This window comes from Corynebacterium sp. ED61 (genome assembly GCF_015233855.1).
Classification (GTDB): Bacteria; Actinomycetota; Actinomycetes; order Mycobacteriales; family Mycobacteriaceae; genus Corynebacterium; species Corynebacterium dentalis.
The window spans coordinates 1-57,671 of the sequence record NZ_JADGIT010000009.1 but is presented as its reverse complement, the minus strand read 5'-3'; the positions used below and the strand labels follow the sequence as shown (position 1 = coordinate 57,671).

General features: G+C 59.6%; 50 protein-coding genes, 1 tRNA gene and 1 pseudogene (1 of these 52 running past the window's edge). 30 read left to right on the top strand and 22 right to left on the bottom strand.

Features of this window, described 5'->3' with window-relative positions; translation table 11 throughout:
- A protein-coding gene (locus IM764_RS09410) for an ATP-dependent RNA helicase (RefSeq protein ID WP_194187649.1) crosses the window boundary here: on the top strand, nt 1-2,169 show its 3' portion. It extends 465 nt beyond the left edge of the window; 2,169 of the gene's 2,634 nt are visible here — the last part of the coding sequence; its start codon lies off the left edge, out of view; it ends in the stop codon at nt 2,167-2,169.
- Between the two features lie 43 nt (nt 2,170-2,212).
- Here the strand turns inward: IM764_RS09410 and IM764_RS09405 are convergent, their stop codons facing one another.
- A complete protein-coding gene (locus tag IM764_RS09405) occupies nt 2,213-3,457 on the bottom strand; it encodes a PspC domain-containing protein (RefSeq protein WP_194187648.1) in 1,245 nt (414 codons plus the stop codon).
- A gap of 114 nt (nt 3,458-3,571) precedes the next feature.
- On the opposite strand from IM764_RS09405, the gene IM764_RS09400 reads away from it, so the two are divergent.
- Together IM764_RS09400 and IM764_RS09395 are read left to right on the top strand one after the other, a co-directional pair.
- Nucleotides 3,572-4,960: an ATP-binding protein gene (locus IM764_RS09400; RefSeq protein WP_194187647.1), complete on the top strand. Its 1,389-nt coding sequence runs from the start codon at nt 3,572-3,574 to the stop codon at nt 4,958-4,960.
- A gap of 57 nt (nt 4,961-5,017) precedes the next feature.
- Nucleotides 5,018-5,764: a response regulator transcription factor gene (locus IM764_RS09395; RefSeq protein ID WP_194187664.1), complete on the top strand. Its 747-nt coding sequence runs from the start codon at nt 5,018-5,020 to the stop codon at nt 5,762-5,764.
- A 117-nt stretch (nt 5,765-5,881) separates the two neighbouring features.
- Here the strand turns inward: IM764_RS09395 and IM764_RS09390 are convergent, their stop codons facing one another.
- On the bottom strand, nt 5,882-6,178 hold the full coding sequence (locus IM764_RS09390) for a GlsB/YeaQ/YmgE family stress response membrane protein (protein WP_194187646.1): 297 nt from the start codon (nt 6,176-6,178) through the stop codon (nt 5,882-5,884).
- Between the two features lie 160 nt (nt 6,179-6,338).
- Entirely contained in the window at nt 6,339-7,472 is a 1,134-nt protein-coding gene (locus IM764_RS09385; RefSeq protein WP_370551582.1) for an NAD(P)H-dependent flavin oxidoreductase, read from the bottom strand.
- A 170-nt stretch (nt 7,473-7,642) separates the two neighbouring features.
- On the opposite strand from IM764_RS09385, the gene IM764_RS09380 reads away from it, so the two are divergent.
- Nucleotides 7,643-7,972: a hypothetical protein gene (locus IM764_RS09380; RefSeq protein ID WP_194187645.1), complete on the top strand. Its 330-nt coding sequence runs from the start codon at nt 7,643-7,645 to the stop codon at nt 7,970-7,972.
- A 55-nt stretch (nt 7,973-8,027) separates the two neighbouring features.
- On the opposite strand, the gene IM764_RS09375 is transcribed toward IM764_RS09380, so the two are convergent.
- Nucleotides 8,028-8,504: a flavodoxin family protein gene (locus IM764_RS09375; protein WP_228073716.1), complete on the bottom strand. Its 477-nt coding sequence runs from the start codon at nt 8,502-8,504 to the stop codon at nt 8,028-8,030.
- A gap of 125 nt (nt 8,505-8,629) precedes the next feature.
- Here IM764_RS09375 and IM764_RS09370 point away from each other — a divergent pair, with 125 nt between their 5' ends.
- The 3 genes from IM764_RS09370 (at nt 8,630) to IM764_RS09360 (ending at nt 13,620) form a co-directional block, all read left to right on the top strand.
- Nucleotides 8,630-11,320 (top strand): acyltransferase family protein, encoded by a 2,691-nt coding sequence (locus IM764_RS09370; protein WP_194187644.1) that lies wholly within the window; start codon nt 8,630-8,632, stop codon nt 11,318-11,320.
- Between the two features lie 121 nt (nt 11,321-11,441).
- On the top strand, nt 11,442-12,977 hold the full coding sequence (locus IM764_RS09365; RefSeq protein ID WP_099299297.1) for an RNA-binding domain-containing protein: 1,536 nt from the start codon (nt 11,442-11,444) through the stop codon (nt 12,975-12,977).
- Nucleotides 12,931-13,620: an MOSC domain-containing protein gene (locus tag IM764_RS09360; RefSeq protein WP_194187643.1), complete on the top strand. Its 690-nt coding sequence runs from the start codon at nt 12,931-12,933 to the stop codon at nt 13,618-13,620. Before IM764_RS09365 ends, IM764_RS09360 begins: the two co-directional genes overlap by 47 nt.
- 37 nt (nt 13,621-13,657) lie before the next feature.
- On the opposite strand, the gene IM764_RS09355 is transcribed toward IM764_RS09360, so the two are convergent.
- Nucleotides 13,658-14,491, bottom strand: a complete 834-nt coding sequence (locus tag IM764_RS09355) for an NAD-dependent deacylase (RefSeq protein ID WP_194187642.1) — start codon at nt 14,489-14,491, stop codon at nt 13,658-13,660.
- 136 nt (nt 14,492-14,627) lie between these two features.
- Here IM764_RS09355 and IM764_RS09350 point away from each other — a divergent pair, with 136 nt between their 5' ends.
- Genes IM764_RS09350 through IM764_RS09340 form a run of 3 tightly spaced genes read left to right on the top strand, consistent with a single transcriptional unit; the run spans nt 14,628 to nt 18,380 of the window.
- Nucleotides 14,628-15,023 carry a (deoxy)nucleoside triphosphate pyrophosphohydrolase gene (locus tag IM764_RS09350; protein WP_194187641.1) on the top strand — a complete coding sequence of 132 codons (396 nt, stop codon included), beginning with the start codon at nt 14,628-14,630 and terminating at the stop codon, nt 15,021-15,023.
- Between the two features lie 29 nt (nt 15,024-15,052).
- Nucleotides 15,053-18,013 (top strand): DUF3427 domain-containing protein, encoded by a 2,961-nt coding sequence (locus IM764_RS09345; RefSeq protein ID WP_194187640.1) that lies wholly within the window; start codon nt 15,053-15,055, stop codon nt 18,011-18,013.
- A gap of 49 nt (nt 18,014-18,062) precedes the next feature.
- Nucleotides 18,063-18,380, top strand: a complete 318-nt coding sequence (locus IM764_RS09340) for a YbjQ family protein (protein WP_099299292.1) — start codon at nt 18,063-18,065, stop codon at nt 18,378-18,380.
- 6 nt (nt 18,381-18,386) lie between these two features.
- Here the strand turns inward: IM764_RS09340 and IM764_RS09335 are convergent, their stop codons facing one another.
- Nucleotides 18,387-19,160 carry an SDR family oxidoreductase gene (locus IM764_RS09335; RefSeq protein WP_194187639.1) on the bottom strand — a complete coding sequence of 258 codons (774 nt, stop codon included), beginning with the start codon at nt 19,158-19,160 and terminating at the stop codon, nt 18,387-18,389.
- A gap of 243 nt (nt 19,161-19,403) precedes the next feature.
- Here IM764_RS09335 and IM764_RS09330 point away from each other — a divergent pair, with 243 nt between their 5' ends.
- Together IM764_RS09330 and IM764_RS09325 are read left to right on the top strand one after the other, a co-directional pair.
- Entirely contained in the window at nt 19,404-20,504 is a 1,101-nt protein-coding gene (locus IM764_RS09330; protein ID WP_194187638.1) for a hypothetical protein, read from the top strand.
- A 91-nt stretch (nt 20,505-20,595) separates the two neighbouring features.
- Entirely contained in the window at nt 20,596-21,303 is a 708-nt protein-coding gene (locus IM764_RS09325) for a hypothetical protein (protein ID WP_194187637.1), read from the top strand.
- A gap of 3 nt (nt 21,304-21,306) precedes the next feature.
- Here the strand turns inward: IM764_RS09325 and IM764_RS09320 are convergent, their stop codons facing one another.
- Nucleotides 21,307-21,876 carry a GNAT family N-acetyltransferase gene (locus IM764_RS09320; protein ID WP_194187636.1) on the bottom strand — a complete coding sequence of 190 codons (570 nt, stop codon included), beginning with the start codon at nt 21,874-21,876 and terminating at the stop codon, nt 21,307-21,309.
- A gap of 24 nt (nt 21,877-21,900) precedes the next feature.
- The gene (locus IM764_RS09315) at nt 21,901-23,073 is read right to left on the bottom strand and encodes a cystathionine gamma-synthase (RefSeq protein WP_194187635.1); all 1,173 of its coding nucleotides are present in this window, start codon (nt 23,071-23,073) and stop codon (nt 21,901-21,903) included.
- 178 nt (nt 23,074-23,251) lie between these two features.
- Here IM764_RS09315 and IM764_RS09310 point away from each other — a divergent pair, with 178 nt between their 5' ends.
- Nucleotides 23,252-24,265 (top strand): DMT family transporter, encoded by a 1,014-nt coding sequence (locus tag IM764_RS09310; protein ID WP_194187634.1) that lies wholly within the window; start codon nt 23,252-23,254, stop codon nt 24,263-24,265.
- Between the two features lie 3 nt (nt 24,266-24,268).
- Nucleotides 24,269-24,862, top strand: a complete 594-nt coding sequence (locus IM764_RS09305) for a DNA-3-methyladenine glycosylase (RefSeq protein WP_194187633.1) — start codon at nt 24,269-24,271, stop codon at nt 24,860-24,862.
- Between the two features lie 128 nt (nt 24,863-24,990).
- Here the strand turns inward: IM764_RS09305 and IM764_RS09300 are convergent, their stop codons facing one another.
- Genes IM764_RS09300 through IM764_RS09290 form a run of 3 tightly spaced genes read right to left on the bottom strand, consistent with a single transcriptional unit; the run spans nt 24,991 to nt 28,102 of the window.
- Nucleotides 24,991-25,839: an HNH endonuclease family protein gene (locus tag IM764_RS09300; RefSeq protein ID WP_228073714.1), complete on the bottom strand. Its 849-nt coding sequence runs from the start codon at nt 25,837-25,839 to the stop codon at nt 24,991-24,993.
- Between the two features lie 29 nt (nt 25,840-25,868).
- The gene (locus tag IM764_RS09295) at nt 25,869-27,221 is read right to left on the bottom strand and encodes a glycosyltransferase 87 family protein (RefSeq protein WP_099299283.1); all 1,353 of its coding nucleotides are present in this window, start codon (nt 27,219-27,221) and stop codon (nt 25,869-25,871) included.
- Between the two features lie 11 nt (nt 27,222-27,232).
- Nucleotides 27,233-28,102, bottom strand: coding sequence for an alpha/beta fold hydrolase (locus IM764_RS09290; RefSeq protein ID WP_099299282.1), 870 nt, complete (start codon nt 28,100-28,102; stop codon nt 27,233-27,235).
- 145 nt (nt 28,103-28,247) lie between these two features.
- Between IM764_RS09290 and IM764_RS09285 the strand changes: the two genes are divergently transcribed.
- Nucleotides 28,248-28,946 (top strand): DUF4442 domain-containing protein, encoded by a 699-nt coding sequence (locus IM764_RS09285; RefSeq protein WP_194187661.1) that lies wholly within the window; start codon nt 28,248-28,250, stop codon nt 28,944-28,946.
- A gap of 76 nt (nt 28,947-29,022) precedes the next feature.
- Here IM764_RS09285 and IM764_RS09280 read toward each other — a convergent pair whose 3' ends face one another.
- Entirely contained in the window at nt 29,023-29,655 is a 633-nt protein-coding gene (locus IM764_RS09280) for a hypothetical protein (protein ID WP_194187632.1), read from the bottom strand.
- Between the two features lie 155 nt (nt 29,656-29,810).
- Nucleotides 29,811-30,152 (bottom strand): transglycosylase family protein, encoded by a 342-nt coding sequence (locus IM764_RS09275; protein WP_194187631.1) that lies wholly within the window; start codon nt 30,150-30,152, stop codon nt 29,811-29,813.
- Between the two features lie 248 nt (nt 30,153-30,400).
- Here IM764_RS09275 and IM764_RS09270 point away from each other — a divergent pair, with 248 nt between their 5' ends.
- Together IM764_RS09270 and IM764_RS09265 are read left to right on the top strand one after the other, a co-directional pair.
- Nucleotides 30,401-30,922 (top strand): DUF1707 domain-containing protein, encoded by a 522-nt coding sequence (locus IM764_RS09270; protein WP_099299278.1) that lies wholly within the window; start codon nt 30,401-30,403, stop codon nt 30,920-30,922.
- A 159-nt stretch (nt 30,923-31,081) separates the two neighbouring features.
- Nucleotides 31,082-31,978, top strand: coding sequence for a hypothetical protein (locus IM764_RS09265; protein WP_194187630.1), 897 nt, complete (start codon nt 31,082-31,084; stop codon nt 31,976-31,978).
- Here IM764_RS09265 and IM764_RS10395 read toward each other — a convergent pair whose 3' ends face one another.
- From IM764_RS10395 to IM764_RS09245, 4 genes are all read right to left on the bottom strand, one after another.
- Nucleotides 31,979-32,755 (bottom strand): DoxX family protein, encoded by a 777-nt coding sequence (locus IM764_RS10395; protein ID WP_228073711.1) that lies wholly within the window; start codon nt 32,753-32,755, stop codon nt 31,979-31,981. It lies immediately after the preceding gene.
- A gap of 51 nt (nt 32,756-32,806) precedes the next feature.
- Complete coding sequence (locus tag IM764_RS09255) at nt 32,807-33,982, bottom strand: MBL fold metallo-hydrolase (RefSeq protein ID WP_194187629.1); 1,176 nt, start codon at nt 33,980-33,982, stop codon at nt 32,807-32,809.
- Between the two features lie 307 nt (nt 33,983-34,289).
- Entirely contained in the window at nt 34,290-34,628 is a 339-nt protein-coding gene (locus tag IM764_RS09250; protein WP_194187628.1) for a hypothetical protein, read from the bottom strand.
- A 695-nt stretch (nt 34,629-35,323) separates the two neighbouring features.
- Nucleotides 35,324-35,406, bottom strand: a tRNA-Leu gene (locus IM764_RS09245).
- Between the two features lie 465 nt (nt 35,407-35,871).
- On the opposite strand from IM764_RS09245, the gene IM764_RS09240 reads away from it, so the two are divergent.
- The 7 genes from IM764_RS09240 (at nt 35,872) to pknB (ending at nt 46,102) form a co-directional block, all read left to right on the top strand.
- Nucleotides 35,872-37,167, top strand: coding sequence for a DUF3662 and FHA domain-containing protein (locus IM764_RS09240; RefSeq protein WP_194187627.1), 1,296 nt, complete (start codon nt 35,872-35,874; stop codon nt 37,165-37,167).
- 80 nt (nt 37,168-37,247) lie between these two features.
- Nucleotides 37,248-37,751, top strand: coding sequence for an FHA domain-containing protein (locus IM764_RS09235; RefSeq protein WP_194187626.1), 504 nt, complete (start codon nt 37,248-37,250; stop codon nt 37,749-37,751).
- A gap of 60 nt (nt 37,752-37,811) precedes the next feature.
- Nucleotides 37,812-39,410, top strand: coding sequence for a PP2C family serine/threonine-protein phosphatase (locus IM764_RS09230; RefSeq protein WP_194187625.1), 1,599 nt, complete (start codon nt 37,812-37,814; stop codon nt 39,408-39,410).
- Nucleotides 39,411-39,413: 3 nt separating this feature from the next.
- Entirely contained in the window at nt 39,414-40,793 is a 1,380-nt protein-coding gene (locus IM764_RS09225) for an FtsW/RodA/SpoVE family cell cycle protein (protein WP_194187624.1), read from the top strand.
- Nucleotides 40,790-42,238: a penicillin-binding protein 2 gene (locus IM764_RS09220; protein ID WP_194187623.1), complete on the top strand. Its 1,449-nt coding sequence runs from the start codon at nt 40,790-40,792 to the stop codon at nt 42,236-42,238. Before IM764_RS09225 ends, IM764_RS09220 begins: the two co-directional genes overlap by 4 nt.
- Nucleotides 42,235-43,848 (top strand): serine/threonine-protein kinase, encoded by a 1,614-nt coding sequence (locus tag IM764_RS09215; RefSeq protein WP_194187622.1) that lies wholly within the window; start codon nt 42,235-42,237, stop codon nt 43,846-43,848. Before IM764_RS09220 ends, IM764_RS09215 begins: the two co-directional genes overlap by 4 nt.
- 121 nt (nt 43,849-43,969) lie before the next feature.
- Entirely contained in the window at nt 43,970-46,102 is a 2,133-nt protein-coding gene (pknB, locus tag IM764_RS09210; RefSeq protein WP_194187621.1) for a Stk1 family PASTA domain-containing Ser/Thr kinase, read from the top strand.
- 54 nt (nt 46,103-46,156) lie between these two features.
- On the opposite strand, the gene IM764_RS09205 is transcribed toward pknB, so the two are convergent.
- On the bottom strand, nt 46,157-46,846 hold the full coding sequence (locus IM764_RS09205) for an aminodeoxychorismate/anthranilate synthase component II (RefSeq protein ID WP_194187620.1): 690 nt from the start codon (nt 46,844-46,846) through the stop codon (nt 46,157-46,159).
- Between the two features lie 89 nt (nt 46,847-46,935).
- On the opposite strand from IM764_RS09205, the gene crgA reads away from it, so the two are divergent.
- Nucleotides 46,936-47,211 (top strand): cell division protein CrgA, encoded by a 276-nt coding sequence (gene crgA / locus IM764_RS09200; protein ID WP_099299267.1) that lies wholly within the window; start codon nt 46,936-46,938, stop codon nt 47,209-47,211.
- Between the two features lie 134 nt (nt 47,212-47,345).
- Here crgA and IM764_RS09195 read toward each other — a convergent pair whose 3' ends face one another.
- The gene (locus IM764_RS09195; RefSeq protein ID WP_099299266.1) at nt 47,346-47,870 is read right to left on the bottom strand and encodes a peptidylprolyl isomerase; all 525 of its coding nucleotides are present in this window, start codon (nt 47,868-47,870) and stop codon (nt 47,346-47,348) included.
- Between the two features lie 258 nt (nt 47,871-48,128).
- Here IM764_RS09195 and IM764_RS09190 point away from each other — a divergent pair, with 258 nt between their 5' ends.
- The 5 genes and pseudogenes from IM764_RS09190 to IM764_RS10575 all read left to right on the top strand — a co-directional run bounded on the left by IM764_RS09190 (nt 48,129) and on the right by IM764_RS10575 (nt 55,832).
- Complete coding sequence (locus tag IM764_RS09190; protein ID WP_194187619.1) at nt 48,129-49,490, top strand: hypothetical protein; 1,362 nt, start codon at nt 48,129-48,131, stop codon at nt 49,488-49,490.
- 68 nt (nt 49,491-49,558) lie between these two features.
- The gene (pabB, locus tag IM764_RS09185; RefSeq protein WP_194187618.1) at nt 49,559-51,157 is read left to right on the top strand and encodes an aminodeoxychorismate synthase component I; all 1,599 of its coding nucleotides are present in this window, start codon (nt 49,559-49,561) and stop codon (nt 51,155-51,157) included.
- Between the two features lie 92 nt (nt 51,158-51,249).
- The gene (gene katG, locus IM764_RS09180) at nt 51,250-53,454 is read left to right on the top strand and encodes a catalase/peroxidase HPI (RefSeq protein ID WP_194187617.1); all 2,205 of its coding nucleotides are present in this window, start codon (nt 51,250-51,252) and stop codon (nt 53,452-53,454) included.
- A gap of 92 nt (nt 53,455-53,546) precedes the next feature.
- Entirely contained in the window at nt 53,547-55,037 is a 1,491-nt protein-coding gene (locus IM764_RS09175) for a DUF1846 domain-containing protein (protein ID WP_194187616.1), read from the top strand.
- Between the two features lie 249 nt (nt 55,038-55,286).
- Nucleotides 55,287-55,832, top strand: a pseudogene (locus IM764_RS10575) (PIN-like domain-containing protein).
- Nucleotides 55,833-56,271: 439 nt separating this feature from the next.
- Here the strand turns inward: IM764_RS10575 and IM764_RS10570 are convergent.
- From IM764_RS10570 to IM764_RS09150, 3 genes are all read right to left on the bottom strand, one after another.
- Nucleotides 56,272-56,472 carry a hypothetical protein gene (locus tag IM764_RS10570; protein WP_194187614.1) on the bottom strand — a complete coding sequence of 67 codons (201 nt, stop codon included), beginning with the start codon at nt 56,470-56,472 and terminating at the stop codon, nt 56,272-56,274.
- 213 nt (nt 56,473-56,685) lie between these two features.
- The gene (locus IM764_RS10565; protein ID WP_370551581.1) at nt 56,686-56,793 is read right to left on the bottom strand and encodes a hypothetical protein; all 108 of its coding nucleotides are present in this window, start codon (nt 56,791-56,793) and stop codon (nt 56,686-56,688) included.
- Between the two features lie 279 nt (nt 56,794-57,072).
- Nucleotides 57,073-57,411 carry a hypothetical protein gene (locus IM764_RS09150; RefSeq protein ID WP_228073720.1) on the bottom strand — a complete coding sequence of 113 codons (339 nt, stop codon included), beginning with the start codon at nt 57,409-57,411 and terminating at the stop codon, nt 57,073-57,075.
- Between the last annotated feature and the right edge of the window lie 260 nt (nt 57,412-57,671).

Here is a 57,671-nt window from a genome sequence, read left to right as displayed (position 1 = left end):
ATGCTGGCTCAGCTGCGCGAGCTTCGGGAGGACCTCGTGGTGGTCGCGATGTCCGCCACCGTGGATGCTGCGCGGTTTGCCTCACTATTGGATGCGCCCATTGTGGATGTTCCCAACCCTATCTATCCGCTGGAGATCCACTACTCCACCAGCGAAAACTCCATCTCTCACAGAGACAGCCGGGCTCGGCCCGGCGCGCGTGGCTCAGTAGAGGACATCGTGCACGCCCGGATCCTCGAAGCACTAAAACACACCGCCGTCGAGCACACAGACTCCTCCCCCGGCGATCTACTGGCCTTCGTTCCCACCATCCGCGGCACGGAAATCCTCGCAGACAAGATGGACGGAATCACGGTCGCGGGCCACCCCATCGAGGCGTTGGCCCTGCACGGTGGCCTGTCCCCCAAGCAGCAGTCGGCGGTAGTTTCGCCGCGTAATTCGTTCTCACCAGATAATTCCACCGAGCGCACCCCAACGCGCCGGGTCATCATCGCCACGGACGTCGCAGAGTCGTCGTTGACGGTCCCCGGCGTGCGCACCGTGGTGGATTCTTGCTTGTCTCGGGTTTCCAGGCTGGATTCCTCCCGCGGGATGTCACAGCTGGTCACCGAGTCCGCCTCGCAGGCCTCCACCATCCAGCGTGCGGGCCGCGCTGGCCGCGAAGGCCCTGGCCAGGTCTTTCGCTGCATCACTGCGGAGCAGTGGTCGCATCTAGCAGCGTTTTCCCCGCCGGCCATCTCCACTTCGGATCTCACGGGCGCGCTGCTGGATTGCGCGGTATGGGGCGCTCCCGGCGGCAATGGCCTGCCCCTCCCCGACCCTTTTCCTGAGTTCCCTGCCCGCGCCGCCACACAGTCGCTAGTCCGCCTCGGCGCGCTCACTCCCGCGTCCAAGAATCATCCGTTTGACCAGGTCACGGAGCTGGGCCGCCGTCTCGCCGCCATACCGTTAGATCCCCATCTGGCCCGTGGCGCGCTCCTGGCCAGCCAGATCGTAGACGTGGATACCGTGGCCAAGGTTGTTTTTCTTCTCGACGCCACACCCGATCCCTCCACCGCGTTAGCCACCCAAGTCTCTCGTGTGCGCAGCTCGGAGCCGGGCGTGGCACGCATCCGCAAAATCCTGGACAAGCACTCGCGGAACGTCGAAGGCCTTCCTGATCTGTCCGCCCTCACCTCCTCCCTCTCGTCAGCAGCAGAACCACCGAAGCCCGACAGTGCAGAGGCGATCGGCGTGTGCGTGGCGTGCTGCTTCCCGCAATTGATCGCCCGGCGCGTCGGAGACAACGCAGCGGAAATGACAGACCGCGTGCTCACCGTCGGCGGCACTGGCGCGGCCTTGAGCCGCAAGCTGCTGGCCGCGACCAGTGGAAACGCGCAACAATGGTTCGCCGTGGCAGACATCGCTCGCGCTCATACCAAGGACGGCACGGGAGCTCGTGTTCGCAGCGCAGTGCAGATCTCGGAGGAGGTAGCGATTGCGGCGGGAGGTGGCGTCGAAAAGGAAAGAACAGCAACCTTCGACCCACAGACCAAGAAAGTGCGCGTGCGGGAGGTACGGCGGCTGGGCGCGATCGAGCTGAGCAGCGCGCCAGCACAGGCGACAAAGGAGGAGTCCGTGCGAGCCGTGCGGGAGGCTCTAAAGGAGCACGGCGCAGAGCTGTTGCCATTGAGCAACAACGCGCGCAATCTGCTGGCGCGGATGTCATTTCTGCATGCACACGGGGTGGAGGGCTACCCGGATGTGTCGTCTGACCTGCCGGAAGAGGTTCTGGAATTCGCGGCCAGTGATCTCGCTGCGGGGCGCGCCCCGGACGTGGCGGGTGTGCTGCGCGGGCTCATTCCGTGGGACCGGCCGATTGACCAGTGGGCGCCAGAGCGCGTGGAGCTGCCGAGCGGCAGGAATGCGGCGGTGACGTATCCGGCGGAGGATCCGCACGCCGCGCCGATCATCGCGACGAAGCTGCAAGACGCCTTTGGCCTGCACGAATCTCCGCGAATCGCGGGTGTGCCGGTGCAGTTTCACCTGCTATCCCCCGCGGGTAGGCCGCTGGCCGTCACGGATGACCTACGGAGTTTCTGGCAGGGGCCCTACCAGGGCGTGCGCAAGGATATGCGTGGGCGCTACCCCAAGCACAAATGGCCGGAAAACCCATCTGAACTGGGCTAACCGGCCACTCACAACGCGCTCTAAACGCTAGCAACTCGAAACGCTAGCGCCTATCCACCGTCACTTCGGCCAACCCAGCGCTGACACGCACGGTCACCGTCGGCAGATCCTTCCGCGCAGCATCCGCAGCATGCTCCTGCCAGTCCGCGCCCCGCACGTCAAAGCTCGTGCCCTGCTGGCACACCGATTCAGACATGAAAGTGTCCGTGCACTCTAGTTTCACCTGGTAGCTGGCAGCGGTGGTCGTCTCTGGGATGAGCAGTTTCACTCCGGACAGGCGCGCGTTCAATTCCATGTCTTGGAAGCTATCCCGCTTGAGCACACCAGATTCGGCAGACAACGTTCCGAGGTCGAGTTCCACGTCGGACATCCAGAACCGGTACTGCGCACTCTGCCTATCCGGGTCTACCGGGAACGTTCCGGAAGTCCCGGCGTTGAAGTTGGATTGCTCCGATCCGCCAACCAAGTCAGACCCAACCAATCCCAGCACCGCGGTACCGCTCACGGCAACGAGCACCACCATCGCGATCACGAACCGTCGGATCGCGCGCCCGAATCCTCCCCGCTTCCGCGCCCCCGAGGCACTGGCGTGGCCCTGCGCAGGCGCCTCGTCTGGATCAGGCAAGTTCCACGCAAACGGCGCGGTGCCCAATGGGTCCCAGCTGGGCGGCGTGGGGATGTCCGCCCGCGTCTCAAATCCTTCTGCTGCGGTGTACGTCGCGGCGTATTCAGTGGTTGACGTGGTGTTTTCCTTACCGACGCCATACTCACCGCCCGCCGCAGCACCTCCCGTGGCATCCGCTGCGTCCGGATCCGGGTATGCCGTGGCGTAGAAATCCTCCGGTGGCTCCGGCATCCGCTGATGCAACAAGTACGCGGCCGCGGCGATAGCCAGTACACCGATGATGTCCTTGGTGCTCAGCGCGCTGCCAGTGCCCAACGCGTTGATGATCAGGATGATGCCCACGATCCAACCGATCGTCCGCTCTGTGCTGTAGCGCGGATCCCGGCGGTTGCGGAATACCACCTCCGCGGGGCTGAGCGGCACGGTGTAGCGCGGCAGGATTACCAGCAGGGTCAGGTACAGAAGCAGGCCCATGCCGGCGAAGAAGGTCAGTGCGACGAATCCCAGGCGGATCAGTACTGGGGAGATTTGATAGCGCACGGCGATGCCCTCGGCGATGCCGGCCAGCCATGCTCCAGAGTTTTGGCGGGAAGGAAAGCGCACGGGGCGGGTGCGCCACATATCGGAAAGAGTGCTGCTGAAATCTTGCGTGTTGTTCGTCATGCTTGCCAGTGTCTCTTCCCGCTGCCGTGTCCCACATCGGGGAAAACCCCTCATCCTGTGATTTCAGGGTAAACCCTGATGATCCCTGATGCTCTCAGCTGGCACACTACTGTTATGACCCGCTCCACCCCGGAAACTCCGAGCCCAGGACAAAGCCCCGAGCCATCGCATCCTGGCCCGAGCCGCGGCCTGTGGCCGTGGGGCCGGAATAAGTCCTCCGGTCGCAAGGCAGCTAGCCAACAAGCAGGCGCCCCGTACCCGGAATTTCACCGCGTCCGGGAAAACCGTCTGCTCGGCGGCGTGTGCACGGGTTTGGCCGCACACCTTGGGGTGGATTTGCGGTGGGTGCGCGTGGCTTTTGTCATCCTGCTGATCGCTCCGAGCTTGGCCATCCCCTTGTACGTCGGTCTGTGGATCTTCACCGATTCGGTAAGTGACGCGGAAGCCGGCATGGCCGGCACCACAAGGACCAAGATCTACGAGGGATCGCGCTGGATTAAAGGGCCAGAAACTATCAATCGACCTGCGACGATGGCCGATTGGGCGCTGGTCGCCGTGGGCGTGGTGGTGCTGATTGCCGGTAGCGCCCTGACTGCCGAGCGCACCCCGGTGACCGTGGGCTTGGCCGTGGCGGCCGTGGGTGTGTTCTTGGTGTGGCAGACCTTCGGTGTACGCGATGTGGCGAGCGGCGGCACGCTCACGCCGAAGAACCGGTGGCTGCACCTGAGCAGCCTAATTGGTGGTGTGGTGCTGCTGATTTTGGGTCTAGCCGGGACCATCGTGGTGCTGGGCGTGACGGATTCTCAGCAGTCGCAGTTCTCGCTGCTGGGCTTGGCTTTTCTGACGGTGTTGCTGCTCATCGTGGGTTTTGTGGTGGTCTTGGTGCCGCTATGGCTGCGTTTGTGGGCAACCGCCAATAAGTCCGCGATGGAACGCGCAGCGGAGGCCGAACGCGCGGACATCGCCAGCAGGATTCACGATTCCGTGCTGCAGACTCTGACGATGATTCAGAAGAATTCGCAGGAGCCGGAGACGGTCACGTTGGCCCGCAGCCAGGAGCGCCAGCTGCGCCAGTGGCTGTTTGGCATGGAGGAATCCGTGGCGCCGGAGACATTGCTGGGCGCGGTCCGAGTAGCCTGCGGCGAGGTGGAGGACCAGTACGGAATCCGGGTACGACCAGTGTTGATTGGCGAGGATCGCCCCACCAACGATGCCTCCTTGGCGCTGGTACTGGCCGGGCGAGAAGCAATGGTCAACGCCGCCAAGCACTCCGGGTGCGATGAAATCAACGTGTTCGTGGATGCCGAGGATCCCACCGGCCGCATTGAACTTTTCGTCCGCGATCGCGGCCCCGGATTCGCAGTGGATTCCATCCCCGAGGACCGCCAAGGTGTGCGCCAGTCGATCTTGGGGCGAATGGAGCGCACGGGCGGTAGCGTGGAAATCGATACTGGGCTCGGAGGCACGGAGGTCATCATCACTCTTCCCGCCTCGTCCAACTAGCCTTTTCCCGCCCTCTACCTGGAGTTTTCTTTCATGCCCGATGGCACTGCATCCGCGATCCGCGTCTTCTTCGTCGATGACCATTCCATGTTCCGCGCGGGCGTGCGCGCAGAGTTGGGAACCGTGGGCGCCGGCATGATCGAGGTGGTGGGTGATGCGGGTTCTGTGTCCGACGCCATCAGCGGCATCTCTGCCACTACTCCCGACGTGATTCTGTTGGATGTCCATATGCCAGAGGGCGGGGGCTTGGCCGTGTTGCGAGAGGGCATGCGCTCTGGTGTGAGCGCGCAGTACTTGTGCTTGAGCGTGTCCGATTCCGCCGAAGATGTCATTGCGTTGATCCGGGGCGGAGCGCGCGGCTACGTGACTAAGTCCATCCGGAGTGAAGAGCTGGTGGACGCAATTCGCCGTGTGCACTCGGGCGACGCGGTGTTTTCGCCTCGTCTGGCAGGGTATGTGCTGGACGCGTTTAGCACCGGCCCGGCTGGCAGTACGGTAACTGGCAAGGCGGCGGCTAATAGTTCTGAAACCAATCTCGCGTCCGCCGAGGACCTGCAGAGCCAGGGCGTTCCGGCTTCTGAGGTGGCGGAAGTCCAAGAGGGCGAGAGCTTGCTGGACGATCTCACGCGCCGGGAGCGCGAGGTTTTGCGCTTGTTGGCTCGCGGATATACCTACCGGGAGATGGCGGAAAAGCTCTTCATCAGCGTCAAGACGGTGGAAACTCACGTGTCCAATATTCTGCGGAAGACTCAGCACACCAACCGGCATAGCTTGAGCCGGTGGGTCTCGGATAACCACCTATAGACAGTGACTCGCGCAGCATTCGCACTCCACCATAAGTAAACCCAGGCATAAGAAAACCCGGCATCGCTGCCGGGTGTGAGGTGGAGACTGGGCGGATGCCCAGTCATAGGGAGACGTTTAGCGACGACCCATGACCAGCTTGAGGATCCACAGGAGGATGCAAGCACCGATCAGACAGGTGATGAAGCTGAAGATCCAGCCACCGCTGCCGATACCGATGAGGGTGAAGAGCCAGCCGCCGAGGAAGCCACCGATGATGCCGACGACGATGTTGGCCAGCAGACCCATCTGGGCGTCGGTGCCCATGATCTTAGAGCCGATCCAACCGGCGAGACCACCGATGATGATCCAGCCGATGAAGCCGAGTGCGGGAACGCCAGATTCTGAGTTTGCTGCGAGAATGAGAGTATCCATGCCATCTATTTTACCGCAAAACGCAAATTTGCACCCATATCAACCAAATCGCTGCCAAAAATGAACCATTTCGTTACCAATATCGCCCCTGTTGGCCATATACATAGGTAAGTAAACCAACATTCAGCGCCCCAGATGCGCACGCAGTTACCCCGGAAAACTAGAACAACGTGCGGTTCAGCAACAGGCGCGCCTCGTCGGCCATCTGCTCAATAACGGCTCCGGCCGGCTGCTCTGACTTCAGCAAATCGAGCCCCTGACCTGCATGAAGCTTCAGATCCTCCGCAAAGTCACCACCGGTCGCTCGCGCATCCACCAGCTCCGCATCGGTCACTTCGCCCCGCCCGGACATCTCGGCGTATACGTCGGTAAAGCTATTGGCCACGGTGCGGGTGGGCCACGTTTCCGTATCCCACCCCTGCCGCTCGGCGCGGTCGTAGATATCTGTCAGCAGTGTCGATTTTCCGGTGGCCTTTACCGCGGCGGCCCGCAGTTCGTCGGATCCCAGCGCTTCTGGGCTGCCCAGCAGCGCGGTGCCCACCCATGCCGCATCAGCGCCTGCCGCTAGGGCCGCCGCCACTCCGCGTCCGGATCCAATTCCGCCTGCCACGGCCGCGGGGATGCCCGGCGCGGAGCGCATCAGGTAGTCCAAGATGGTCTGCATCAGGGGCATAGTGCCCATGCGCCCGGTGTGCCCGCCAGCGTCCGTGCCCTGAATGCACACCACATCCACTTCGGCATCCAGCGCTTGGCGGAGCTGCGCGATGTCATTAACTGGCGCCACCACGGAAATTCCGTGGTCATGCGCCTGCTCTACATATCCGTTGGCATCGCCGAACCCAAGGCTGATGACCTTCGGGCGGGCATCCAACACGGCTTGCCATACGTCTGGCTGGTCCTTGATTGCCCACAGCATCACGCCGATGCCGAAGTTCCCCAGGTCCGTAGCCTCGGCACTAGCGGCCGCGCCTCCAGCACTCTCCGCGGAATCCTTTTGGCCCAGCATCCTGCGCGCAAAGCTGCCCATCGCATTCCCCTGTGCTCCGTATCCGGCTTGTGCGCCCGTGCCCTGTGTTGCCTCGCGGGCGATGCGGGCGTTTTCGGTGACCCACTCCACGCTCGTGTTCGCCCCCACCCCGATCATTCCGAGGCCACCAGCTTGTGAGACAGCGGCGGCGAGTTCGCCTCCAGCGCGTCCGGCCATCGGAGCGCCAATGATAGGAACGTCGATGTCCCAGAGGCGAGTCAGGCGAGTTGTTATGTTCTGACGTTCCTTCGATGCGTCCTCAACCACAGAGCCTGTCTCCTTTCTTATCTTTTGGCTGGTGGCCAGAATACGCTTTCGGTTCGCAGTTCTCATCTTTTTGCGCTTCAATTACTCCATTTTTTGAGCAAAGTTGGAGCACCCCCGATTCGCCAACCTTCACCCTCGCCAATGTAAAAAACGTGGCTAGGGTGGATCGTATGAGCAACTCGAGCATTTCTCTGAAGCCCGCTAAGGATGTCAACACGGCTGCAGTGGTCGCCACGGGCCTCATCGGCGGTTGGATCACTGCCCGCGAGACCGGCATTCGCCCCCTCGGCGGAGTGATTCTGGCCGCTGCTGGCGTTTACGCTGCCCGTTCGTGGAACGCCAAGGCTGGCGCTGGCGTGGCCGCCGGCCTGGCCACCGGTTACATCGGCGCGTTCGGCCTGTCCCACCCGCTGGCGAAGAAGATGGGCTCCTGGCCTGCGGTGTTGAGCGTTACCGCCGCCACGGCAGGTGCTGCCTACGCCCTTTCGGACGCCAAGTAGTTCCTCCCCGCCGTCAGCCCCCATCCCCGTGGGGGCTTTCTTTGGGTTGTTTCTTTTACGACGCCACTTGCCCCACCACAGCTTGAGCCATGACCTTGAGCTCCTCGTGGTGTGGCTCGATGTCGCCGGTGAACTCCACGGGCTCGGCGCACGGCTGCCATTCGTAGCCGGTGGTGATGCTGCGCATGGCCTTGGCCGCGCCGGTGGTGTCGTACCCGCCGCGGATCCACCAGCTCATGGGTAGTCCTCGCTTGTCCTGCTGGACTGCGTAGAACGTGGAATCGAAGTAGTGCTTCAGGGCTCCGGAGATATAGCCGAAGTTGGCAGTCGTGCCCAGGATCAGCCCATCGGCTGCGCGCAACTGGTCGATGTCCGGTTCCAGGGCATTGACTTCCACAACGTCAATCCGCTGTTCAGACCCGAGCACTTCGTTGGCCATGTCGGCCGCGTCACGGGTGGCGTCGAGAAGAAAATCGGCGAGACCACGGGTGGCGGGTGTGGGTGAATGATGGACCACAAGAATCGTTGACATGCTTTCCAACATAACGATGAACTGTGGAAACGCCACCAAAACTGGCAAAAAGGTGGGGCCTTTTTGCGCAAGTGCAGAGTGTTAGTTCGGAGATGCGCAGCCCCTACGCCTACGATAGTTCCGTTATGGCCAAATCAGCTGGTACTTCCTTCAGAACAGATATCGAGGGGTTGCGTGGGCTCGCGATCGCCCTCGTTGTTGTATTTCACGTGTTCGTGGGCAAAGTGTCCGCTGGCGTGGACGTCTTCTTGCTGCTGGGCGGAATATTCTTCTTCTCCAGCCAGCTCAACAATGCGAGGCGTAAAGATGGCTTGACGATTGTGCAGTCTTTGCTGCGCATCGTGAGGCGTCTTTTCCCTCTGCTCGCAGTGGTGGTTGCGGCCACCCTGGCGGGCAGTTTATTTGTGATGAGCAAGCTGGTGCACGTCACGATGGCTCAGGACGCGGTGGGTGCGCTGGGCTACTACATCAACTGGGTGCTGGCCTTTTCTGGGCGCGAGTACACCAACGTGCGCAATACGGTGAGCCCGTTCCAGCACTTGTGGTCGATGTCTGCCCAGTTGCAGATTTACGTGGCGTCTTTGCTGGTGGTGGTGCTGATTGCTGCCATTTTCCGCAGGTTTGCCAAGGGCGCGTTGCTGGTGGTTCTCACGACGGGAACGGTGGCCTCGTTCGCGTATGCGTGCTGGTTGAACGTGGACAACCAGGCACTGAATTACTACTCGACGTTCAGCCGTTTCTGGGAAGTGGGCCTGGGTGGCCTGCTGGGGTTGTGGCTGTTGCGCCGGCGCAAAGATGGCAGCCTCGCGATCCCACCTATCCCTTCTGTGTGGCGCTGGATCATGGGACTGGCTGGCCTGGCCGCGATTATCTGCACGGGCTTGTTCCTCAACGGTTCTGAACAGTTCCCTGGACCGTGGACGCTGGTGCCTCTGGTGGGTGCCGCGCTGGTGGTTATCTCCGGCACAGGTGGCCGCCCCACGGGCGTGACGCGGATGTTGGAATCCAGGGTTTTCCAGTTCTTGGGCCGGATTTCCTACGCGCTATACCTGTGGCACTGGCCGCTGTTGGTGCTGGTGGTTGCATGGATGGGGCAGCGTTCCAGCGCGAAACCTGGGGACAGCCCTGCCGGTGGCGGAACTATGGTGGATCCGCTGGTGGGTGCTGGCGTGATTGCGGTCAGCTTGGCGCTGGCGTGGCTGTCTTCCTGGCTGATCGAAAAGCCTCTACGCCAGGGCAAGAAGCCTGCGCGCAGCTGGGTGCTGTGGAACCCGAAGTATTGGTGGAACTCCATCAAGGTGTGGCCAAAGACCATCTACACGCTGGTGATTTTGTTCATCGCGGGCGCGATCATTGCCAGCCCCACCTACCTGCAAGAGCAGGCAGAGGCCAATACGGAAGACCTCATGGCCCACGCCATGGATCGCAGCACCTACCCGGGTGCGGAGTCCTTCCTGTATGACCGATACGCCCCAGAAGGCCTGCAGTTGATTCCTCCGCTTCAGGATTTCCAGGCCTTGCTGCCGCCTACTCAGCCTGATGGCTGCCAAATCGGCTTCGAGCCTGCCGTGGTCATCACGCACAAGAACTACAACCAGTCCGAGGAAGAGTGCGCCTACGGTGATGTGAATTCTGATCGCACGCTGTACGTCATCGGCGGCTCCCACTCGGAGCACTACATGCCAGCCATGGACTTGGTGGGCAAGCAGCGCGGTTTGAAGATCATGCCGTTGCTGAAGATGGGTTGCCCGGTGGGCTCCACGGTTCCGCTGTGGACGGGCGAGGATTATCCGTCCTGTCGCGAGTGGTCTGATGCCGTGATGGATTACATCCTAGAAAACCCGCCCACGGATGGCATTTTCATGACGGGCACCCGCCCGAATGACTACCTGGGCCAAGGCCCTGAAGTGGTTCCGGATGAATACGTGGATGTGGTGCGCAAGTTCACGGACGCGGGCATCCATTCCTACTTGGTGCGCGATAACCCTTGGCACATGCAGCGCAATCCTGAAGAGGGTCAGTTCAACCAGCGCGAGTGCGTCTCCGAGATGATGGAGGGCAACTTCGCGGGCAATGGTGACCCGAACTATGACGGCACCGATTTCCCAGGTGTGGCGGATCAGAATGCGCCGACCCCGGAGGAGATCGAGACCATCAATAGCGTGTGTGGCTCTGCGGTGGAGGAATCTTTGCTGCCGGTGAGCCCGCAGTACGAGGCCTACCAGGGCTTGGATGTCACGCATGTGGATCCCACGCTGGGTTACTGCAAGGACGGTTGGTGCCCGTCGATCATCGGCAACATGGCGGTTTACCGCGATGCGCACCACTTCACCAATGTGTTTGCTGCGTCCTTGGCCCCGGAGATCGAGCGGCAGATGTTCGCTGATCCTCCGCTGGGTCCGCTGCCTCCGCTGAAGCCTTTTGTTGCGTTCCCACCTGCTGATGGTGCGGTTCCGCCCGCTAGCGAGGATGAAGTACCGCCGGCTAATGGGGACGGTAATTCCCGTGCGATTGGGTCGTTGGACAAGGATGAGTTTGCGGCCCTAGAGGGTCAAGGTTCTGATTCTGATGTCGACGCCAACTCGGATGGCACCGGAGCTAATGGCACGGGCCAGGGCATCTCCCCTGCCCCGGGAACCGGTGGCGGTGCGGACAATGGCACGGGTGTCCAGCAGTACGATCCGCAGACGGGCTATCCCATCGAGCCGTCCACGGGTCTGCCCTATGACCCGAACACGGGAGCGGTGGTAACTCCGGGTTATCAGTCGCCATACCCGCCATACGGTGGCGGCTACGGAAATGGTTATGGCTACTGAGCAGCGAGTTCTGCAGTGTCAGCAATAGCTTTCACTACCACTGTCGCTAAAAGTTCTAAAGTTTAACTGTTAACTTGTTAAAACTTTGACAGTTTCAGTTTGTAGATTTACAGTTTGAAACATGAACTGGAATGCGCACCAGGTAGAGGTTGCCCTCGCCGAGCTTAAATCACTTGGCGATGACACCACCCTCATCGAGTGCAAGCTGGCACGTCAGTTGCCGGAAAACCTCCCAGAAACGACGTGTGCTTTCGCAAACCTGCCAGACGGTGGAACCATTTTTCTTGGTGTTGACAGTTCCCTCGAAATTCGAGGGGTAAAAGATGCTGCTGCGCTACAAAATCAAGTCGCTGCGCAAACTAGAAATTCAGTTGTCCCAGCACCGCATCTTGACTTTTGGACTGTGGAGATCAGGGGCAAACGAGTTCTAATCGTACAGGTACAACCGTTGTCACCTAGTCAAAAACCTGCCAGGTATAAGGGCAATGCAATGCTCCGCCAAGGTGACGGCGACCATGTGATGAATGCAAACGATCTTCACATGATGGAGGTCGCAGCGCTCCATGACACGGAGCGGGATGATTACGACCTGAAAACCCTGCCTGGTTCAAGTGTCTCGGATCTCGATGAGTCTGCACTAAAGCAGTACCTAGCAAAATGCCGCAACCAGAGCCGCAGGCTGGGCCAAATCAATGACGACTCGAAAATTCTAGAACTCACAGGAGTGACCTCCAGTTCTGGTGAACTGACGTATGCAGGGCTTTATTCGCTTGGCTTCTACCCACAGGCTAAGTTGCCTGCACTCAGCATCACCGCAGCAGTACAACTTCCCTCTGACGGCACAGGCCGGAGAATCAAGAATCTAAAGCACTTTGATGGCCCGGCTCCCGCACTCCTTGAAGATTCGATGGAATGGGTTCGGGAAAATATTTCTTCTGACCGGACGTACAACGAGAGCGGGCATCTTGTACAGGAATCAGAAATTCCCATGACCGCTATCCGTGAGGTGATTGCCAATGCTCTCATCCACAGAGATCTCGGGCCGGACACCGTGGGAGCCGGAAAACGAGTAGAGATCAGAATTACTCAAGACGCCCTCGTCATCGAAAGCCCAGGTGGACTCAAGGGAGTGTCTGTTTCTCAATTGGAAAGCAGCAACCTTTCCAAGGCCGCAGTGAATCAGCGGCTCTACGAACATGCAAAACGAACGGTCACATCTGACGGCCACGCTGTTGTGGAAGGTGAAGGAGGCGGAATTCTCGAGGTTTTCCAGGCCACGCGGTACGCAAACCTTCGTCAGCCAAAACTCATCAATTCTGGCGTGTCTTTCAAGGTGATTTTCCGCAGGAAGAAGACCGCTGAACACACCTTTTCAAGCCCCCCCGAACCCACTCCCTCTCAAGTATCGGCAAATGCGGATGCAACAAAGACATCTGATCTTCGGCTCCCCCACGGAAAAAACGTCTCCATCGTCTTCGCTTCCGTAGCGGAAGAAAATAAAACTATTCAAGAAATTATGGATGCAACGCAGCTGAGTGAAGGACAGGTCCGTTATGCTCTCAAGCCCCTACTCGCTAGCGGTTGGATCGACATGATCGGAGGGCAAGGTAATGCCAGCACCATTTACAGCTCTACAACACTGCCAAACAACGACTGAGCAGCGGGTTCTGAGCACCAACGTGGCTGTTCCCCAGCCTGATCCCGCAGGGGCGGATCGCGTGAGCGGGATCAATAAGCAGCCGTGCGACTCGATTTCCGTTTTCACTCCGGGGCCCAATTACGGCGATGGCTCCGGGGTGCGCGGCGATATTATCGGCGATTCCAAGCACCACGGTGGGGCGCAAAAAGCCGTGTACGCCATGGCGCGCGAGGAGTTGGATTACTGGGAGTCTGAGCTGGGCAAATCACTGCACAATGGCGCGTTCGGGGACAACCTCACGACTGTAGGCGTGGACTGGGCATCAGTGGTGATCAACCAGCAGGTGTTCGTTGGCACTGCCGTGTTGGAGGTCTCTGTTGCCCGCCAGCCATGTCGCACGTTTGGCGCATGGTTGGAACAAAAGGGCTGGATGAAGACCTTTACCCAGCGTGCGCAGGCAGGCTCTTATTTCCGGGTGATTTGTCCCGGCGAAATCGCTCCTGGCGATGCCATCACTTTTGGCCCGGCGCCCAGCCACGGCGTGACCATGGGCGAGGTATTCCGCGCCAAGATGGGCGATAAAGAACTGGCGCGCAAGGCGGTCGACGCGGGTTGCCTCCCCGCGATGTACCACGAGCAGTTGGAGCGCCTCCTCCGCTAAGCACACGTCTGCCTGGTCAAGCGTCGGATAAGGCGGATTATTCTTCCCCGAGTGCTTGAACGATGGCGGGAAGGCCGATTGCTGCCGTCGTTCTTAAAGACCACGTGGCCAGGTCCGTGAGGGCGCTGCGCTGCGGACTGACCTCCACGATGGGCACGCCACGTTCGGCAGCGATGCTCGGCAACCCGGCCGCGGGCCACACCACGCCGGAGGTTCCCACGATCACCACTAGGTCTGCCTGCTGCATTGAGGTTTCGGCCTGGTCCCATTCTTTTTCCGGCAACGATTCGCCGAACCAGACCACCCCTGGTCGCACGGGGTTTCCGCACAATGAGCAGGCCGTGGGCGTGGCGCGTTCTACCTGTTCCTGCGGTAATTCCGGGGTGCGGACGGGCTTGTGGCAAATCGAGCATCGATAGGAAAACAGGCTCCCGTGCAGGTGAGCGATGCGGGGCCGAGCTTCGTTGTGGTCACCGAAGGCGCGTTCGTGCAGGTCGTCTATGTTTTGTGTGGTGATGTGTAGGTCGACGCCACTTCTGCCCCACCAGCTCGCGATCGCCCTGTGGCCGAGGTTCGGTTCCGCTCGGCGGCACAGCGTTCCTCGCCACAAATACCAAGCCAGTATGGGTTCGGGATCGCGAGCCCAGGAGCTCAAACTGCCCATTGCTTGCGGGTCGACCTGAGACCAGATGCCGGTCTGTGCGTCGCGGAAAGTATCCAGTCCGGAGTCTTTGCTCATGCCCGCACCAGTGAAAACCTCCACGTTGCGAGCGGTGCGCGCGGCCTTAACGAGCTCAGCGGGCAGCTCGGCCACATTCCCGCGCGAATCCACGGGATGGCCGTTGGCACTGAACTCGATGACGTGGCTCATGTCCTCGAGGGTAGCTGGTGATTGGCGGGTGCTGGGGCGAATGATTGCTACGCTGATTGACGTATCGCCTTGAGAGTTCAAGACGCAGTTATCGAAGAATTAGCAACCTATAATCTGCTAGCTACCGGGAGTTTGCGTGAAGAAGCGAATCAATGTCGTTGGCGCTGTATTGACTGATGGATCGCAGGTATTGGCGGCTCAGCGGGGACCGGACATGTCGCTGACTGGAATGTGGGAATTCCCAGGTGGAAAAATCGAAGAGGGCGAGACGCCCAAGGAAGCTCTATTCCGTGAATTAGAAGAAGAGCTCAACTGCGCCGCTACTATTGGTGATGAGGTGACGACCACCGAATACGAATATGACTTTGGAATCGTTATCTTGACCACCTTTTTTGCCACTCTTGAAGACCGAAAAATTGAACTCACCGAGCATGTCGAGGCTCGTTGGGTGGATGTAGAAAACCTCGACCAGTTGGACTGGGCTCCTGCTGATATTCCTGCGGTTCAGCGAGTCATGAGCGTTCTCGGTTAACCGGCACCACGGATCAGAGACCCCAACACATGCAGCGTTCTTCCCATCCCTTACTCGCGGACACATCCTTCGGTTTTGTTGACCGCAACACGTCATCTCCGCAAATCTATAACCCGGTGCTCGTTGCCAATCGGGATGACAACCACATGCTCAAGGCCATTTTGCATGAGCTCAAACGATCGCGGTCGTTCACCTTTTCTGTAGCTTTCATAACCACCGGGGCACTTGGCCTTTTGAAGCAAGCATTGATTGACTTCCCCGGCGAGGGCACCATCATCACGTCCAATTATTTGGACTTCAATTCGCCTGAAGTGTTCTCGGAGTTGCTGGATCTTCCCAACGTCCAAGTGATTATTCACGAGGATTGCAACAGCCCTTTCCACACCAAGGCATACGTATTTGAGCAGGCAGGTTCGAGCACAGCAATAGTGGGGAGTTCCAACCTGACCCGCAATGCACTGTTGGTCAATAACGAATGGAATCTGCGCTTCTCAGCGATGCCGGACGGAGACATCGTTGATCAGATTCATTCGACGTTAGAAGATCAGAAGGCTCATGGTCATCCGCTCACTCAAGACTGGATCGATCAGTACGCTGCTCATCGTCGACCGACGATCACCCCGGATGATCTGACAACGGATGACGAAAAAGTCTTGCCCGTCGGTGAGATTGTGCCTAATGACATGCAAGTAGAGGCACTCGATGCCATTGAACGGGTATGGAAGTCCGAGGAAAAGCGAGCCGTGGTCATCTCCGCCACCGGTACGGGAAAGACCATTCTGGCCGCATTAGCCGTCAGACAAGCCGCGCCGAGGCGCTTTCTGTTCATTGTTCACCGAGAACAGATCCTCGATAAGGCTATAGCTGAGTTTCAGAGGGTACTGAACTTCAGCGACGCTGAGTGCGGAAAAATTGCGGGCCGGAATAAAGACTTTGACCCGAAGTACGTCTTTGCGACTATCCAATCTCTGTCACGGCCAGAGACTCTGAACCAACTGGACCCTCATGCCTTCGATTTCATCGTGATTGATGAAGTTCACAGGGCTGGTGCGATGGGGTATCAGAACATCATCAAGCACTTCAACCCTCAGAAATTACTGGGACTCACTGCTACTCCAGAACGCACCGACGGCTTCAACATCTTCGAGCTATTCGACCACAACGTTCCCTTCGAAATTCGCTTGCAAGAGGCCCTGGAGTCGAAAATGCTGGCCCCGTTCAACTATTACGGCGTCACGGATTACACCGATGATCGGGGACAATCCACCACGGATACCTCAGAACTCAGCAAGCTAGTCGAACCAGAGCGAATTCGGCATCTACTGAAGATGATCCGTCAGTACGGTCATAAGGGTGAGGTCCGTGGCCTGATGTTCTGCAGTTCGAAGCGGGAAGCTCACGAAATGAGCAACCTACTCAATCAGGAATCGGTCAATGGAAGGATTCTGCGCACCAAGGCCTTAACCGGTGATTCCTCCATGGATGAACGAGAGCAAACCGTTGGGCTATTGAAAGCTGGAGATATTGACTACATTCTGACGGTCGACATCTTTAACGAGGGAATCGATATTCCCTCCGTCAACCAAGTGGTAATGCTCCGCAACACGCAGTCCAGCATCATTTTTACTCAACAGCTGGGCCGCGGGCTGCGCAAGCACGCTGGCAAAGACCATCTTCGCGTGATCGACTTCATCGGCAATTATTCGAATAACTTCCTCATTCCGATCGCACTGTTTGGCGATAACTCTCGCAACAAACACAGCATAAAGAAGCGAGTTATCGAGGCTCAAAACAGCGGCGCAATCGCGGGCGTTTCTAGCGTGAACTTCGATTCCATCGCAAAGGAACGAATCTTTGCATCGCTTGACCAGGTGAAATTGGACAGTTTTGCGAACCTGAAGTCTGCTTTCCAGGAGTTGGAATTCCGACTGGGCACTACACCCAAGCGGATCGATTTCGCACGCTTCGACACCATCGATCCTGTTCTTCTTTGCACTTCTTCCAATCTGAAGGGCAAAGACAGGAACTACTGGGGATTCATTCAAAAACTAGGGAAAGTAAAAGTTCTGCCCACGGTTGATGAAGGCAATATGTTGCGCTTCCTCGACACGGAAATCCTCAACGGAATGCGCCCACATGAATTGATACTTGTCCGCGAATTGCTTAGAAAAAACATGCTTAGTAAGAAACAGTTCAAGGATATTCTCGAGCAAGAGGGATTGACCAATTCTGACTTTGTCATAAATTCCGTTCGTCAAGTCCTGACTCTCGACTTCTACACTGAGCCGGATCGCATCAAGTTTCATCCGATCCTCGACCCACAAAGTTCAGGACTGTCGCTCCATCCAGAATTTTCAAATGCCTATCGAACATCTTCGACCTTCACAGAGCATGTTGATGATGTGATTGAAACCGGTCTCTATCTCGCTCGGCACAAGTATGACTGGGCTTCTGACATGAAGGTCGGCAAAATTTACTCCCGTAAGGATGTCACACGCCTTCTCAACTGGAATAAGTCTGACATTCCGCAGAATATCGGCGGATACAAGCTCGACAAGGCAACGATGACTTGCCCAATTTTCGTCACTTATCACAAAGATGAGGCGATCTCAGAAACCACGAAATATGAGGATGCGTTTCTCGACCCGTCGCTCATGCGCTGGTTCACAAAATCAAAGCGAACCATGGGCAGCCCAACAGAGAGCAAGATCATCCATGGAGAAGCTGACCTCCACCTACTTGTGAAAAAGTCAGACAAGGACAACACGGCATTCTTTTATCTCGGGAAGGTTTCCCCTTCGTCTTCCCGCGATACCCAAATGCCTGGGAAAGATGCGAAGCCTGTAAATGTGGTTGAGATGAAGCTTCACCTCGAACAACCAGTCAGCGATGGTTTATTCGATTTCTTCGTCGGTGATCCGTCCATGTACCTCGAACACCGCAGAGCCGTGCCCGCTGAACCGCAAGCCTCACTCCACTCAACCAAGTAACATCGCGCCAGACGCCCGAACTCCAAGCAACCACAGAAAGGCCACCACCATGATCGTCACCACCACCAACACCGTCGAAGGCCACACCATCGATCAATACATCCGCATCGTCGCAGGTGAGACGGTTGTGGGCATCAACATGTTCAAGGACATCGGCGCCGGCATCCGCAACATCGTCGGCGGCCGCTCCGGCAACTACGAGGGCGAGATCATGCAGGCCCGCGAGATGGCCCTCGGCGAAATGGTCCAGCGTGCCATCGAGCTGGGCGCTCACGGAGTGGTCGGCGTGGACATCGATTACGAGTCCCTCGGCCAGGGCGGCATGATCATGGTCACCGCCTCCGGCACCGCGGTCACCCTCAAGTAGGCAACATCACACCTGGTCAAGCGGCTTGATCAGGATCGTCTCCACGTCCATGTGGCGTGGTCGCGAAGCCAACCAGCGCACCGTTTCCGCCATGTCCTCGGCGGTCAGGTTTAGGTTGTCTTTGTAGACCTTGTTTGCCTTTTCGACGTCACCCTTGAACCGATTCACTGAGAAATCCGTGGCCACTCGGCCCGGATCTAGCTGGCATACGCGCACTCCGTGTTCAGCGAATTCCATGCGCATCACGTCTGTCAGTGCCGTTTCGCCGAACTTCGCCGCGTTATAGCCTGCCCCGCCGCGGTAGGCCGCGCGGCCCGCCATGGACACCACATTGATGATCTGTGGGGCATCCGTGTCCTTGAGCTGGCCGAATAGCGCGCGGGTGACCTGCAAGGTGCCCATGACGTTGGACTCATACATCCACCGCCAGTCCGCCGGGTCAGCCTCGAGTACCGAGTCCAGTCCACGAGCGCCACCTGCATTGTTCATCAGAAGATCAATACCCCGCCCAGCGGTGACCTCTTCCAGGTTCTGGGCAAATTCATCGATGGATTGTTGATTGGTGACGTCGAGAACAAGGACGCTGGACTTCCCACCATCCGCTGCGATGCGCGCCTCCACCTCGCGCAACTTCTCCTCCCGGCGCGCGGCGAGCACAACGTGCCACCCGTCTGCAGCCAGAAACTCGGCGGTAGCAGCACCAATACCCGCGCTCGCGCCGGTGACAACGGCAAAACGGCCGTCCGTGGAAAGGGACTTGTACTTCTTCAGTGCGCTCATGCCACGCGATTCTACGTGCTCCGACCGGCCACGAGGCACTCCTTGCTCCCCATTCAGAGGGGTGTTTTGCACTTTGTAAAGCGAACCTGAGAATCGGCCTATATCGTTAGGTACCAATAAGTTTTTCAATTTTTATTTTCACGCGCGCCACACAGTGCCGTGAATCTGACCGTGACGTTTCCACTGGCTTGGTCGTCTCCCCTGCACATTCTGCCCTGATGGACATCCAATAAAGGAGAAGTAATGTCCGATAATCCATACGGTCCTACCTCGAATGGCAATGGCGATAACTCCGCCAATGGCAACGGTTCTCAGGGCAACGAGAACTCGCAGTCCGGCTTCGGCCAGCAGCATCCTGGCCAGCAGTCCTATGGGCAGGGCGATCAGGGTCAGCAGGGTTACGGGCAGGCAGGTTACGGCCAGCCTCAGCAACCACAGCCGGGCCAGGGCAGTTTCGGTCAGCCGGGTCAACAACAAGGTCAGCCACACTTCGGGCAGCCAGGCCAACAGGGTTTCGCTGGCGGCCCGCAAGGCTACCCAAATCAGCCGAACCAACCCGGACAACCGAACCAGCCCGGCCAGAACCCACAGTTCGGAGGCCCACAGAATCAGAACTTTGGCCAGCAGGGCCAGTACCACTACGGCCAGCCCGGTGGCGCCCAGCCGTATGGCGCGATGAACAACAATTCCGGCGGTAGCGGCAAGAGCGTGGGCCTGATCATCGGCGCCCTGATCCTGGTCATTGCCCTCATCGTGGGTGCGTACTTCCTGTTCGTTGGTAACGACGACAACACTGACCCCTCCGCTTCCGAATCCAGTTCCTCCTCTTCTGAATCCTCGGAGGAGTCAGGCAACTGGGAGGACAGCCTGACCTCCGATTCCAGCGCTAGTAGCTCCAGCGACAGCGGCTACGAGGGCTACGGATCAGCAGATGATTCCCTTCCCGCTAAGTTCAAGACCGATCTTCCAAAGGATGTTTCGGACTGGGTTTACGGATGTGAAGAGGTCAGCTTCACCCTGCAGTACGAAGATGATTCGTCCGCTGATCGCGATATGGACGGCTACAGCTGCAAGGGTGCGAAGAACCACGAGTGGGCTTTCCGCAGCATCGATTTCATCGACGATGCCGAGTACGCCGCAAACGTGGTGGAGCGGACGAAGTCTTCCGAGTACCAGCAGATCATCGAGGATGAACCGTCCAGCTTCGTGGCGATGGACGGCGATTACAACACCGATACGCTGATTATTTCCAACCCAGACAAGGGTGTAGTCCTGGAAGTGGAATACATGACCGAGGACACCATGAAGAAGGTCCTCAAGGAGTTGGGCTACTCCGTCAACTAAACGGATTGCTCGCCCAGGAGGTACGCAAGTGAACCACAATCCCCACGGATATCACCATCATGGTTCTACGCCCCCTGGGCAGGGTCAGCCTTTGCCACGACAGCCCGCCAACATCGATCCCCGGCAGAATCAATATGGCCTGCCACCAGGCGGTAACGCGCACAAGGCCAACATTCCCGCGCTGATCACGTTCATTGTTCTGGCGGTGATCGTGGTGATGATTTATGTGGGAGCTTTCGTTTTCTCCATCGTCGCCCACAGCGATGGCGATACCAGCCCTGGTAGCTCTGAAAGCAGTTCGGAATCTACGCAAGGCTTGGCGCCGAACAGCGACGATTCACCGCAGTTTCCCAGCGCGCAGCTACGCACCAACGCGGCGGATGACTCTCTGCCGGATTACTTCCGCAAGAATCTGCCAGTCAACCTCGATGGGTGGCTCGCGGAGTGCGAGGAATCTGGGTTCACGCTGGAACAGCCTGGCGACGATGAGGAATCAGGCGACTACCTGCGCGGTGTGAACTGCACGGGAGCGGCAGATTCCGCTTGGGCGTTAGAGTCCATCGATGTGCTGGATGACGCGAACTACACCAACAGTGTGGTCAGTGATGCCAAGGACAGCGCGCATCACAGCATCGTTTCGGATACTCCAGATAACTTCGCCGCGATGGTGGGCAACGAGTCAGGCATGCAGACGCTGATCATCGCCAATCCGAGCCAGGCAGTGAGTCTGCGGATCGAATATGTCCAAGGTGGCGAGTATCAGATGACCCAGATTTTCGACCAGCTGGGCTACAACTAACGCTTAGAGCGCAGCTTCGAATGCCTCTGGGTACGTCACCGTGCCGGAGGTCAGTTCATCCTCGGTAAGGTTAAGGATCTGCAGCTTGGCGGAATCACCGGCGGGGAACTCGAGGCCTTCGGCCTGGGTGAATCCGAAGCGGGAGAAGAAATCTTCGTAACCATAGGCCACAACTGCCTTGGCGCCGAGGCCGTGCAGTGCTCCCACAGCGTGGTTGACCAGCGCAGCGCCCTGGCCAGCATCCTGCAGATCAGGAAGAACTGCCACGGGGCCGATGGCGTAGACGTCAGAGATTTCCGTTTTGCCCTGATCGGTGGTGACGGTGACGGGCAGCACGGAGACGTGTCCCACTGGGCGACCTTCGTTGATGGACACGAAGCTAAAGGTCAGCTGACCTGCATCGCGGAGCTTTTCCACCATGAAGCTCTGGTGTCCGTCTCCACCGGGATTATCGGCGAAGGCCTGCATCACCAGAGCATTGATTACTCCTACTTCCGCCGGGCGCTCCGGGCGGATGTGGGTAATGCGGTTCGGATCATAAGACGAGGACTGGTTTTCAGTGTTGTCAGACATGTACCCGAGGTTACCCGCAAATGGCTACAGCTTCTCCAGTGCAGCTTCAACATCCTCCAACAGATCCTCAATATTTTCGATACCCACAGACAGACGCACCAAGTCACGAGGAACCTCCAGCTGGGAGCCGGCCACAGACTGGTGGGTCATCGTTGCGGGGTGCTCCAGCAGGGATTCCACGCCGCCCAAGGACTCGGCAAGGCAGAACAGTTCCGTGGACTGGCAGAACTTCAGCGCAGCTTCCTCGCTGCCCATCCGCACGGAGATCATTCCGCCGAAGCCCTTTCCGGTGCCCTGGCGTGCAGCGATCTCATGATCCGGGTGCGATTCAAGTCCTGGGTACAGCACCTCGGCAACTTCCTCGCGTGCTTCTAGGAACTCCGCGATGGTCTGCGCGTTCTGGCAATGCCGGTCCATGCGCACGCCCAGGGTCTTGACTCCACGTGCGTTCAGGTAGGCGTCGAAAGGAGAGGCGATGGGCCCCGCACCACCGAGGAGGAAATCGACCGCCTCATCCAACTCGGCGCTGTTGTGCACGACTGCCCCGCCGACCACGTCCGAATGGCCACCGATGTACTTGGTGGTCGAGTGCACCACCACGTCCGCGCCGAGCTCGAGAGGGCGTTGCAGGTAGGGGCTGCAGAATGTGTTGTCCACGATGAGCGTGGCGTCGGATCCCTTGATCTTGCGCGCCACCTCGGCCACATCCGTGATGGCCAGCAGCGGATTGGTGGGGGTCTCCAACCAGACGACCTTGGTGTTGTCCCGCAGTGCGTCTGCCACCTGCTGCGGCTTAGTGGTGTCTACCACGCTGAACTCGATACCCCATTGGGTAAAGACGGAATCGATGAGGCGATAGGTGCCACCGTAGGCATCGTGGCCCATGATCAGGTGATCGCCGGGGCGCAGGATCGCGCGCAAGATAATGTCCGTGGCGGCCATGCCGGAGGCGAAGACCTTGCCAAACTCCGCGCCCTCCAGCGCCGCGATAGTCTTGGCCAGGCTGGCGACGGTGGGGTTGGCCACGCGGCCGTATTCGAAACCTCCGCGCAAGACATTGGGGGCGTTCTGCGCAAACGTGGTGGAGGCGTAGATGGGAACGTTGATGGATCCCATGGCCTGGTCTGGCTCATAGCCCGCGTGAATTGCTGCGGTATCGAAGCCCGAGTTGTTCGCCTGAGCGTTGTCCGTTGCCATGGCGGCTCCTTTGGTGCGTATCGGAGTGCAACTCGAGCGATGGTGCGCGTCGAGTGCAAGGTTGAAAGGTATCGTGCCCCAGAATAGACCAAGCTGTCCACTTTTAGGACATTTTGCCCAACGCACCCTCTACCCACCACTTCCCCGCTCGCATAGTGCGGGAACTATAGTTCGATCTATGTTGTTGGTCGCGTGCGGAATCCTCGTCGGTTGCCTTCTCCCCATCCAAACTGCGGCGAACACCAGGCTGAAGTTGAGCGTCGGCGCCCCAATTTCCGCCATCTTTTACTCGTTTTCCATCGGGTTTACCCTGCTCACGGTCGCTTCTTTGGTGGCGACGGGCGCGGTGCTTCCCGGGATCATCGACCTGCATGGCGGCACCAGTCCGGACTACGGCTCAGCGCCATGGTGGATCTGGTTGGGCGGCGTGGCGGGCGTGGCCATGCTCCTGGGAAATATCCTGCTCTTCCCGCGCCTTGGCGCGCTGCAGACGGTGGTGTTGCCGATCGCCGGGCAGATTATATCTGGCCTGATCATCGACCACTTTGGCCTGTTCCATGCTCCGCAATCTTCCCTCACCGCGCCGCGCATTCTGGGTGCTGTACTGGTGATTCTGGGCGTGCTCATCGCCGTGGGTGTAGTTCGTCCACGCCGCGCCGCTTCTTCATCTTCTATTTCGACGCCAAACTCACCCGAATCACACGCCATGCGCGGCCCGCAGGTGTGGCTGTGGAGACTCCTCGGCGTGTGCGTCGGCGGCTTCGTTGCAGCACAGGCGACGATCAATTCCCACCTCGGCCAGCTTCTAAACTCACCCGTGCGTGCCGCGACGGTCAGCTTCGCGGTGGGCGTGGCAGTGCTTGCCGTGCTGGTGATTTTTGGCAGACAACCGCTGAAGGTCAAGCGCCTTCCGGCTTCACATGAAAAGGATGCGCAAAGCGAAAAGAACCCGCCGTGGATGTGGATTGGCGGTTTCATCGGCGCGATTTTTGTCACCACCCAGGCGATTATGGTGGCTCAAATCGGCACCGGAATGACGGTCATCGCCACACTGTTGGGCATGATGGTGGGCTCCCTGCTGGTGGATCGCTTTGGGCTGATGGGAGCGCCGCGCGTGCCGGTGACCAAGGCGAAAATCGCCGGACTGCTGGTGATGCTGGTGGGCGTGGCGCTGGTTCGGCTGGTGGGTTAGCCCATGATCGACTTCAGACAGCCAGCCGATATCGTCGCCCCACAGCTTCTCGGGGCGGTACTCCGCCACGGACCCGTGGCCGTGCAACTCACTGAGGTGGAGGCCTACCTGGGGGAGGCGGATCCGGCATCGCACGCATACAAAGGTCTCACCCCACGGTGCGCAACCATGTTCGGCCCACCCAGCCACCTATACGTGTATGCCAGCTACGGCATCCACCGAGCGGGCAACCTCGTGTGCAGTCCAGACGGCACCGCAGGCGGAGTGCTGCTGCGCGGCGCACGGGTGCTCGCAGGGATGGACGTGGTGCGCGAGCGAAGGGGCACAAAGCCTGTTGACGAAGCACTCGCGCGCGGACCAGGGAATCTCGGCAGTGCGATGGGGTTTGACCTGAACCTCAATGGGCTTGAGGTGGGGCAGGTGGAGGAGCCTTTTGATCTTGATCAGCCCGTTTCGGACAATGCCCTCTATCTCCACGAGGGTGTCAGCGTGCCCGAGTTTCGAGTGGGTCCACGCATTGGCATCACCAAAAATGCGGACGCGCCACTGCGGTTCTGGATCCCCGGGGATAAGACGGTGACAACTCCGCGGCGATAGACCAGCCTTGGCGCACGAAGATTTTTCGCGCGGCGCCGGATGCGTGTACGTGAACAAGCTCGAGGACATTGATATGAACGTCCTCGAGGAGCTGGTCCGCCATTCCTGGGAGTCAAACCACAAAGCTGCTAGCAGCGCCCTAACTCCCGATCCATGACATCGTGCTCAGCGGGCGTGATCCACAGCTGGTACTCCGCCTTCACCTGGATTTGAATGCTCACGTACTGGCACCGAAACGCCTTGTTCGCCGGTAGCCAGGTGGCCGCATCTCCCGCACCCTTTTGCTGGTTTGCTGGACCATCCACCGCCAGGAGGTTCAGCGGATCGTTGGCGAACTGCTCGCGACGCTCCGCCGAGAGCTGCTGGGCGCCCTTTTGCCACGCATCAGCCATGGCCACCACGTGATCAATCTGCACCATCGCAGAGGTGTCCTGCCCGCGCAGGAAGTTGATCGTAGTGCCGGTGTACGGATCCTCCAGCACACCGCTGAGCACCTTGCATCCCTTCGGCGCATCAACGTTGTGCAGGTCCCGCTGCAGCACGTCATTGCGCTGGTCACAGCCGTTTCTATCGATGTCTTTCCACCGCTGTCCAAACTGGTCGCGAGAGTAGCCCGTCTTCGGCGCCCTCCCCTTAACCTCCAAGGTGGCCAGGAGGTTGCGCATCGCGGTGGCGTGATCGCCCTGATTCCCGACGCCTAACTCGCCCTCATCCAGCTCCTCTTCCACCGGGGCGGGGGAAGGTTCTGGGGTATCCACTGAGCTAGGCGAGGGAGAAGCATTCGGATCCTCTAGGCCGCCCTCCTGCTGGGGCTCGGAATTGGGCAGGGTGGTGATGGAGCTTGGCATCGAATATCTAAGCTCATCAAGCACGGCCGAGCAACCAGACACGAGGACACAACTCACCGCGACCAGCCCGGCAAGCACACCTGCCCGCACCCAGCGGAGACGATCAATCACAACACGAGAAAACTGCATACCTTATTTCTATCGGCGCCTGAGACAAACTAGGCGCTGGTGGTGGGACTAATCGAACGCCCGCTGTGCGCGCCGTCTCGCGGACCAGCCTGGGACGGTGTCTTGAGCGCAGTGAAGAACAACGCGAAGAACAACAGCACGCCAGTGATGCCCTGCGCATTAGCCAGGAAGTACTCCGGGAACACTAATCCTTGCAGGTCAACGGCCTCGTAGTAATCGTCACCGTAGATCGTGTACCACCCGAAGAAGTGCGCCACGATGGATAGCACCAGCGCGCCAAACACCCACTTGTTCAACGGGCGGAAAAGCAGCACGAACATCAACACCACGCCAGCCCAGTGGTGCGTCACCGCCAATGGCGAAGCCACCACGATGCCCAGCACCACCAGCAGCAATGAATCCACCGGGCGACCAGCCTTTTCCAACTTCCAAGCACCAATGATGCTCAGCACCGCGAATACCAGGAACCCGGGCCCCATGATGGTGTGCGCCAGATCCTCATTCATGCCACCGCGGGAAAGCAACCCGGTCAGCGCCTGATTGCGGACATACGGTGGCGCACCGCCACGATCCGGATTGAAGAACTCAACCGTCCAGAAGTACCAAGAATCCTGAGTGCGAACTGCAAAGCCTATCACCGCCGTGACCAGGAAGAAACCAGCCGAACGCGCCAGCGACCACCAGTCCTTACGCACCAGGAAAATCAACGCGTACGCGGCAGGGGTGATCTTGATACCCGCAGCGATACCGATGCCCAGCCCATGTACCTTGCGCGGCATAAAGCCCAGGACGTCCGCGGTCACCAACAGCACCAGGAAAATGTTGATCTGGCCGTACATCACGTGGGAGGTGATCGGCTCCAAGCTAATGGCGCAACCAGTCAAAGCCAGCGCCCACATCCACCACGTGCCACGAGTCAGAATCGATGCCTTTTCCTGCACAGATGCCGGTGCATCCACCCCACGCCCCAGACCTGCGCGGTAGGTAGCCATCGCAATCACGCCGAACACCGCGGCAAACGTGCCCAGCGTCCACAGCCACTCCATCAGACCCTCGGTCAACCACGCCAGCGGAGCGAACAGCAACGCAGCAAACGGCGGGTAGATGAAACGGAAGCCACTGCGGGTGGGGAAGTCATCGGAATACAGCGGATTGCCATCCAGCAAAGCCCGCCCAGCGTCGCGGAATACGCCCACATCCAGCAAGAATGAGTGCTGGGTGTGATCGAAGCCCTGGTACATATTGACGGCCAGGGAAATAAGGCCAACGATCCAAACCACGGGCGCCAACCGCTGAACCAACAGTGGCAGGCGCGGGGACATTTGTGGATCGTTCAGAACGCGCGCGTCCGCCGCAGAGTCATGCTGCAGAGTATGAGACATGCGTCCTGATTCTAGTCCAGCTGTGCTGCCAACCAATCAGAGACAATCGGCCACAGCGCGCTATTTGCCGAACGGTAGAAGCCCATGTGCCCCACCGGGCCGTTTTCCGTGGACTTTCCGCAGGGCACGTCCACCTTTTCCACCTGCGCTTGTGTGGCCTGGTCCGTCAGCACGTCCACGGCGGCGCGATTGGCCCAGAGATCATCGGTGAAGACAAGCGAGAGCAGCGGACCCGTGGCTTGGTGGAAGCGCTGGGTGAGGTCAAGGGTGTCGTCGTCAAAGAAATAGCCACGCTTTCGCGACCACCCGGACCACTGATGCATGACGCCGGCGGGGATGGATCTACCTATGCCGAGCTTTTCCACGGGCACGTAACCCAGGAAGCGGTAGGTCAGCGGCGTGACCACGTTGAACACCGCGCCGATCCGCAGGCGCTCTGCAAACGTACTGATCAGACGGGTGATGCCCGCGTGTGCAGCGACCATCACCATCGCGTCCACGTGGGTATCGCGCTGGGTGGCGATCATGCCGTGCGCGCCCACCGAGTGGCCCACGGCAAGGATCTTCCGATCTGGGTAGCGCTCCTGCAGCCAGCGTGTGGCCGAGGGGACGTCGTGAAGAATCCAATCGGACATCTTCATGTCCTTGTTCTTCGCATCGCCAGGTTGCTCACTGAGCCCGGAACCACGCAGATCGTAGATGAGCGTGGGCCAACCGCGGACGATGAGGTGCTCAGCGAACTTGCGGTAGAGGTGCTGGTTAACACCCGTTGCTGGGTGGAGAACCACGGCCGCGCGCGTATCTTCAGAGTCTGTCTCTGGGAGGAGCAACTGGCCTACCAGTTGGTGGCCGTCGTCCGTGGTGATGGTTACCGTGTCCATGGGCGCAAGGTTACATTTTTATATCCGACGCCACCGCCAAAAAGGTAGACTCGTGCAAATGAAGTTGCTTCAAAATCCCCGCGCTGCACTGCGCGACGCACAGAAGTCGATCGCCCGATTGCCAACCACCATCACCGCATGGGCCATGCAATCGCCGGACCGCCTACGCCACACTATGAACGCTTGGCCTCCGCTGGCTGGTTCCGGCGTGCGCATCATGGACATTAGCCAGGACTGGCGCGCCGCCCGCGTGGAGCTGAAATTAGCGCCGTGGAATGCGAATATGCACGGCGCTGCCTTCGGTGGAACCCTGTATGCGATGACCGATTTCCTCTTCGGCACCATCATCGCTCGCGTGTTGGGCAAGGACTTTGAGGTGTGGACCCGCACGGGCACGTTCCAGTACTTGGCCCCTGGTCGCAACGGCGCATATATGGACGTGGAGTTCACCCGCGAGCTAGAAAAGTGGGTCCGAGATACCGTTGCCGAGGACGGTTATTGCAACGTGCCTTATACCTGCGTGATTAAGAACCGCGATGGATCCGTGGTAGGCATCGGGCAGCAGTCTTTGCACGCGCGCCCTCGTGGTGGCGGCAAGCGTGTCGACGCCCCGCAACAGGCAAAGCACGCCAATGGCCTGGTCCTGGAATCCCTGGCCACCACGCTGGTGTGGCACGTGTTCAAGGACCGGCCGGATGTTTTGACGGTGCTGATGTCTGAACAGCGCCGGATCCCTGATCCGCGGGATCAGATGCGCTTTGTGTGCCAGCAGGTGCTGGAGAAGTCCGATAGGACGCGGGAGGATCTACTAGCGCTGGATATTCCGGAGGAGTACCTGGGCTAGTTGGAAACATGGCAAAAGCCCTTCACCTCAGCAATCAGGATCTGAGGTGAAGGGCTTTAGTGCTAAACGATGCCGCTTAGTAGCGGCCTCCACGCACGTCAGCAGCCTCGATGCGCTGCCGGGAAGCGTAGGCCGTCATCGCCGTGGCGATGATCCCGGTGAGAGTAATGAGCGTGCGCCAGTCGCCGTCGAGCAATCCGCCGAGGAGCACCCACACGATCGCGGCCACCACGGCCAGCGCAATCACCGCGAGGCCATAGAGGTGCTCATTGCCGGTGCCCACCACGGGGATGTACAGCAGACCAGCGAGAACACCGACGATGCCAGCGATGACACCAGTGACAATCGCCGTGCCCACGCCGCCGGAGCTCACTCCGGTGAACTGGCTCAGCACAAGATCCACCACGAACACAGCCGCGAAGGTCACTGCTGCCGCGAGCACACCGAGGACGATCAGGTTGACGATGACCTTGGTGGCATCGAAACGGCCTGCGATGAGGCCAGACTTCTGCTTCTTGCCCCAGTCCGGATCACCTTGCTGCTGATAAGCAGCTTGCTGTGGCGGAGCCTGTTGATGTCCCTGTGCGTGATTGTCTTGGGGATAACCGCCGTAGCCGTCCTGCGGGTAGCCGCGCTGGTCTGAGTACCCGTCCTGAGATGGCCGGAACTGTCGCGTTTGGTCATCGTTGTAGTTGTGTGGGTTGCTCATGAGAGTTTCCTTTCGTGTGCGATTTTCTCGCGCTTTACGTACCGATGCTACAGATTAGCCAAGCATGGTTGGAGAAAGTTGTGGTAATCCCATGAGCCCCACTGGCCACAAACTGCAGGCAGAAAGCCTGTCATTCGTGGCAATAGCGGGCGGATTTACCCGAGTGGGCCGCCGCAGTTAGGCCATGCACCTGGGCCCTGCTGTGCCAGAACTCGCTCGGCAACGGCAATTTGCTGTTCCTTGGTTGCCTGGTCAGCGGATGGCGCATACTGCTGGCCGCCAAAGCCGTCCCACGTCTGCTGGGAGAACTGCAAACCGCCGTAGTAGCCGTTGCCCGTGTTGATGGACCAGTCTCCACCGGACTCACAAGCGGCCACCTGATCCCACTGCGCGACCGTCGCCGCGCCTGCCTGTGGGGCTGCGGCCAAAGCGAGTCCAGCTGCGATGCCAGATCCTACGAAAAGGTTACGTACTGTCTTTGCGGTCTTGTTCTGCATGAGTGTTGTGCACTCCTTCGAATAATTTCGCATTGAACGTGCGGGGCACTGCCGGGAAGATCCTCGGCGACCCATGGCGAGCCAAACTACGGGAGCTCCCCCGCGCCCTGTCAAGCCAATTTGCGCTTCAGAACCCTCATTTGGCTGGCCTTTTCGGCCTTTCCGACGTTCGTTTCCCCAGCGCACGACGGTTACAACTTGATACAATCGTTATATTCTTAAAATTCTTAGAAAGGGAGCTTGCGGCCATGGAAAACACTCCGGAAATGCGCATCGGCGACCCTGAGCGCTCCCGCGCCATCGATCTACTCTCAGAGCGCTTTGCTAGTGGCTATTTAAACGTCCAGGAGTTTGAAGATCGGACAGGCCAAGCTGCCCAGGCCATGTACAAATCTGAACTTGATGCGCTGATCGCAGACTTGCCTGCCGCAACAGCGCCAGAATCACAGTCGGCCCAGGACGTTTCTCCCCTCGAGGCCGAGCATGAGCTCCAAGAGGTTCGCCGCAAGGGGAAGCTGGTCAACACGATTGACGCTGCCCTGTGGGGTATCGCGATCATCATCATGTTCGTGGGCATCTTCACGGAAATCACTGATAAATGGTGGATCGTGTTCCCAGTCGCCGCCATTGGTTCATGGGTCGCTCGCGAAATCATCGGCCTCGACGATTCAGAAGAAGAAATCTACGAAGAGCTGGAGGAAAAGCACAAGGCAGAGCGCCAGAAGCGCATCCAGCAGGCCTACGAACGCAAGAGGGAACTCGGCCAGTAGCGCGCCATCGCTGCTCAGTTGCTCTTGCCGGTCTTCTCTGACTGTTCTCACCAACTCTTCCCCATCACCCCCGTATTGGAATCTGTATTCAATACGGGGGTTCATTGCACTATTCTCCCTTTCTAATTGAACATTGATGTCACTAAGGGAGATAACCTCATGACCTTGACCTCGCGCCCATCGCGCACCCCAATCCGCCTCATAGCAGCACTCGCGGCCACCGGTCTGACCCTGACCGCCTGCTCCACGGACCCCAACAACAGCAATTCCGCAGGTGAAAGCAACACCGGAAGCGCAGAAGTGGCGTCGGAACAAAAAACACAAACCCCACCATCCGAAGCCGCAGGACCCACCCCGCGCCTAGTCACCACCTACGACGGCGGCCTGCTGACCCTCGACGCCAAAACCCTCGAAGTCCTCGATGACACGAAACTCGACGGCTTCAACCGCCTCAACCCCTTGGGCGATGGCCGCAGTCTGCTTGACTCCACGAAGGAAGGATTTCGTGTTTTCGACGCCGGCTCCTGGACCGAACCACATGGCGACCACACCCACAGCTACACCACCGAACCGCTGCTGACAGACACCGTCTATTCCGCGACCAAGCCAGGTCACGTGGTGAATGAAGGCAAGCGCACGCTCATTTTCGGTGACGGTGACGGATCTATCCAGGAGTTGGACGCCCCCCCTCGCGTCACGCTGACCGATACGAAGACGTCGACCATGCGCGTGGTGGACGTGAAGGCCTCCTACAGCTTCCGGTCATTAGGCCGCGGGCCAGAAGGTGAAGCGCTGGTGCTGGGCACCGACGGTACGCTGCGCAAACTGGACCCAACTTCCGGCGAGATCACCGGCGAATACCCCGTGGTCGAGGAGTGGAAAGAATCCGAGACCTGGCAAGATCCCCTCCCGACCCTCTTCGTCCAAGACAAGTACGCCTACGTGACAGAACCCGCGACGAACAAGATCCACAAGGTGGATATCGCCACGGGCAAGGTGGTGAAGACAGTGGAGCTGCCGGAAACGCCGAATGAGCTCAACGGGGTGAAGGGCTAACTACTTCTTACGGGTATCGCCTGGCCACTGCGTGGTGGGGGCATTGGGATCTACCTTGTGAGCAGCATTGTTGGCGATGCCGTGGCCATCGGAGTTCCCGGTCTGAGGACGCTCAAACGCGGTGGTCTTAGCATCGCTGTAATCCTCTTGGGCAAAGTTGCGATCCGTCGCGGCGCCGAAGCTGCCGGCGTTTTTGCCATGCGCCACGTGATTGTTGCCCATGGCTCCGTTGCCAGCTCCCGCTGCCGCGCCCGTTCCGGCGACCGCACCGTTGCCAGCTCCTGCATACGCAGAATTCCCCGTACCGGACGCCGGATCGACATAACCGTGAGCCTCGGCATTCTTCTTTGCCAGCTTGGACTCCTTGCGTCGACGAAAAGGGGTCGCCAACAGGTAATCCAACGAGATACGGCCAGCGCCCGCGCCTGCCAACGCCAGACCCGCAGCGCCGATCACGGCAACCAGTTCCCAGCCACCGTCGGCCACGAAGATGCCGCCATCGCGGTGAGCGAACCACGCCGCCGCAGCCATCTCCACGAACAGAATCGGGCCGACCAGCCGCACCAGCAGACCGATGATCAGCAGTGCGCCGCCCGCGATCTCAAAGTAGGCCGCGAACTGCGCAGCCAGCTCCGGGCTGGGCACACCCATCTTGTCGAAGTTCTGGCCGGTGCCCTCCACGGTCCAGTCATTGTATTTTTGCCAACCATGCGCAATAAGCACCACGCCGAGAATGACGCGCGCAACCAACAGTGAAATATCCCTAAGTGCAGTCATGCCGCCAGACTACCGGCGATCCACCGCGCGCGAATTTTGCACGCTCCGGCATCACGCGAAAAGCCGCTCCCACTTGTCCAACCCCACCCGCTGCACCAGGTCGCGGTACATCATCGTCTGCCGCAGCCCGGAGAGCAGCCGCGGCGACTTCACCATGCCATCCCACCCCGCCGACCATGTCATTTTCGACGCCATACTCCACACGCTCACAGCTTCCCCCTTTTCATTCTGCGAGAGAATGTTCTGCACTTCGCGAGCGCGCCGCAGCACGTGCTGGGCAGTTTCCTCGATGCGGGCGGGGAGATCCGTGAAGCAGTAGCCGTGGCCGGACAGGACGCGATAATCGTCGAATTCGCTGATGCGCACAAGAGAGTCCAAGTACTGCTCAATAGGATTGCCCGGCGCGGGTGCCACAGACAGGCCAATTCCGGGGAAGATCGTGGGGATGATCTGATCACCGGCGATGAGGATTTTCTGCGCGCGGTCGATCAAGCACATGTGGCCGTCGGTGTGCCCGGGCGTGATGACGACCTCCCAAGGCAGGTCGCTGAGCTCTGGGATGTCGAGCTGATCCAGGCGGTCGCCGTCTTCGAGCAAGACATCGGGGCGCTGCTTAGGGAAGAACCAGCGGTCACGGGTGGTGGAAGTGTTGGCGTCTTTAGCACCTTTGGTCTCCTTGGCGCCGGAGAGTTTGTCCAGGTCAAGGGCGCCTGCGGGCGCGCCGATGTTTTCTTCCGTCAGCGCGAATCTGTCTGGGTTGGCGAGGTGATCGCCGCGCGCCTGCTCAATGGATGTCCATTCGCGGGAGCTCATCACGAGCTTGGCGTTCGCGAGCTGCGCTAGCGGACCGGCGGCACCCAAGTGATCGGGGTGCGCATGGGTGGCGATGACTGCCTTGACGTCTTGAATACTGCGCCCGTGTTGAATGAGGAAATCGTTGAGGGGCTGGGCGATGCTGGCGCGAAAATCATCACGATCAGGCCATCCGGGATCGACCACCGTGACGCCGTGGTCGGTGATGAAGACCATCGAGTACACGTACTGAGGACCTTCGCCGCCGGGCATCGGCACTGCTCGGACCCACAATTCGCGGTTCTTGTGGGTGTGCCGGTTAGGCTCCTCGGATTCGGCGAACCCATCGAACTGATCGAGGGGGATGCGGACAGGTTCAGGCAGGCGCTCGCCGAGCGCGGCCTGATATTGATCCGGAAACAGCGGTGTACACACAGTTGTCCACTGTAGCGATGACCTGCGGCGGTTCACTGTGGGCGGCGGCATGGAGGTCGGTGGGTCGGTTCGCCTCATGATTTGGCGGGTCGGTTCGCGCTGCCACCCTGCACAGTTCGTGGCTCGACTGGTCGGTTCACTCGACCAGATTCACAATTCTTCCCCAACTGGTCGCGCCAATTCCCACCCGTCACATTCACCTGGGGAAATGCAAAGTGCCGAAACACGTTGGGGAAAGATTGTGAATCTGATCCTGAAGGCTTGGCCCCAGCGGCGCCCTAGGTAGAAGCTCGGATCCTTGAAGTAGCTAGCTCTTGGACTTCCGGATCGTCACGATCGTGAACACAACCAAAAAGCTCGCAGCCAGCGATAACATCGCAACATAGATCATGCCAACGCCCCAGAGTCCGGTGATATCTGTCGGTGATCCGTACAGACCAAAACAAACGCCGACCCCCAGTGCTGAATAAAACCCTGAGATCAGAGCCACTACCAGCCCAGACTTCATCCGCTTAAGCCCCGACCACACCAACAAGTACATTCCGGCGATGCCCAATAGACCCGCCCCGATGATTTGCTTCGGACCAAATTGCCCAGCATGCGCCACGGAACAGACCAGCCGCATCCACACAGCAGGAATTGCCACCGCCACAAACACATCAGCCGAAAATCGCTAAGTTGTACGTCATGTTTCTCGCAGAAGCTCTTGCAAAACGTGCCGAGCGCGAAGGCCGCCAAGCGCCTCAAGTCTTGGCATATGGCACCGATTGGTGGATCGGCGGGAGCGTTCAATTCGCTCGTCCTACAGGGAACCCACCCCGTACGACTCACAATTGGTACTACGGCCCGTAAAACGGCTGAACAGGTTATTGATTATTACCGCCGCGCTGGGAATCAGCCGTTGAATGAGGGTTGGGAACGGGGACACAAACTTTAAAGTCTTGCGGCTTTTGATGGCGCTGGGGGGGAGCGCCGGTTTTGGCGTGCGCAGGGAGCGTTTTAGTGCGCTCTGCTCAATGTTTCGTTTTTTGTTTTCTTTATTTCCCGACGCCAAGCTCACCCCCGCCAAACTTATGTACCAAAACTCAACGGGCGCGTTCTATTTCCGCAAGAGAATGTGGCGCACGTGACTAACTGAATCGAGTTTTGGTACAGAACTATGAACAGTTCAACGGCGCAACGGAATAACAGCACCAGGGGCATTGGTACCGCCGAAGCGAGGCCACGTCGGAACTGTTAGTAATGACAACCCACCACCACCCAGCGAAAACCGGCGGCCCGCACCTTATGAGTGAGAGACCGCCGGTCTGCTTGTGAACCTCAGCTTCTGAAGCTCTTCTGTGGGCGAAGGGGGACTTGAACCCCCACGTCCCGAAGGACACTGGCACCTGAAGCCAGCGCGTCTGCCATTCCGCCACTCGCCCGAGTGGTTTCATCGCGTGAGCGACAAAGAAAAACTATAGCACCGGGTTCAGAAACTAACAAAAATGTGCCGTGCGCTGCAGTATCCTGGACACACCGCTTACTAGTTCTTCGCCAGATTCCTTGCCGAATCCGACACAGCGAAACCCCAACGAATACCGCCTCACCCCCAGTGCTAGTCGCCCAGCGAACACCGGCACACTCCCCGCCGCAACCCAAAATTCCGAATATCAAACGTCTGGAACGCGCCGTCCGTTACGTTTCCTGAATCGACCTTCACTAAGGTTTTTGAGAGTTCTTGAGTATCCTATGCAGTAACCGTGCAGCCAGATCGCAGCTTTTTGCAAGCCCCGCCTTGCCCAAGCTCGCAATGGCCTTGGAACCTCAACCTTGGGAAAAATAGCCCGATACCAGCCCAAACGTGATGCTGACAGTTGGCTGCACCGAGAACGAAAGGAAGTCCCCACATGGACCTCTTTGGCAAATTTAGGAAGCTGGACAGTTCGCTTCAGCGCGGCCTGGATAACGGCTTCGCGCGCGTATTCGGCGGCGAGGTAGTCCCCGCAGAGATCGACGAAACTCTCAAGCAGCAAGTCGAGAACTCCGTGATGATGGACCCGGACGGCAACCGTTGGGCGCCGTGCCACTTTGTTGTCAACATCTCGCAGCGCGATTTCGATTCGCTCAATGAGAAGCACAGCGATGTGGAGGACGATCTCTCCGATCGCCTCCAGCGCTTCATCCGCAATTCCGGATGGCGCACCAATTCCCCAGTTCAGGTGATCATTCAGCCCCGCGAGGGCATGCATTCCGGCCAGCTGAAGGCCGATTCGATGTTCAACGCACCGCCTCGTTCTGAGTCCCGTTCAGAAGCTCGTTCCGAGTCCCGCCCGGATTCCAGCCGCGAGCAGGATCGCCGCGATGAGTGGGAAACTCACCGTAGTGATGAGTCCGGGGAGAATTGGGACGACGCAAACTCCGCGCCCTCCAGCGAGGGCTACCGCGGCGCTGGTTATGACCAGCCGCACGATAGCTCTGAGCGCAACCAGCAAAGCTACGATTCTCTGAAGTCCGCTCACGATGAGCAGCAGGAGCGCGACCGTCAGGTCCACGCCGAAGCAGTAGGCGCGGCGGGTGCCGGCGCCGCAGGAGCAACAGCAGCAGCAACCGGTGCAGCCGCAACAGGCGCAGCAAGCTCCGCATCCCCGGAACTCTCGGACATCGTCAAACCCGCTCCAAGCTCCAACTACGTGTGGGATAACCCAGCGGCTTCCCAGGCTCATAGCGCAGAGGGCGCAGAGTTGGCGTCGGAAGAAAAGGGGGCAGACCAGCACCCCGGTGAGAGCGCCTACGCCACCGATCCACTCACCAACCCGCCCGCACAGCCCACCAGCTACCCGGGCACGGAAGTCCTCGCACACAACGTCTATAAGGAAGATCCACGTACCGGCGCCTCCACCGACCGCAACGAAACGCACGCGGAAGTTACGTTGATCCTGCGCGATGGCTCGGACCGTCGGCACGTGCTGCGCGAAGGCTCCAATGTGATCGGGCGCGGCAACGACGTGGACCTGCGCATCCCAGACACGGGCGTGTCTCGCCAACACGCAGAGATCTCCTGGGATGGCTACGATGCCGTCCTCACGGACCTGCAATCCACCAACGGCACCTCGGTGAATGACACCCCCATCGAAAACTGGTTGCTGGCGGATGGAGACCTCATTGTCATGGGGCATTCCGAAATCGAGGTCCAATTCCGCTAAGGGCACTCCCTCTTGTCTCGCTCGTCTACTAGGCTGTTCACGGTAACTATCTAAAATCCCATCGCGAGGAGTTGAGTACCGTGCAGACCACACTGCTTCTAGTGGCCAAGATCGGCCTCCTGGTGCTGCTGTGGTTCTTCATTTGGATGACCCTGCGCGCCTTGCGTTCTGATGCTGACCGCGCGTCCGGTCTGCAAACTGCCGCTCCCGTTGTGGCTGCGGCACCGTTTGCGCAGGGTAGCGAGCCTTCCCAGGGCTCCCGCGGCTTTGCTCCTTTTAAGCGCACCAAGGCGCCCACGGCCCTGACTTTGGTGTCCGGTCCACTCATGGGCACCCACCTGGAGCTGCAGGGATACAACGAGGTCACTATTGGCCGCTCCCAGAGCGCCACGCTGGTCTTGGAAGATGACTTCGCTTCCGGCCGTCATGCGCGCCTGATCAAGCGCGGTCCGGAGTGGTTCCTGGAGGATCTGGATTCCCGCAACGGCACGTTCATCGGTTCACAGCGCATCGACCAGCCGGAAAAACTTTCCGCTGGTCAGGAAGTTCGCGTTGGACAGACCCTGGTCCGGATGGAAGGTTAGGCGAATGTCTCTGGTGTACACTCACCACCTCATCCCCGAGTCCCCACTAAGGATCCCCGCATGAGCCCACAATTGACGCTGAATTACGCGGCTTGCTCTGACCGGGGTCTGGTCCGCGGTAACAACGAGGATTCCGCGTACGCCGGTCCGCGCCTGCTGGCGCTGGCCGATGGCATGGGTGGGCACGCTGCTGGCGAGGTGGCCAGCGCGTTCATGATTGATGCCCTCAAGCCGCTGGATTCCCCGCTGATTGAGGATCCAGAGCACTCCGAGCGTTTGGAAACCCTCCTGGCCACGGCCATGGACGAGGGCAACCAGAACATCGCGATGCACGTCCAGGAGAACCCCACGCTCGCGGGCATGGGCTGCACGTTGACCTCCCTGTTGTTCCGCGGCAATGAAATTGGTTTGTGCCACGTGGGCGATTCCCGCGGCTACCGCCTGCGCGATGGCGAGCTGGAGCAGATCACCACGGATGACACGTTCGTCCAATCCCTCGTGGAGCAGGGCAAACTGGATCCCGCGGACGTTTCCAGCCACCCGCAGCGCTCCCTGATCCTCAAGGCGTTGACGGGCCGGCCGGTGGAGCCGACGCTGAGCATTTTGGAAGCCCAGCCGGGCGATCGCTACATGCTGTGCTCCGATGGCCTATCCGATCCCGTGAGTTTCGACACGATGGTCGAGATCCTGCGCGCCTTCCCGCCTGCTCAGGCCGCTCGCAAGTTGGTGGAGATGGCGCTGCGTGGCGGTGGGCCGGACAACGTCACCGTGGTGGTTGCCGATGTAGTTGATTTCGACGCCAACTCGGATGCTCCCGTGGATTCGAAGATCAAACTACCGAGTTCTCCCGTGCTCGTCGGCGCAGTTGGTGGCGAGGCTGCGGACGAAGACCGGCCGGATTCTCCTGCGTCTCGCGCGGCGGCACTGTCCAACCTGCGGACCACAAATTCACTGTCCGCTCCTAGCACTCCTGCCGCCGCAGACACGGCAACACACAAGGAAGAGCCCACTGCAGCTCGCCCGCAGAAGAAGCCTCGTTCCAAGAAGCTGTGGGCTGCACTGGGGGCGGTGTTAGTCATCCTCGCGCTGGTGGGTGCCGCCGGGTTTCTGGGGTACAAGAAGGTCCAGAACACCTACTACGTCGCCGAGCAAGACTCGCGGATCGTCATAAACCGCGGGCTGCCGGAACCGGTCCTAGGAATCCAGCTGTCCAGCCATTTTCAGGATGTCTGCCTGACGGAGAATTCCACTTTGCTGTTGCTGGATGAGGGCTCCACGGACAACTGTCACCGCTTTGCCACCACAGATCTGACTCCCGCCGCTCGCGGAGCGCTGGAGAGCCTGCCGGAAGATAACTATGACGCGGTGGTGCAGCAGGTGCAGCGCCTCTCCGAGCAGACCTTGCCGGTCTGCGTGACGCGTAGCCCTGCTGCATCCAACAATTCTGATAGCTCCAAGACCAGCTCCCCATCCGCCAGCAGTTCGGCCGAAGCAACGTCGGAATCGGAAGCGAATAGTGACCGGAACACGAGCGAATCGGAAACGTCCGCTCCAAACACCACGGCTCGCGCCACCGATACCTCTACTAGCCAGTCCACGCACTCGGCTGCTCCGGAAGATCTGACCACTCCGGGGGTTTCCTGCCGGGAGGTGAAGTAGACCATGGCTCTGCTACGGAGAAAGACAGAAGCCGCACTGCTGGTGCTGGCTGCGCTGGTAGTGATGGTCGCCTTGATCTCGCTGGAGATTTCCCAGGGCAACGAGCTCACTGGAAGCGTGTTCCTGCTGATCGGCGGGTTCATCGGCATCTTCCTGATCGCCCACATCGCGATTTCCATCGTGGCCCCGGACGCGGACCAGATCATGCTGCCCTTGGCCGCATTGGTCAATGGCATTGGTCTGGTGATGATCTACCGCTTGGATCTGGATTCCGGCCTCACCCTGGCAAATTCGCAGATCATGTGGACCGTCATCGGTGTGGGATTGCTGATCGGCACCCTCGTGTTTCTACGGGATCACCGCAGTTTGGAGAACTATTCCTACGTGTTGGGTCTGGCCGGGCTTATCCTGACCGCGCTGCCCATCGTCTGGCCTAGCGCAACAAACGCAGATGCCGCGGTGTGGATCAGCATTGGCCCATTCTCCATCCAGCCGGGTGAGTTCGCCAAGATCCTGCTGTTGCTGTTCTTCGCGGCGTTACTGATGAACAAGCGCAAGCTGTTCACCGTGGCGGGCCGGAGCTTTTTAGGCCTGCAGTTTCCTCGTCTGCGCGATCTGGGACCCATCTTCCTCGTGTGGGGTTTGGCGCTGCTGATCATGGCCTTCCAGAATGACTTCGGCCCCGCGCTGTTGCTGTTCGGCACTGTACTGGGCATGCTCTACATCGCCACAGGACGCGCCTCCTGGCTGGTCATCGGCCTCGGCCTGGCCGTCATTGGCGCCGTGGGTGTCTACCAGGTCTCCTCTAAGATCCAGGACCGCGTGGCCAACTTCGTGGATCCTGTGGGCAACTACGATGTCAACGGCTTCCAGCTCTCCCAAGCACTGTTCGGCATGTCCTACGGTGGCGTGACCGGCACTGGTCTCGGCGAGGGCTACCCATACCTCGTGCCCGTGGCCCACTCGGACTTCATCCTGGCCGCCATCGGCGAGGAGCTGGGCCTGATCGGCCTGGCAGCCGTGCTGGTTTTCTACTTGATCCTGGCCTCCCGTGGCTTCAAGACCGCCATGCTCACCCGCGATAGCTACGGCAAGCTCGTGGCCGCGGGCCTGTCCCTGACCTTGATCATTCAGGTGTTCGTGGTCACGGGAGGTGTCTCCCGCCTGCTGCCGATGACTGGCCTGACCACACCGTTCCTCGCCCACGGCGGTTCTTCCCTGTTGGCGAACTACATCCTCCTGGCAATCCTGCTGCGTATCTCCCACTCCGCCCGCGCGTCCATGGAGGTCAGCGCGGATGGGGCGAGGGGTTCGAAGGCGGCGGCGCTGGCGTCGAAAAGAAAACAACCAGCACCCGCTGAAGCCGAAGGAGAACAGGCATGAACAAGGCAATCCGTGGAGTGACCACGTTCTCCTTCATCCTGGTGATCATCCTGGTAGCCAACCTCATGTTCATCCAGGCCTTCCAGACGGAATCCCTGGCGCATAACGCGCTGAACTCGCGCCAGTTCTTAGAAGCCAAATCCGTGGAGCGCGGGCAAATCACCGCCGGTGGTCAGGTGCTGGCCGAATCTGAAGCCGACGACGACGGCCTCTATTACCGCACCTACCCAGAAACCACGAACGCCTACGGCGCCGTCACCGGCTACTTGTCCGATCGCTACGGCGCTGCCGGCATTGAAGCTAGCCAGAACAGCATCCTGACCGGTGACGATGATTCGATGTTCGCGACCAAGATCTGGGACCAACTCACCGGCAAGAAGCCCGCAGGCGCCAACGTGGAGCTGACGCTGCAGCCCAACGTGCAGCAGACTGCTTACGATCAGCTGGCCTCCAACGGTTACTCCGGTTCCGTGGTGGCACTGCGCCCATCCACGGGCGAGGTTCTGGCCATGGCATCGACTCCGGGTTATGACCCCTCGAAGATCGTGCAGCCAGACGCCGATGCCGCGCAGGCAGCTTTCGAGAGCTACGCCAATGATCCGAATTCGCCTCTGATCAACCGCGCCACACAGCAGACCCAGCCCCCAGGATCCACGTTCAAGGTGATCACCACCGCTGCGGCGCTGGAAGCTGGCGATAACGCAGAGACGATGGTGGACGGTTCCAGCGAGGTCACTCTGCCGAACACCAACACCACGTTGGAAAATTACAACGGCACGGTGTGTGGCGGCGGCGGACAAGTGACGTTGCGCGAGGCGTTCCGTCGATCCTGCAACACCGCGTTCGTGGACCTGTCCACCCGCCACGGCGCGGATGCCTTCCGCGATACAGCTCAGGCCTTCGGCGTGGGCGAGGGAATCGACGACCTCGGCCTGCCCGTCACCCCATCCCGCTTGGGTGAGATCCCTGACGATGCTGCCTTGGCACAGTCCGCCATCGGCCAGCGCGACGTGGCACTGACCCCACTGCAAAACGCCGTGATCGCCGCCACCGTGGCTAACGGCGGTGTACGCATGGAGCCGCACCTGATCAGCAAAATCACCGGATCCAACCTGGAAACCCTGCGCACGATCAAGTCCAACCAAGCCGGACGTGCGGTGGACCAAAACATCGCCGAGCAGCTGACGGACCTGATGAAGGAAGCCGAGCAGCACGCTGGCGGCGAGGCCACGATCGCCTCCAAGACGGGCACCGCCGAGCACGGTGAGGATTCACGCAACTCCAACCCGCACGCCTGGTACATCGCCTTCTCCACCGAAGCAGATGTGGCCGTGGCGGTACTGGTGGAAAACGGCGGTAACGCGGGACAGGATGCCACCGGCGGATCCGTGGCAGCGCCCATCGGCCGCGCAGTCATCCACGCAGCGGAGCAGGAGCAGAAATGAGCCAGCCAGACCGCACAGACATTGATAGAGTCCAGCGGCTGATCGGACAACGCTACAAGCTCAGCTGGATCATCGGCCGCGGTGGCATGTCCACCGTCTGGCTGGCGTGGGATAGCCACGACGAGCACGACGTGGCCATCAAGGTACTCAAGCCCGAGTACACCGACAGCCCGGAGTTCCGCTCCCGCTTCCGCAATGAGGCGGAGACCTCAGAGAAGTTCCGCTCGGACAACGTAGTGGAGACCTACGATTACGCCGAGGTCGAAGACCCTGACAGTGGCACCACATTCTGCTTCATGGTGATGGAGTACGTACAGGGCGAATCGCTTTCAGACGTGCTCTCCCGTGAACGCATGCTCCCGGCGCGATTAGCGCTGGACGTTATGGCGCAGGTGGCGCTGGGTCTGAGCACTATCCACCAGCATCACTTGATCCACCGCGATATCAAGCCGGGTAATCTGCTGATCACGCCGGATGGGCTGGTCAAGGTCACGGACTTTGGTATTGCCAAGGCTGCCGCCGCGGTGCCGCTAACCCAGACGGGCATGGTGGTGGGCACCGCCCAGTATGTCTCCCCGGAGCAGGCGCAGGGTTCCCAGGTGGAGGCGTCCTCGGACATCTACTCATTGGGCGTGGTGGCCTACGAGATGTTGTCTGGTTCCCGGCCATTCATTGGTGAGTCCACGGTCAGCGTGGCCATCAAGCACATTTCCGACGCCCCTCCTCCGCTTCCGGCAGAAATCCCCGCTCCTATCCGAGAGCTGGTGGGGATCTGCCTGCGCAAGGATCCTCGCTCCCGCTATGCGGACGGTGCGGAACTCGCAGCGGCAATCCAGTGTGTGGCGGACGGTCAGCGTCCTCCACAACCTCATTCCGTTCCGCCTTTGGACGTGGATTCTCAGCCGTTCACGGAGCAGCTGGGTCAGGTGGCCACCGGTTCCGGCACGGCGGTGCCTCCGCGGCAGGGGCCGGTGAAGCCGGCCGCCGGTGCGGCTGGGGTGGCCGGTGCGGGAGCTGCGCGAGCCGGCGCTACCGGCGCACGAGCTAGTTCCCGGTCCGCTAGCGCGAACTCGCAACCTGCGCGGAAGAAGAAGAACTCCAACGGCGCTGGGCCACTGATTGCCTTGGGTGCGGTAGCACTGGCGGCATTGGGCGTTATTGCTTACCTGTTGCTATCTAACAGCGATCAGCCAGCTCCGAATCCGGAAACGTTGACCGTGACCAACGAGGTGACATCCGAAACGACGCCCACACAGGATCCAGAAACCCAGAACACCTACGAGCCTCCGTCGAGCACCACCAGTACCACCACGGAAACCACCACCGAACCAGAGTCTTCGTCCTCCAGTTCCACCTCCACACCAGGAAACTCTGGGAATTCGGGAAACTCGGGCAATTCCAATTCCACGCAGTCCACCAATGGAAATGACAACGGAAACGGGAATAGCAACGGTGCCACTAACGGCAATGGGAATGGTAATGAAACCGGCGCTGATGACAGCGGACTGGAAGATCTGATCAATGGCCTCAGCGGGACCGAAACCACCGTCGGCGAAGGAACGGCAAAGGGCGAATCGACCGTGGAATCGACACAGGTTCCACAGGTATAGTCCTACATTTACTATCCTTTAACAGCAGCACATATTTTCACCCCATGCGCTTCAAACAAAGCATGGCGACGATTTCCCTGACCATCGATTCCAGAACTACGTACACAAGGAGACTTCAGACGTGGACCGACGCGGCACTCTCTTGGGCGGACGCTACCGCCTAGACGCCAAAATCGGCACCGGCGGCATGTCCGACGTGTACGCCGCGACCGATGAGCTCCTCACCCGCGACGTGGCCGTCAAGATGATGCGGCCGGATCTGGCCCGCGATACGACATTCTTGGAGCGCTTCCGTCGCGAGGCCCAGAACGCCGCCAAACTCAACCAGCCGAACATCGTGGCTGTGTATGACACGGGCGAAACCCCGGAATCCGATGGCTCGGTGCCCTACATCGTCATGGAGCGCGTGCATGGCGAAACGCTGCGGGACATCATCCAAGAGCACGGCAAGATGAGTCTCACGGATGCGGCAAAGGTGATGTCGCAGGTGGCAGAGGCGCTGCACTTCAGCCACGAGGCCGGCATCATCCACCGCGATATCAAGCCTGCGAACATCATGATCACCAACACGGGTGCCGTGAAGGTGATGGACTTCGGTATCGCCCGCGCCCTGTCTGATTCTTCTGCGGCGATGACCCAGACCGCCGCCGTGATCGGCACCGCACAGTACCTCTCCCCGGAGCAGGCGCGCGGCAAGTCCGCGGATTCCCGCTCCGATATCTACGCGCTGGGTTGTGTGTTCTACGAGTTGGCCACCGGCCGCCCACCCTTTGAGGGCGAGTCCCCGTTCTCCGTGGCATTCCAGCACGTCAAGGATGATCCGCGCCCTCCTAGCACGGTCCAGGGGATGCATCTTTCCAACCGCGAGGCGCTCTCGTTGGATTCCATCATCCTCACGGCCATGGCTAAGCGCCCGGAGGATCGCTATGACGATTCCCAGCAGCTTGCTTTCGATCTTCGACGCCTGAGCGAGGATCAACTCCCACTAGTGGCTCAGGCCTATGCTCATGACGCGGACGAGCCCTCCACCACCGTGATGCCCGCAGCCAATAACCAGTTGCCGGAAGAGTATGCGGACGATGACTTTGCGGGAGGTTCCCGCCACCGTGCCGCTGGCCTCGCCGGGGCTGCTGGCGCAGGTGCAGCGGGTGCCGCAATGGGCGCGGGTGCCGCTGCTGCTGGCACCGGCGGCAACGGGCAACCGCCGGCCGGTTACCCCGCCGATGGGTACGGCGATTCCGGCGATTACGCCGATGATGACGAGTACTACGACGATGATGACTACGAGGACGAAGATCGCCAGCGCAGCCGCTGGGTTCCTATCCTCTGGACGTTGCTGGTGCTCGCACTGCTCGGTGGTGGCGGTTGGGCTGCCTACAACTTCCTCTCCAATGAGGAAACCCCACAGGCAGCACCGGAGGAGACTCGCGTATCCGTGCCAGATGTGGCGAATAAGTCCCGCGAAGAGGCCGAGAGTGCCTTGGAATCCGCAGGGCTTTCCTATGACGTCACCGAGCGCACGCACGAGTCCATCCCCCGCGGTTCCGCTATTGCCACCGAACCTGCGGCGGGCTCGTCTGTACCGTCTGGGACCAACGTCAAACTGGTGATTTCCTCTGGTAAGGAGATCACCGAAGTGCCGGATCTGACGGGCATGAACACTTCGGATGCACGCGCTGCGCTGGACAAGGCTGGCTTGACCCTGAACTCTCAGGTTCAGGAGGAAGCTAGCGATGACCAGCCTGCCGGTGCGGTGATCACGCAGTCTCCTGCGCAGGGTTCTCAGGTGTCCAAGGGGACCAAGGTATCCATCACTGTCTCGACTGGTCCGGAAAACGTTCGCGTGCCGATCGTCAGTGGCCAGTCCGAGGAAGATGCCCGCTCCAACCTGGAGTCCGCTGGCTTCACCGTGGTGGTCAACCGGGTGGATTCCACTGAGCCGGAAGGCCAGGTCATCTCCGCAAGTAACGAGGGCGAATCTCTAGCACCGGGCTCGGAGATCACGCTGGAAGTCTCCAAGGGCAACCAGTTCGTGATGCCTAGCTTGCAGGGCAAGAGCTACGATTCCGCGTTCCGCTTGCTGCAGGAAGCTGGATGGCGCGGCAGCGCTAGCCAGATTTCCCGCAAGGACGTGAAGACAAACGATATCGCCCGCGTGGACCAAATCGCCCAGCAGTCCATCCACGCAGGTGACAAGGTGGATCGCAATAGCGATGTGGTCCTGGACGTCTACACGTTCAGCCTGCTGCCCTAGCAATGAAAAGAGGGGTCACGCCTCACATCGCGTGACCCCTAAAGCGTTGCAGCCCTAGAGCATATCTGCGGTGGCGGAGATCGCTCCAGTCACCGCGAGGTGCTCCTCTTCCAGGCGCCCCACCAACTCCGCATCCACGGGATTACCCGCCTCTGCCAACCAGTTGGCCAGCATCCGGTGACCGTACTGCGTCATCACAGATTCCGGGTGGAACTGCACCGAGTGGATCGGCAGGTCCCGGTGGCGCATCGCCATGATCATTCCGGAATCGCTGTGTGCCGTGACGATCAGCTCATCCGGCACGGTTGCCGGATCCACCGTCAGAGAGTGATAGCGGGTCACGCGGAACGGGTTGGGTACGTCCACCAACACACCGGTTCCGTCATGCTGCACAGGCGAAGTCTTGCCATGGAAAAGCTCGTTGGCTCGCACCACCGTGCCACCGAAGAACTGCCCGATGGCCTGGTGGCCCAAACACACTCCAAACAAAGGCTTACGCAGTTCCGCAGCCACCTCGATCACCTCGAGGGTTCGCCCCGCAGAGGATGGGTCGCCGGGCCCAGGGGAGACGAGTATGGCGTCGAACGAGGAAAGAACCTCTACCAAATCGGACCGAGATTCCCCCAGCTCCGGGGCGTTATTACGCCACACCGTGCATTCCTCGCCCGAAAATCCCAGCTGGCCGATGTACTGAACCAGGTTGTAGACGAAGCTATCGAAGTTATCGATGACGAGGATGCGCATGCCAATAGATTCTAGCGGGAGGATTCCGCAGGTCCACCACGCAGGCTGCTAAGATCCCGGTAGAAGACAACGGAAGGTGCGCAACGTCAATGCCAAAGTCAAAGGTCAACTCAACCGAAGACAACTTCGCCAGCCCAGCTAGCAGCGTAGACCGTCGCTCGCCAGTGAAGCTGAACTCCAGCGGCACCCCACGCTGGTACCTCGTGATCATGTTCGGCCTCATGTTGCTGGGCCTGGCCTGGCTGGTGGTCAACTACCTCGCAGGCAACCAGATCCCACTGTTCCAGGAGCTGGGCGCGTGGAACTACCTGATCGGGTTTGGCCTGTTCATCGTTGGTTTGTTGATGACGATGGGCTGGAAGTAGCGCTCCCCTTCGCGGCGTGCGCGAGCACACACAAAAACCCGCTGCCTTGGACGTAGATGAGTCCAAACTGCAGCGGGTTTTAGCATGTCCGGGCGCACAAAGCGCCGGACGCTGAAGTGATTCCCGAAGAGGAATTACTCCTGGATCTCGATGGACTCGATGACCACGTCATCCTGTGGGCGATCCATGCGGTCGGTAGCCACACGGCCGATCTTTGCCACAACCTTCTGGGACTCCTTGTCCGTGACCTCTCCGAAAATGGTGTGGCGGTTGTTCAGGTGTGGGGTGGCGGTGGTGGTGATGAAGAACTGAGAACCGTTGGTTCCTGGGCCGGCATTTGCCATGGCCAGCAGGAATGGGCGGTCGAACTGCAGCTCTGGGTGGAACTCGTCGCCGAACTGGTAGCCCGGGCCGCCACGGCCGGTGCCGGTTGGGTCGCCGCCCTGGATCATGAAGTTATCGATGATGCGGTGGAAGATAGCGCCATCGTAGAAAGGGCCTTCGTTGGTGCCGGAGGCGTTGGGCTCGCTGTAATCCTTGGTGCCCTGCGCCAAGCCAACGAAGTTGGCGACGGTCTCAGGAGCGTGGTTGCCGAAGAGGTCAACGGCAATATCGCCCTGGTTCGTGTGGAAAATTGCGGTAGCAGTCTTATTAGCCATGCGTTCGATTGTACCGATGCGTGCTGTGGCGTGTTTTTATCCCCGACGCCACCTCGCCTCTTTTCCACTCCTTCCCAAGAGTTGCCCGCAGGTGGCGTGTCGTGCTTATCCACCTGAACTGGGGTTTTGCGCGTACCGCTCCCTCGTGCCTTGGTTTTGCATAGTATGGGAAGACAGTTGTGGGTATATATCCACCCGCGCGATAAAACTCTCAGTTTTGTAATGCACACCATGCGACGCTTAAGGAGCCCGCACCTCATGAATACCGCCAGCGTGAAGCTCGTGTTGAACGGCGCTAAGCAGACCCAAGCGCTGCTCAAGAAGTACAAGCAGGATCAGGAGCGCAAGGACTTCGATGCCATTGATGCTCTGCGCCGCAGCCAGCTCACGGATGCTGAGCGCGATGAGCTGATCGCTAACTCTCCAGCGCACATCCGCGCCGTTGCGGAGCACATGCGCAAGGAAGAGGGCGCAGCGAAGGCTCTGGAGAAGGCTCGTGCTTTGGCTCTGGCTTACGACGAGCCCGGCCGTCATGGTGTGTCCACCTCTGACGCTACTGTGCACGAAGACCACCCCTACGTGGATATCGCCGCTGCTCGCGAAGCTGCGGCTCAAGAAAAGGACAATCGAGTGAACAACAAGAAGAAGCCCAAGAAGCAGACCGATAAGCTGCGCAAGCGCGCACTGAAGGCCACCAAGAGCGAGCGCAAGGCACTGAAGAAGAACTTCAAGGCTGGTCGCGATGCTGTGGCTGGCAGCACTTTCGCCGCTGCCGCAGCCAAGGCCTTCGACGAGGCCAAGGATCGTGGCACCGATGTGACAGACACCGCCCGCACCCGTGGCGCCGGTTTCGCTGAGGTTGCCCAGACCCGCGGCAATGATCTGCTGAGCACCGCGAAGGATTACAGCAACGAGACTCTGGAGACCGCCAAGGAGCGCGGTGCTGGCGTCGAAAAGAAGGTACAGGAACGTGCCGCCGTGGCCCGCAAGCGTGCGAAGGCTGCACAGAAGAAGGCTCGCAAGCAGGCCAAGAAGAACGCGAAGAAGAACCAGAAGGCCTTCGCTAAGAACCAGAAGCAGTTCGCCAAGGACGTGGATCGTCGCAAGGCTAAGGCTGGCAAGAAGGCCGATAAGATCCTGACCCAGAAGGGTCTGAAGAAGCAGAAGAAGTCCAACAAGCTGGGCGTGGTGGTTACTGTCATCGCACTGGCCGCTGCTGTGGCTGCTGCGCTGAAGTTCTTGGGCGGCAACAAGAAGCCAGCTCCTACTACCTCTCCAAAGGTGCAGGATTTCGCTCCTGCGAACACCGGCGCTGCGGCGAAGTCCAAGGCTGCGGAGGCTGCCAAGACTGAGCAGGCCGAGGGCGCTAACACTGGCGACGGCGCTCCAGATACCGCTGCTAAGACCCAGGAAACTGCTACCCCAGGCGCTCCCGGCAGCTTTGTAGCACCGGGTGTGGAAAAGTCCGCCGAGGCTCCTGAAGCTCCTGCTGTGCACCACGCCGAGGGCGCGGATGCAGAGACCAAGGACGCGGAGGCCACCACCGAGCACGGCACCGATTCCGAGTTCCCTGCTGCTGGTGACGACCAGGATCCAGAGGGTGGCAAGCACCGCCTTTAAGCTGTATTCATGGCTGAGCTTGTCCCGGTAGAAAATCCTCGCTGTTTCTGGCGAGGCGCACTGCGCCCATGAGCAATGCATGGCGCGTGAAATTGCGCGAAGTAGACGCCGCTGCACCTGGTGTGGCGGCGTTTCGCCGTATCGTCGGCAATGGTGGCGAATCAGCAGCTCAGGAGGGCATTTGGCTGGATTCCTCCCTCCAGCAATCCGAGCACTACGGCCGCACGTTCTCCATCCTTTGCCCCGCCGACGGCCCGCTGAACTCCCTGGTTCGTCTGTGGATCACCGATGCGCCCGCCTCTGACGTTGCCGCCGGTCGTTCTTCTTTTTCTTCCGACGCCACCAGCTGGTCAATCACCGGCAATAGTCCCGTGGCCGAGCACTTGCGATCGTGCGTGAACGCCCCCAGTAGCGTGTTCCATGTTCTGCGGGCTGGCCTGGAGCTGGTGGGTTCTGGTTCCGGGGAGGCGCAGGGTGCGAACCCCTCGGGCTTCAACCTGGGGTGGATCGGCGCGTTCGGCTACGAGCTCAAGCACCACTGCGAGGTCATCCGCCAGTCCCCCACGGCAGTTCCACGTCCGCACCGCAGCGAGTATCCGGACGCGATGCTGATGCTCGCGGACCGGGCGGTGATCACAGACCATGCGGAAAGCCGCAGCTATATTCTTGCTCTGACCAGCAATGATCCTGCGCACTCGGAAGTGGCGGCACAGCAACGGGAGTGGATGGACTGGGTGGAGACTGTGATTCGGGAGCTGGCTTCTGCGGGTTCTGCGGAGCAGCCGGACGCGCATGCATCAGCGGCAGAAGCCACACCTTCATCTTCGTCTGCCGTTTATCGCTTTGATCATTCCCGCGAGGAGTACTTCGAGTGCGTGCGCTCGGCACAGGCCTCGATTGCCGCCGGGGATACTTATGAGCTGTGCCTGACCACCACCGCGGAGGGGCCCGCGCTGGAGGATCCGTTCGCCACGTATCAGCAGCTCCGCGCAACCAGCCCGGTTCCGTACGGCGCGTATATGAATCTCGCGGGGACGCACGTGCTCTCGGCGTCTCCGGAGCGCTTCCTCAAAGTCACAGAGGAGGGAACCATCAGCGCCAAGCCCATCAAGGGAACGCGAGGGCGTTCGGATGATGCGGTATTGGATGGAGCTTGGCGTCGAGATTTGGAAACGAACCCGAAAGACCGCGCCGAGAATCTCATGATCGTGGACCTGCTGCGCAACGACCTATCCGTGGTTGCCGCACCTGGCAGCGTGCGGGTGCCCACCCTATTCGGCGTGGAAAGCTACTCTCACGTGCACCAACTCGTCAGCACGGTGGAGGCGCAGCTGGCCGAAGGATACTCGGCGGTAGATGTACTTGCCGCAGCGTTCCCTGGCGGATCGATGACCGGAGCGCCGAAGGTTCGGACGATGGAGCTGATCGAGGCGCTGGAGCGGCGCGCCCGGGGGTTGTACTCCGGATGCATTGGCTGGATGAGCTTCGCGGGCGCGGCCGATTTGTCCATCACTATCCGCACGGTGGTGGGCAATGAGCGGGCGTCCACCTTCGGCGTGGGCGGAGCAATTGTGGCGGATTCCACGCCCGAGGGGGAATGGGACGAGGTCGTGGTGAAATCTCAGGCCCTATTGCAGGGATTGCACGCTACGCGCCAGCAACGGTGACGCCAGATTTGCTAACCTGACTAATAACAGCTGCTTTCCACAACTAGCCAGCTCATAGACTGTACCTATTAAACGACGAAACGGAGACAATCATGACTGATGTCGATGACAGCAAGAAGGTACCCGCAGGCGAATCCCAGGGTTCCGCTGCGGAAGGCCAGTGCCCATTCGGACACGGCAACACCACGCCTCCCACCGCCGGCGACCAGAACCAGCGCTGGTTCCCCGAGCGCCTCAACCTGCACCTGCTGAACTGGGATGCCCCAGAGCGCAGCCCACTTGACAAGGACTTCGACTACGCAGCAGCGTTCGAGTCCCTGAACTTGGACGAGGTCAAGCAGGACATCGTCACCGCGATGAAGACCTCCAAGGACTGGTACCCAGCAGACTTCGGTACCTACGGTGGCGCTTACATCCGCATGGCATGGCACGCAGCCGGCACCTACCGTGCATTCGACGGCCGCGGTGGCGCCTCCACCGGCCAGCAGCGCTTCGCTCCCCTGAACTCCTGGCCAGACAACGTGCTGCTGGACCGCGCACGCCGCACCCTGTGGCCAGTGAAGAAGAAGTACGGCAAGAACCTCTCCTGGGCTGACCTCATCACCCTCGCCGGCAACGTTGCCCTCGAGGACATGGGCTTTCCTACCTTTGGATTCTCCGGCGGCCGTGTGGACGCCTTCGAGGCCGAGGAAGTGTACTGGGGACCAGAGACCGAGTGGCTGGCCAACGATCGCTACCAAGGCGACCGCGAGCTGGACAACCCACTGGCAGCAGTACAGATGGGTCTGATCTACGTCAACCCTGAAGGTCCAGACGGCAACCCAGATCCAGTGCTGTCCGCCAAGGACGTCCGCGACACCTTCGGTCGCATGGGCATGAACGATGAAGAGACCGTGGCCCTGATCGCCGGTGGACACACCTTCGGTAAGACCCACGGCGCGTCCACCCCAGACAAGATCGGCCCAAGCCCTGAGGAATCCGGCCTGGAAAACCAGGGCATCGGCTGGGTAGGCCCCACCGGCAATGACACCCTCGGCGGCGGCCCAGAAGTGACCTGGACCTACCACCCAACTCGCTGGGACGGCGAATTCTTCCACATCCTCTACGCCTACGAGTGGGAGCAAATGGAATCCCCAGCAGGCGCTATCCAGTGGCGTCCTGTCAACGGCGGCGGCGATGACATGGTGCCAGAAGCCCACGGTGAAGGACGCCGCGAACCACGCATGCTGACTTCCGACCTCGCCCTGCGCTTCGACCCTGAGTACGACAAGATCTGCCGTCGTTTCAAGGACGACCAGGAAGCATTCACGGATGCCTTCGCTCGCGCATGGTTCAAGCTCATCCACCGGGACCTGGGGCCAAAGACCCGCTACGTGGGTCCAGAGGCTCCTTCCGAGGACCTGATCTGGCAGGATCCGGTAGATGCGCCTGCACACGTGGTCACCGATTCTGAGATCGAGACCCTGAAGAAGGCCATCGCTGAGTCCGACCTGACGGTCGCCGAGCTGGTCTCCACCGCATGGGCTTCCGCCTCCACCTACCGCAACTCCGATTTCCGCGGTGGTGCCAACGGTGCGCACATTGCCCTGGAGCCACAGAAGAACTGGGAGGTCAACAACCCGGCTCAGCTATCCCGCGTTCTGGACAAGCTGAACGAGATCAAGTCCTCCACCGGAATCGATGCCACCTTGGCTGACCTCATCGTTCTGGCCGGTGGCGTGGGCGTGGAGAAGGCTGCTGAGGCAGCTGGCAACTCCATCTCCGTGCCATTCACCCCAGGCCGCGGCGATGCGCGCCAGGAGCAGGTGGATACCGAGTCCTTCAACTATCTGGAGCCACTGGCTGACGGCTTCCGCAACTACGATTCCGGCAAGCACGTCCTGCCAGCCGAGCACGTACTCGTGGACCGCGCCAACCTGCTGGGCCTGACCGCTCCAGAGCTGACCGTGCTAGTCGCTGGCCTGCGCGTACTGGGCGCCAACTGGGATGGCAACAACGACGGCGTGCTCACCGACCGTCCGGGCGAGCTGACCAACGACTTCCTGGTCAACCTGCTGGACATCGACAACGAGTGGACCAAGGCAGACGAGAAGGCCACCCGCTACAACGGCACCAACCCACACACCGGCAAGAGCTTCTCCGGAACCCGCGCTGACCTGGTCTTCGGTGCGAACTCCGAGCTGCGTGCCGTGGCTGAAGTCTACGCCGCAGATGACGCTGCTGAGAAGTTCATCCAGGACTTCGTTGATGCATGGGTCAAGGTCATGGAAGCTGACCGCTTCGACCTACACCGCTAGTTTCTTCTAGCACCTCATGAGCCTCGGGCTCCCCGTTCGCGGTTACCTCCGCGATATGAGGCGCCCGGGGCCCATTGCTATGCTTCAAATCCATGGTGAATCGCATCGGCTTCGACCGGGAAAAGTACATTGAGCTCCAATCCGCGCACATCCAAAAGCGCAGACAGGAGCTCGGGGGCAAGCTCTACTTGGAGATGGGTGGCAAGCTCTTCGATGATCACCACGCCTCCCGCGTCCTTCCTGGATTCACACCTGATAATAAGATCGCGATGCTGGATCACATCAAAGACGATGTGGAGATCCTCATCTGCATTAACGCCAAGGACCTCGAGCGTCACAAGGTGCGCGCGGATCTGGGCATCACCTACGAAGATGACGTGCTGCGCCTCATCGATGTTTTCCGGGACCGGGGCTTCCTCGCGGAAAATGTTGTGCTGACCCAGATGGAGGACGATAACCGCCTGGCTGCCGCGTTCGTGGACAGGTTGGAGCGCCTGGGCCTCAAGGTGGCCCGCCACCGCGTGATCCCGGGATACCCCACCAATATGGATCTGATCGTTTCCGAGGAAGGCCTGGGCCGCAATGAGTTCGCAGAAACCACCCGCGACCTGGTAGTGGTCACTGCTCCCGGACCTGGTTCCGGCAAGCTGGCCACGTGCCTGTCCCAAGTCTTCCACGAGCATCAGCGTGGAGTGAACGCCGGTTACGCCAAGTTTGAGACCTTCCCCATTTGGAACTTGCCGCTGGAGCACCCCGTGAACTTGGCTTATGAGGCTGCCACGGTAGATCTCAACGATGCCAACGTCATCGACCACTTCCACCTCACGGCTTACGGCGAATCCACGGTCAATTACAACCGCGATGTAGAAGCGTTTCCCCTGCTCAAGACGTTGTTGCAGCGCCTCACCGGCACTACGCCGTATGAATCCCCCACGGACATGGGCGTGAACATGGCCGGTGCCTGCATCACCGACGACGAGGCCTGCCGAGAAGCCTCCCGTCAGGAGATCATCCGTCGTTACTTCAAGGCACTGGTGGACGAGTCTCGCGGCGGTTTGGACAGCACCCAGTCCGATCGTGCCGCTGTGGTGATGACGAAGGCGGGCATCACCGCTGATCACCGCGCTGTGGTTGCCCCGGCCCGCGAGGTGGAGCAGCGCACGGAACAGCCCGGCGCGGCCATCGAGTTGCCAGACGGCACGATCATCACGGGTCGCACCAGCGAGTTGTTGGGGTGCTCGTCATCGATGTTGCTCAACGCCCTGAAGTATCTTGCGAGCATTCCCGACGACATGCACCTGCTCTCCCCCGGCTCCATCGCCCCGATCCAACGCCTCAAGACCAAGCACTTGGGCAGCTTGAATCCACGTCTGCACACAGACGAAGTGCTCATTGCGTTGAGCGTGTCCGCGGAGACCAGTCCGGAGGCCGAGCAGGCGCTCAAGCATCTAAAGTCCCTCCGTGGCTGCGATGTGCACGTCACGACCATTCTCGGTTCCGTGGACGAGCAGGTCTTCCGCAACCTCGGGGCGCAGGTCACCTGCGATCCGAAGTTCGCGCGGAAGACGCTGTACCAGAAGTAGGTCTTGCCATTCCCAAAGCGGTTTTTCCATTGCCCGTTTGTACTTTTTTTATCTGTGCGATCTTCAATTAGTCGATGTGTGCAACTTGCTACATACGATCGCTAATTTTTAATTTTGCGTAACCCAAAGTTGTTAGGAAAAGAAACGGATCAGGGCGGTTTGTATACCGGGTTTGACTCGTATCGGATACACGGAAAAGCAGAGATAGAGGAGGCACTCCGCGCTGGCATTGTTTCTGTTGACACCAATGTGCTCTCGAATTTGTACCGCTATAACGAAGCTACCGTAGATGATCTACTAGAAGTGTTAGGTGCGGTGACAAATCGTCTCTTCTTGCCGCATCAGGTGATACGAGAATTCTGGCGTAATCGTCAATCAGTCATATCTGGGTTGGGAGGTACGTCCAAAGAAGCACGAAACGCATTGTCCAAAAATTAAGGTTCCACAAAGGACGCTATCTCCCGCTGGGCCAAAAGTATTGCATTGCCCAGAACAGAGCGCGCTTCTCTCATGCTAGAAACCGACGCATTCTACGATTCTCTGCTTGAACGAGTGGAAGAACAGCCATCAAACATCCTGGCCTCTTCTCCGACCTCTGACGATAAACTACTCGAGAGGTTAGCGAACTTACTTGAAGGTTCAGTAGGTTCAGCCCTTGCCGAAAAAGATTGGGCAGACGCTGTCAGCGAGGGCGAAAGGCGCGTGGAAGCCTCCATCCCGCCTGGTTACATTGACCGCGATAAGCTGGAGTCTGAACTTCCTGAGCGAGCCTCAGGGGACCATAGAATCAGTTGAAGACATAGTACGAGTTCGGGACGGAGGTGCTATCTATATACCTTGGACCCTAGATGCTGTCCTCGAAATATTAGATGAGCTGAATTTCCATGGATACACCCAGGCAGAAGTAATACGAGAAGCAAACAAGAAAGGCGGAAAGGTCAGCCGAGCACGGGTGTATGAGCTCGGTGATCTAAATGAAAACCAGATGCTTCGCGGATTTACCCGCTCGGTGAATCGAGTTACTGCAGAATTACAAGAGGAGGGGCTAGTTCCTGTAGGAGTTCCCGCTTTACTGGATGCCGCTTATGAAATAGGGGTAGAGTCTACGCATTTCGTCGTTCCTCACGATGTAGTTACTCTGTTCGAGAATGCAGACGACTAGCTATCGGAGTTCGATAGAGAGAAATCATTTTGCCTTTTCTCCTGCCAAAAAGGGGATACGGATTCGGATCCACTAGCGCCTGCTGTCCAACCACTTGGTGTATTCACGCCGATCCTTCGCATCAATCACCACGTCCCACGCGAATGCAAGCAATGCGGGGAAATTCGGCACGGTGGACCGTCCGAGTCCCATCCTGTGGAGCTGGAAACGTACGCGTGCCATGGACGCAGCGGATGCAATCGCCTTATCCTTGATCTTGATCGGTACAAGCATGACGCGAGCATCACCGCTGGTCTGCCACCTATTTGGCAGGTCAGAATCCACGGCAAGTGCGATACCAATGCCCGCCGCTTCAACCCCGCCGGAAGTCAGCAGAGTTCAACTTCACAGTCACCGCAAATTCGGGTTACACCTGCGCACGGATCCGTTTCACAATCTCCAGCAACATGCGCGCACCACTACCTAAGCTTCCACCCACTGATCATTTCACTTGTTGACCAGTGGAGACAGGAATTGCGATAGCAAATAACCATGGGCTGCATGCACCTCCACGCCATCAAATCCCGCTTCCTTCGTGCGAAAGGCCGTATCCACGAATCGCTGAATCGTCTGCTGGATCTAACGGTTCAATGGGGGAATCTTTGTCTAGAACGACGCCACCAGGACCGGTCATGGCTGCGTCGTGAACCATGACGTTGCCCGTAATCAACAACCTGGAACCACCCTGCGACCAGGTTCGATACAACGTGACCAGGCGTGAATCAGGTAGTTGCCCCGAGCCTGACATGTGCTCCTCCATCGCTGCTTTCGCAATGCGAATCGGCAGAACTTGGCCGTTGGGGAGGGTGAGTTTGGTGAAGAGGTTTTCGGACGTTACTTGGGCAACCCCGCAGCCTTCAGAGCAGCAGCGATAAGTGCCGGCTGGCCGAACAGGCGGGCCAGTCGCTTGCCGTCAGTGTCTAAACCAAAGCCATCCTTGCGCTCGGCGTACTGGCCGATGTTACCTGGGAAAATAGCTGCATAGAAGGCTGCGAGAGCTACGCCGACTGGGCGTCGATGTTCTGGTAGTGCGGCAAGGGCAACACCCAGCGCAATCTCTGCCACGCCAGAGCCCAACACCACGATGTCCTCATCCAACGGCATCCAGTCCGGCACCTGCGCCTGGAACTCCTGGCGGTTCGTCGTCAAGTGCGAAATTCCTGCATACGTCATGATTCCGCCCAGTGCATATCGCGCGACGTTTTCACCTGTGGTGGGTTTAGGTGCCTTACCCAGGTACCGTTTCTGCGCCTTCTTCAAACGTGTACTAACTGACGAGCTAGACATAACAGAGGTCTCCTTCTAGTTGCTTGAAACTTTCAACCATCCTGACTGTACGACTATTCCTTGGCGATTGGCGCACTTGTTGGTGTGTAGTTGAAGTGCCCCAGGTTTTGTTCCGTCTGAGTAGATGGGAAAATCTGGAACATGCC

Coding starts and splice junctions, on each gene's coding strand:
- IM764_RS09405 (WP_194187648.1), bottom strand. CDS start 3,457: ATGACGAACAACACGCAAGATTTCAGCAGCACTCTTTCCGATATGTGG.
- IM764_RS09400 (WP_194187647.1), top strand. CDS start 3,572: ATGACCCGCTCCACCCCGGAAACTCCGAGCCCAGGACAAAGCCCCGAG.
- IM764_RS09390 (WP_194187646.1), bottom strand. CDS start 6,178: ATGGATACTCTCATTCTCGCAGCAAACTCAGAATCTGGCGTTCCCGCA.
- IM764_RS09380 (WP_194187645.1), top strand. CDS start 7,643: ATGAGCAACTCGAGCATTTCTCTGAAGCCCGCTAAGGATGTCAACACG.
- IM764_RS09375 (WP_228073716.1), bottom strand. CDS start 8,504: ATGTCAACGATTCTTGTGGTCCATCATTCACCCACACCCGCCACCCGT.
- IM764_RS09370 (WP_194187644.1), top strand. CDS start 8,630: ATGGCCAAATCAGCTGGTACTTCCTTCAGAACAGATATCGAGGGGTTG.
- IM764_RS09365 (WP_099299297.1), top strand. CDS start 11,442: ATGAACTGGAATGCGCACCAGGTAGAGGTTGCCCTCGCCGAGCTTAAA.
- IM764_RS09360 (WP_194187643.1), top strand. CDS start 12,931: ATGCCAGCACCATTTACAGCTCTACAACACTGCCAAACAACGACTGAG.
- IM764_RS09355 (WP_194187642.1), bottom strand. CDS start 14,491: ATGAGCCACGTCATCGAGTTCAGTGCCAACGGCCATCCCGTGGATTCG.
- IM764_RS09345 (WP_194187640.1), top strand. CDS start 15,053: ATGCAGCGTTCTTCCCATCCCTTACTCGCGGACACATCCTTCGGTTTT.
- IM764_RS09340 (WP_099299292.1), top strand. CDS start 18,063: ATGATCGTCACCACCACCAACACCGTCGAAGGCCACACCATCGATCAA.
- IM764_RS09335 (WP_194187639.1), bottom strand. CDS start 19,160: ATGAGCGCACTGAAGAAGTACAAGTCCCTTTCCACGGACGGCCGTTTT.
- IM764_RS09330 (WP_194187638.1), top strand. CDS start 19,404: ATGTCCGATAATCCATACGGTCCTACCTCGAATGGCAATGGCGATAAC.
- IM764_RS09320 (WP_194187636.1), bottom strand. CDS start 21,876: ATGTCTGACAACACTGAAAACCAGTCCTCGTCTTATGATCCGAACCGC.
- IM764_RS09315 (WP_194187635.1), bottom strand. CDS start 23,073: ATGGCAACGGACAACGCTCAGGCGAACAACTCGGGCTTCGATACCGCA.
- IM764_RS09310 (WP_194187634.1), top strand. CDS start 23,252: ATGTTGTTGGTCGCGTGCGGAATCCTCGTCGGTTGCCTTCTCCCCATC.
- IM764_RS09305 (WP_194187633.1), top strand. CDS start 24,269: ATGATCGACTTCAGACAGCCAGCCGATATCGTCGCCCCACAGCTTCTC.
- IM764_RS09300 (WP_228073714.1), bottom strand. CDS start 25,839: ATGCAGTTTTCTCGTGTTGTGATTGATCGTCTCCGCTGGGTGCGGGCA.
- IM764_RS09295 (WP_099299283.1), bottom strand. CDS start 27,221: ATGTCTCATACTCTGCAGCATGACTCTGCGGCGGACGCGCGCGTTCTG.
- IM764_RS09290 (WP_099299282.1), bottom strand. CDS start 28,102: ATGGACACGGTAACCATCACCACGGACGACGGCCACCAACTGGTAGGC.
- IM764_RS09285 (WP_194187661.1), top strand. CDS start 28,248: ATGCAATCGCCGGACCGCCTACGCCACACTATGAACGCTTGGCCTCCG.
- IM764_RS09280 (WP_194187632.1), bottom strand. CDS start 29,655: ATGAGCAACCCACACAACTACAACGATGACCAAACGCGACAGTTCCGG.
- IM764_RS09275 (WP_194187631.1), bottom strand. CDS start 30,152: ATGCAGAACAAGACCGCAAAGACAGTACGTAACCTTTTCGTAGGATCT.
- IM764_RS09270 (WP_099299278.1), top strand. CDS start 30,401: ATGGAAAACACTCCGGAAATGCGCATCGGCGACCCTGAGCGCTCCCGC.
- IM764_RS09265 (WP_194187630.1), top strand. CDS start 31,082: ATGACCTTGACCTCGCGCCCATCGCGCACCCCAATCCGCCTCATAGCA.
- IM764_RS10395 (WP_228073711.1), bottom strand. CDS start 32,755: ATGACTGCACTTAGGGATATTTCACTGTTGGTTGCGCGCGTCATTCTC.
- IM764_RS09240 (WP_194187627.1), top strand. CDS start 35,872: ATGGACCTCTTTGGCAAATTTAGGAAGCTGGACAGTTCGCTTCAGCGC.
- IM764_RS09230 (WP_194187625.1), top strand. CDS start 37,812: ATGAGCCCACAATTGACGCTGAATTACGCGGCTTGCTCTGACCGGGGT.
- IM764_RS09225 (WP_194187624.1), top strand. CDS start 39,414: ATGGCTCTGCTACGGAGAAAGACAGAAGCCGCACTGCTGGTGCTGGCT.
- IM764_RS09220 (WP_194187623.1), top strand. CDS start 40,790: ATGAACAAGGCAATCCGTGGAGTGACCACGTTCTCCTTCATCCTGGTG.
- IM764_RS09215 (WP_194187622.1), top strand. CDS start 42,235: ATGAGCCAGCCAGACCGCACAGACATTGATAGAGTCCAGCGGCTGATC.
- IM764_RS09205 (WP_194187620.1), bottom strand. CDS start 46,846: ATGCGCATCCTCGTCATCGATAACTTCGATAGCTTCGTCTACAACCTG.
- crgA (WP_099299267.1), top strand. CDS start 46,936: ATGCCAAAGTCAAAGGTCAACTCAACCGAAGACAACTTCGCCAGCCCA.
- IM764_RS09195 (WP_099299266.1), bottom strand. CDS start 47,870: ATGGCTAATAAGACTGCTACCGCAATTTTCCACACGAACCAGGGCGAT.
- IM764_RS09190 (WP_194187619.1), top strand. CDS start 48,129: ATGAATACCGCCAGCGTGAAGCTCGTGTTGAACGGCGCTAAGCAGACC.
- pabB (WP_194187618.1), top strand. CDS start 49,559: ATGAGCAATGCATGGCGCGTGAAATTGCGCGAAGTAGACGCCGCTGCA.
- katG (WP_194187617.1), top strand. CDS start 51,250: ATGACTGATGTCGATGACAGCAAGAAGGTACCCGCAGGCGAATCCCAG.
- IM764_RS09175 (WP_194187616.1), top strand. CDS start 53,547: ATGGTGAATCGCATCGGCTTCGACCGGGAAAAGTACATTGAGCTCCAA.
- IM764_RS10570 (WP_194187614.1), bottom strand. CDS start 56,472: ATGCTTGTACCGATCAAGATCAAGGATAAGGCGATTGCATCCGCTGCG.
- IM764_RS09150 (WP_228073720.1), bottom strand. CDS start 57,411: ATGACGTATGCAGGAATTTCGCACTTGACGACGAACCGCCAGGAGTTC.